General features: G+C 69.4%; 47 protein-coding genes and 7 pseudogenes. 23 read left to right on the top strand and 31 right to left on the bottom strand.

What is annotated here, in order from left to right:
• Positions 1-19: 19 nt before the first annotated feature.
• Positions 20-502 carry an Lrp/AsnC family transcriptional regulator gene (locus tag ACZ4WH_RS32480; RefSeq protein ID WP_468187576.1) on the bottom strand — a complete coding sequence of 161 codons (483 nt, stop codon included), beginning with the start codon at positions 500-502 and terminating at the stop codon, positions 20-22.
• Positions 503-656: 154 nt separating this feature from the next.
• Between ACZ4WH_RS32480 and ACZ4WH_RS32475 the strand changes: the two genes are divergently transcribed.
• Positions 657-3,002, top strand: a complete 2,346-nt coding sequence (locus ACZ4WH_RS32475; protein WP_468187574.1) for a transketolase-like TK C-terminal-containing protein — start codon at positions 657-659, stop codon at positions 3,000-3,002.
• Between the two features lie 729 nt (positions 3,003-3,731).
• Here the strand turns inward: ACZ4WH_RS32475 and ACZ4WH_RS32470 are convergent.
• The 5 genes and pseudogenes from ACZ4WH_RS32470 to ACZ4WH_RS32450 form a co-directional block, all read right to left on the bottom strand.
• Positions 3,732-5,879, bottom strand: coding sequence for an ATP-binding SpoIIE family protein phosphatase (locus ACZ4WH_RS32470; protein WP_468187572.1), 2,148 nt, complete (start codon positions 5,877-5,879; stop codon positions 3,732-3,734).
• Between the two features lie 33 nt (positions 5,880-5,912).
• Positions 5,913-7,070, bottom strand: coding sequence for a GlxA family transcriptional regulator (locus ACZ4WH_RS32465; RefSeq protein ID WP_468187570.1), 1,158 nt, complete (start codon positions 7,068-7,070; stop codon positions 5,913-5,915).
• A gap of 445 nt (positions 7,071-7,515) precedes the next feature.
• Positions 7,516-7,605, bottom strand: a pseudogene (locus ACZ4WH_RS32460) (slipin family protein); the annotation flags it as partial.
• 185 nt (positions 7,606-7,790) lie between these two features.
• A complete protein-coding gene (locus ACZ4WH_RS32455; protein WP_468187569.1) occupies positions 7,791-8,513 on the bottom strand; it encodes a GntR family transcriptional regulator in 723 nt (240 codons plus the stop codon).
• Positions 8,514-8,520: 7 nt separating this feature from the next.
• Positions 8,521-9,033 (bottom strand): VOC family protein, encoded by a 513-nt coding sequence (locus ACZ4WH_RS32450; RefSeq protein WP_468187567.1) that lies wholly within the window; start codon positions 9,031-9,033, stop codon positions 8,521-8,523.
• Positions 9,034-9,332: 299 nt separating this feature from the next.
• Between ACZ4WH_RS32450 and ACZ4WH_RS32445 the strand changes: the two genes are divergently transcribed.
• The gene (locus ACZ4WH_RS32445) at positions 9,333-11,513 is read left to right on the top strand and encodes an alpha-ketoacid dehydrogenase subunit alpha/beta (RefSeq protein ID WP_468187565.1); all 2,181 of its coding nucleotides are present in this window, start codon (positions 9,333-9,335) and stop codon (positions 11,511-11,513) included.
• A 48-nt stretch (positions 11,514-11,561) separates the two neighbouring features.
• Complete coding sequence (locus ACZ4WH_RS32440; RefSeq protein ID WP_468187563.1) at positions 11,562-12,860, top strand: dihydrolipoamide acetyltransferase family protein; 1,299 nt, start codon at positions 11,562-11,564, stop codon at positions 12,858-12,860.
• Positions 12,861-12,963: 103 nt separating this feature from the next.
• Here the strand turns inward: ACZ4WH_RS32440 and ACZ4WH_RS32435 are convergent, their stop codons facing one another.
• Positions 12,964-13,809, bottom strand: coding sequence for a helix-turn-helix domain-containing protein (locus ACZ4WH_RS32435; protein ID WP_468187561.1), 846 nt, complete (start codon positions 13,807-13,809; stop codon positions 12,964-12,966).
• 128 nt (positions 13,810-13,937) lie between these two features.
• Between ACZ4WH_RS32435 and ACZ4WH_RS32430 the strand changes: the two genes are divergently transcribed.
• A complete protein-coding gene (locus tag ACZ4WH_RS32430) occupies positions 13,938-15,014 on the top strand; it encodes an SDR family oxidoreductase (protein ID WP_468187559.1) in 1,077 nt (358 codons plus the stop codon).
• A 186-nt stretch (positions 15,015-15,200) separates the two neighbouring features.
• Here ACZ4WH_RS32430 and ACZ4WH_RS32425 read toward each other — a convergent pair whose 3' ends face one another.
• The gene (locus tag ACZ4WH_RS32425; protein WP_468187558.1) at positions 15,201-15,974 is read right to left on the bottom strand and encodes a hypothetical protein; all 774 of its coding nucleotides are present in this window, start codon (positions 15,972-15,974) and stop codon (positions 15,201-15,203) included.
• Between the two features lie 787 nt (positions 15,975-16,761).
• On the opposite strand from ACZ4WH_RS32425, the gene ACZ4WH_RS32420 reads away from it, so the two are divergent.
• Both ACZ4WH_RS32420 and ACZ4WH_RS32415 read left to right on the top strand, forming a co-directional pair.
• Positions 16,762-17,145, top strand: coding sequence for a hypothetical protein (locus ACZ4WH_RS32420; RefSeq protein WP_468187556.1), 384 nt, complete (start codon positions 16,762-16,764; stop codon positions 17,143-17,145).
• 248 nt (positions 17,146-17,393) lie between these two features.
• Positions 17,394-17,633 (top strand): hypothetical protein, encoded by a 240-nt coding sequence (locus ACZ4WH_RS32415; RefSeq protein ID WP_468187554.1) that lies wholly within the window; start codon positions 17,394-17,396, stop codon positions 17,631-17,633.
• 648 nt (positions 17,634-18,281) lie between these two features.
• On the opposite strand, the gene ACZ4WH_RS32410 is transcribed toward ACZ4WH_RS32415, so the two are convergent.
• Together ACZ4WH_RS32410 and phtC are read right to left on the bottom strand one after the other, a co-directional pair.
• Positions 18,282-18,641, bottom strand: a complete 360-nt coding sequence (locus tag ACZ4WH_RS32410) for a hypothetical protein (protein ID WP_468187552.1) — start codon at positions 18,639-18,641, stop codon at positions 18,282-18,284.
• A 122-nt stretch (positions 18,642-18,763) separates the two neighbouring features.
• Entirely contained in the window at positions 18,764-19,528 is a 765-nt protein-coding gene (gene phtC, locus ACZ4WH_RS32405) for a 3,4-dihydroxyphthalate decarboxylase (protein WP_468187550.1), read from the bottom strand.
• A 117-nt stretch (positions 19,529-19,645) separates the two neighbouring features.
• Between phtC and ACZ4WH_RS32400 the strand changes: the two genes are divergently transcribed.
• The gene (locus tag ACZ4WH_RS32400; protein WP_468187548.1) at positions 19,646-20,419 is read left to right on the top strand and encodes a FadR/GntR family transcriptional regulator; all 774 of its coding nucleotides are present in this window, start codon (positions 19,646-19,648) and stop codon (positions 20,417-20,419) included.
• Positions 20,420-20,594: 175 nt separating this feature from the next.
• Positions 20,595-21,605: a cupin domain-containing protein gene (locus ACZ4WH_RS32395; protein WP_468187546.1), complete on the top strand. Its 1,011-nt coding sequence runs from the start codon at positions 20,595-20,597 to the stop codon at positions 21,603-21,605.
• 65 nt (positions 21,606-21,670) lie between these two features.
• Here the strand turns inward: ACZ4WH_RS32395 and ACZ4WH_RS32390 are convergent, their stop codons facing one another.
• The 10 genes from ACZ4WH_RS32390 to ACZ4WH_RS32345 form a co-directional block, all read right to left on the bottom strand.
• Complete coding sequence (locus ACZ4WH_RS32390) at positions 21,671-22,558, bottom strand: AAA family ATPase (protein WP_468187544.1); 888 nt, start codon at positions 22,556-22,558, stop codon at positions 21,671-21,673.
• 16 nt (positions 22,559-22,574) lie between these two features.
• The gene (locus tag ACZ4WH_RS32385) at positions 22,575-23,642 is read right to left on the bottom strand and encodes a cupin domain-containing protein (RefSeq protein WP_468187542.1); all 1,068 of its coding nucleotides are present in this window, start codon (positions 23,640-23,642) and stop codon (positions 22,575-22,577) included.
• 46 nt (positions 23,643-23,688) lie between these two features.
• Positions 23,689-24,918, bottom strand: coding sequence for an MFS transporter (locus ACZ4WH_RS32380; RefSeq protein ID WP_468187540.1), 1,230 nt, complete (start codon positions 24,916-24,918; stop codon positions 23,689-23,691).
• 3 nt (positions 24,919-24,921) lie between these two features.
• Positions 24,922-26,058, bottom strand: a complete 1,137-nt coding sequence (locus tag ACZ4WH_RS32375) for an ABC transporter ATP-binding protein (protein ID WP_468187538.1) — start codon at positions 26,056-26,058, stop codon at positions 24,922-24,924.
• A gap of 18 nt (positions 26,059-26,076) precedes the next feature.
• Positions 26,077-27,876, bottom strand: a complete 1,800-nt coding sequence (locus ACZ4WH_RS32370; protein WP_468187536.1) for an ABC transporter permease — start codon at positions 27,874-27,876, stop codon at positions 26,077-26,079.
• A 6-nt stretch (positions 27,877-27,882) separates the two neighbouring features.
• Entirely contained in the window at positions 27,883-28,992 is a 1,110-nt protein-coding gene (locus ACZ4WH_RS32365; RefSeq protein ID WP_468187534.1) for an extracellular solute-binding protein, read from the bottom strand.
• 41 nt (positions 28,993-29,033) lie between these two features.
• Entirely contained in the window at positions 29,034-30,137 is a 1,104-nt protein-coding gene (locus tag ACZ4WH_RS32360) for an ABC transporter substrate-binding protein (RefSeq protein WP_468187532.1), read from the bottom strand.
• A gap of 267 nt (positions 30,138-30,404) precedes the next feature.
• Positions 30,405-31,979 carry an ethanolamine ammonia-lyase reactivating factor EutA gene (locus ACZ4WH_RS32355; RefSeq protein ID WP_468187530.1) on the bottom strand — a complete coding sequence of 525 codons (1,575 nt, stop codon included), beginning with the start codon at positions 31,977-31,979 and terminating at the stop codon, positions 30,405-30,407.
• Positions 31,980-32,009: 30 nt separating this feature from the next.
• On the bottom strand, positions 32,010-33,191 hold the full coding sequence (locus tag ACZ4WH_RS32350) for a cupin domain-containing protein (RefSeq protein ID WP_468187528.1): 1,182 nt from the start codon (positions 33,189-33,191) through the stop codon (positions 32,010-32,012).
• 47 nt (positions 33,192-33,238) lie between these two features.
• Positions 33,239-34,003 (bottom strand): 2,3-bisphosphoglycerate-dependent phosphoglycerate mutase, encoded by a 765-nt coding sequence (locus tag ACZ4WH_RS32345; RefSeq protein WP_468187526.1) that lies wholly within the window; start codon positions 34,001-34,003, stop codon positions 33,239-33,241.
• 151 nt (positions 34,004-34,154) lie between these two features.
• On the opposite strand from ACZ4WH_RS32345, the gene ACZ4WH_RS32340 reads away from it, so the two are divergent.
• The 5 genes from ACZ4WH_RS32340 to ACZ4WH_RS32320 all read left to right on the top strand — a co-directional run bounded on the left by ACZ4WH_RS32340 (position 34,155) and on the right by ACZ4WH_RS32320 (position 38,027).
• Positions 34,155-34,469, top strand: a complete 315-nt coding sequence (locus tag ACZ4WH_RS32340) for a 2Fe-2S iron-sulfur cluster-binding protein (protein WP_307820431.1) — start codon at positions 34,155-34,157, stop codon at positions 34,467-34,469.
• A gap of 70 nt (positions 34,470-34,539) precedes the next feature.
• The gene (locus ACZ4WH_RS32335; RefSeq protein WP_468187524.1) at positions 34,540-35,826 is read left to right on the top strand and encodes an aromatic ring-hydroxylating dioxygenase subunit alpha; all 1,287 of its coding nucleotides are present in this window, start codon (positions 34,540-34,542) and stop codon (positions 35,824-35,826) included.
• Between the two features lies 1 nt (position 35,827).
• A complete protein-coding gene (locus tag ACZ4WH_RS32330; RefSeq protein ID WP_468187522.1) occupies positions 35,828-36,307 on the top strand; it encodes a 3-methyl-2-oxobutanoate hydroxymethyltransferase in 480 nt (159 codons plus the stop codon).
• A gap of 12 nt (positions 36,308-36,319) precedes the next feature.
• Entirely contained in the window at positions 36,320-37,153 is an 834-nt protein-coding gene (locus tag ACZ4WH_RS32325; RefSeq protein WP_468187521.1) for a 3-methyl-2-oxobutanoate hydroxymethyltransferase, read from the top strand.
• Between the two features lie 19 nt (positions 37,154-37,172).
• Positions 37,173-38,027 (top strand): alpha/beta fold hydrolase, encoded by an 855-nt coding sequence (locus tag ACZ4WH_RS32320; RefSeq protein ID WP_468187519.1) that lies wholly within the window; start codon positions 37,173-37,175, stop codon positions 38,025-38,027.
• Between the two features lie 80 nt (positions 38,028-38,107).
• Here ACZ4WH_RS32320 and ACZ4WH_RS32315 read toward each other — a convergent pair whose 3' ends face one another.
• The gene (locus ACZ4WH_RS32315; protein WP_468187517.1) at positions 38,108-38,575 is read right to left on the bottom strand and encodes an RpiB/LacA/LacB family sugar-phosphate isomerase; all 468 of its coding nucleotides are present in this window, start codon (positions 38,573-38,575) and stop codon (positions 38,108-38,110) included.
• A 27-nt stretch (positions 38,576-38,602) separates the two neighbouring features.
• Positions 38,603-39,544, bottom strand: a complete 942-nt coding sequence (locus ACZ4WH_RS32310) for a substrate-binding domain-containing protein (RefSeq protein WP_468187515.1) — start codon at positions 39,542-39,544, stop codon at positions 38,603-38,605.
• Positions 39,545-39,628: 84 nt separating this feature from the next.
• Between ACZ4WH_RS32310 and ACZ4WH_RS32305 the strand changes: the two genes are divergently transcribed.
• From ACZ4WH_RS32305 to ACZ4WH_RS32290, 4 genes are read left to right on the top strand one after another with little or no spacing between them, the layout of a single operon-like run.
• Positions 39,629-40,744 (top strand): zinc-dependent alcohol dehydrogenase, encoded by a 1,116-nt coding sequence (locus ACZ4WH_RS32305; protein ID WP_468187513.1) that lies wholly within the window; start codon positions 39,629-39,631, stop codon positions 40,742-40,744.
• Positions 40,741-41,436 (top strand): 4-carboxy-4-hydroxy-2-oxoadipate aldolase/oxaloacetate decarboxylase, encoded by a 696-nt coding sequence (locus ACZ4WH_RS32300; protein WP_468187511.1) that lies wholly within the window; start codon positions 40,741-40,743, stop codon positions 41,434-41,436. The genes ACZ4WH_RS32305 and ACZ4WH_RS32300 overlap by 4 nt, the downstream gene beginning before the upstream one ends.
• The gene (locus ACZ4WH_RS32295; protein ID WP_468187509.1) at positions 41,426-42,448 is read left to right on the top strand and encodes an amidohydrolase family protein; all 1,023 of its coding nucleotides are present in this window, start codon (positions 41,426-41,428) and stop codon (positions 42,446-42,448) included. Before ACZ4WH_RS32300 ends, ACZ4WH_RS32295 begins: the two co-directional genes overlap by 11 nt.
• Positions 42,449-42,457: 9 nt before the next feature.
• A complete protein-coding gene (locus tag ACZ4WH_RS32290; RefSeq protein WP_468187507.1) occupies positions 42,458-43,450 on the top strand; it encodes a substrate-binding domain-containing protein in 993 nt (330 codons plus the stop codon).
• Between the two features lie 442 nt (positions 43,451-43,892).
• Here the strand turns inward: ACZ4WH_RS32290 and ACZ4WH_RS32285 are convergent, their stop codons facing one another.
• The 4 genes and pseudogenes from ACZ4WH_RS32285 to ACZ4WH_RS32270 form a co-directional block, all read right to left on the bottom strand.
• A complete protein-coding gene (locus tag ACZ4WH_RS32285) occupies positions 43,893-45,161 on the bottom strand; it encodes an NAD(P)/FAD-dependent oxidoreductase (RefSeq protein ID WP_468187505.1) in 1,269 nt (422 codons plus the stop codon).
• Between the two features lie 945 nt (positions 45,162-46,106).
• Positions 46,107-46,393 (bottom strand): annotated as a pseudogene (locus ACZ4WH_RS32280) (helix-turn-helix domain-containing protein); the annotation flags it as partial.
• A 142-nt stretch (positions 46,394-46,535) separates the two neighbouring features.
• On the bottom strand, positions 46,536-46,934 hold the full coding sequence (locus tag ACZ4WH_RS32275; RefSeq protein WP_468187503.1) for a VOC family protein: 399 nt from the start codon (positions 46,932-46,934) through the stop codon (positions 46,536-46,538).
• A gap of 17 nt (positions 46,935-46,951) precedes the next feature.
• Positions 46,952-48,204 (bottom strand): annotated as a pseudogene (locus ACZ4WH_RS32270) (IS256 family transposase).
• 287 nt (positions 48,205-48,491) lie between these two features.
• Here ACZ4WH_RS32270 and ACZ4WH_RS32265 point away from each other — a divergent pair.
• Positions 48,492-49,502, top strand: coding sequence for an alcohol dehydrogenase catalytic domain-containing protein (locus tag ACZ4WH_RS32265; RefSeq protein ID WP_468187501.1), 1,011 nt, complete (start codon positions 48,492-48,494; stop codon positions 49,500-49,502).
• A 37-nt stretch (positions 49,503-49,539) separates the two neighbouring features.
• Positions 49,540-50,436 carry an SDR family oxidoreductase gene (locus ACZ4WH_RS32260; protein WP_468187603.1) on the top strand — a complete coding sequence of 299 codons (897 nt, stop codon included), beginning with the start codon at positions 49,540-49,542 and terminating at the stop codon, positions 50,434-50,436.
• A gap of 124 nt (positions 50,437-50,560) precedes the next feature.
• On the opposite strand, the pseudogene ACZ4WH_RS32255 reads toward ACZ4WH_RS32260, so the two are convergent.
• A pseudogene (locus ACZ4WH_RS32255) lies at positions 50,561-51,326 on the bottom strand (transposase).
• Between the two features lie 110 nt (positions 51,327-51,436).
• Here ACZ4WH_RS32255 and ACZ4WH_RS32250 point away from each other — a divergent pair.
• Positions 51,437-51,603: pseudogene (locus ACZ4WH_RS32250) on the top strand (ISL3 family transposase); the annotation flags it as partial.
• Positions 51,604-51,641: 38 nt separating this feature from the next.
• Positions 51,642-52,290 (top strand): annotated as a pseudogene (locus tag ACZ4WH_RS32245) (transposase); the annotation flags it as partial.
• Here the strand turns inward: ACZ4WH_RS32245 and ACZ4WH_RS32240 are convergent.
• Both ACZ4WH_RS32240 and ACZ4WH_RS32235 read right to left on the bottom strand, forming a co-directional pair.
• Entirely contained in the window at positions 52,253-52,393 is a 141-nt protein-coding gene (locus ACZ4WH_RS32240) for a hypothetical protein (RefSeq protein ID WP_468187601.1), read from the bottom strand. The pseudogene ACZ4WH_RS32245 and the gene ACZ4WH_RS32240 sit on opposite strands and share 38 nt — an antisense overlap.
• Before the next feature lie 727 nt (positions 52,394-53,120).
• Positions 53,121-53,648: a hypothetical protein gene (locus ACZ4WH_RS32235; protein ID WP_468187499.1), complete on the bottom strand. Its 528-nt coding sequence runs from the start codon at positions 53,646-53,648 to the stop codon at positions 53,121-53,123.
• Positions 53,649-53,807: 159 nt separating this feature from the next.
• Between ACZ4WH_RS32235 and ACZ4WH_RS32230 the strand changes: the two genes are divergently transcribed.
• On the top strand, positions 53,808-54,218 hold the full coding sequence (locus tag ACZ4WH_RS32230; protein ID WP_468187497.1) for an ankyrin repeat domain-containing protein: 411 nt from the start codon (positions 53,808-53,810) through the stop codon (positions 54,216-54,218).
• Here the strand turns inward: ACZ4WH_RS32230 and ACZ4WH_RS32225 are convergent.
• Together ACZ4WH_RS32225 and ACZ4WH_RS32220 are read right to left on the bottom strand one after the other, a co-directional pair.
• Positions 54,215-54,472: pseudogene (locus tag ACZ4WH_RS32225) on the bottom strand (IS110 family transposase); the annotation flags it as partial. The gene ACZ4WH_RS32230 and the pseudogene ACZ4WH_RS32225 sit on opposite strands and share 4 nt — an antisense overlap.
• Before the next feature lie 79 nt (positions 54,473-54,551).
• A complete protein-coding gene (locus tag ACZ4WH_RS32220; protein ID WP_468187495.1) occupies positions 54,552-55,118 on the bottom strand; it encodes a helix-turn-helix domain-containing protein in 567 nt (188 codons plus the stop codon).
• 337 nt (positions 55,119-55,455) lie between these two features.
• On the opposite strand from ACZ4WH_RS32220, the gene ACZ4WH_RS32215 reads away from it, so the two are divergent.
• Positions 55,456-56,418: a TIGR03619 family F420-dependent LLM class oxidoreductase gene (locus tag ACZ4WH_RS32215; protein WP_468187493.1), complete on the top strand. Its 963-nt coding sequence runs from the start codon at positions 55,456-55,458 to the stop codon at positions 56,416-56,418.
• The last annotated feature ends 289 nt before the right edge of the window (positions 56,419-56,707 follow it).

Below are 56,707 nucleotides of genomic sequence, written 5' to 3'. Positions count from 1 at the left end.
CGCGGCGGAGCCCGCCGGCCTATCGGCCGTCCGCGACACGGTGCAGCAACGGAGTGAGGCGGTGCGTCACCAGTTCCCGCATGGCCAGGGCCGTGGTGGTGCGTTCGATGCCCGGGACGGCGAGGATCTGTCCTGCGATCCGGTACAGGTCCTCCGCGTCCGTGGCGACCACTCGTACGAGCAGGTCGGTCTCCCCGCTGAGTCCGAAGACCTCCACTACCTCGGCGATGCCCGCCAGCGCTTGGGACACCTGCGCCAGCTGACGCTGGTTGACCCGCGCCATGACGAACGCGGTCAACCGGTGGCCCAGCGCTTCCGGGGTGATCCGGCGCTCGAAGGAGCCCAGTGCGCCGTTCTGCTCCATCCTGGCCACCCGGGCCTGGACGGTGTTGCGGGACAGCCCCAGCTGCTCGGCCAGGGCGACGATCGTGGCCCGTGGGTCGGTGGCCAGGGCGAGCAGGATCCGGGCGTCCGTGGCGTCAAGGGTTCGTTCACTGTTCATGATGCTCGGTCGGCCCCTCTCATCCAGCCCGGGTTTTGAACAGAATGCTCAATTGCCTGGGTGCATCTTGTGCAGTCGATGAGTCATCTGTCTACTGGCGGAGCACAACGTTGAATCTCCTAGGCCATTGTGCCGATTGTGAAGGTGGTCTGTGATGGTCGCGCAACTGAGGTCGGCCGATGTCGACGGCTCGGGCCCCGGTTGGGAGGAGCGGCTCGCCGTGCTGGAATCGGTCGAACGACGGGTGCTGTGGCTGGCCACCGCGATCGTCGACCACGCCAACCGGGTGAGGCCGAACCCCTCGGGGCTGAAGGTGGGCGGCCACCAGGCGTCCAGCGCCTCGATGACCTCGATCATGACGGCGCTGTGGTTCCACGCGCTGACCGCCGAGGATCGGGTGTCGGTCAAGCCCCACGCGTCCCCGGTGCTGCACGCGATCAACCACCTGCTGGGCGAGCTGGACGAGTCCTACCTGACCACCCTGCGCGGCTTCGGCGGCCTGCAGAGCTACCCCAGCCGGACCAAGGATCCCGACCCCGTCGACTACTCCACGGGTTCGGTCGGCATCGGCGCCACCGCCCCTGTGTGGGGTGCGCTCGCCCGGCGTTACGTGGAGGGCCACTTCGGCGGGGCCGGCACCGGCCGGCAGTACTCGCTGCTCGGCGACGCGGAGTTGGACGAGGGCGCGGTCTGGGAGGCGATCCAGGACCCGATGGTGCCGGGCCTGGGCGAGGTGGTGTGGGTCGTCGACCTGAACCGGCAGTCGCTGGACCGAGTGGTGCCCGGTATCGCCGCGGACAGGCTGCAGGGCATGTTCGCCGCGGCCGGCTGGCAGGTTCTCACCCTCAAGTACGGACACCTGCTGCAGGAATTGTTCGCCCGGCCGGGCGGCGAGGCCCTGCGCGCCCGTATCGACGCCATGGGCAACCCCGAGTACCAGCGCCTGCTGCGCTGCTCCGCTGACGAGTTGCGCGAGCGCCTGCCCGGCGCCGGTTCCACCGCCGGGCCGATCACCGACCTCCTCGGCTCCCTGGACGACGCCTCGCTGCTGGCGGCGCTGCGCAACCTGGGCGGCCACGACATCGGTGCGCTGACGGACGCGTTCGACGCCGTCGACGACACCCGTCCGACCGTGATCTTTGCGTACACGGTCAAGGGGTACGGCCTGCCCACCGAGGGACACCCGCAGAACCACTCCTCGCTGCTGACCGCCGACCAGATGACGGCACTGGCCGATCGCCTCGGAACGAGCCTCGACCACCCCTGGGAGGTCTTCGCCGACGGTACGCCGGAAGCGGCCGTGTGTGCGGCGGCCGCCAGTCGGCTGCGCCGCCCCGGAAACGCGTCGCAGCAGCCTCCCGCGATCCCTGCCGACCTCGCCCGTCCGGCACCGACGGGCACCGGCAACACCCAGCAGGCTCTGGGACGTGTCCTGCTGGACCTCACCCGTCGGGCACCGGAGGCCGCGAGCCGGATCGTCACGGTCAGCCCGGACGTCAGCTCCTCCACCAACCTCGGCGGCTGGCTCAACAAGGTCGGCGTGTGGGCGCCGACTGAGCGCCCCGACTGGTTCGCCGACGACGCCGAAACGATCCTGCACTGGCGGGAGCGGCCGACCGGTCAGCATGTGGAGCTGGGTATCGCGGAGACCAACCTGGTCGGCCTGCTGGGTGAGCTGGGCGCCACCTGGAGCCGCTGGGGCCAGCCGCTGCTGCCGATCGGCGTCGTCTACGACCCCTTCGTCAACCGGGCCCTGGAGCCGTGGTCGTTCGGCATCTACGCCGGCGGCCAGTCGATCCTGGTCGGCACGCCGTCCGGCGTCACGCTCGCCCCGGAGGGCGGAGCGCACCAGTCGATCACCACACCCTCGCTGGGCATCGAACAGCCCGGCTGTATCACCTACGAGCCCGCCTTCGCGATCGACACCGAGTGGTGCCTGCTGGCCGCCCTCGGCAACCTCGGTCGCCCGGACGGCAGTTCGGCCTATCTGCGACTGTCCACCAGGCCCGTCGACCAGTCCGCGGCCGCCGTGCCCGGCGACCCGGCCGCCCGCGAACGCCGTCGCCGACACGTGACCGCCGGAGCTTACCGGCTGCGGCAGCACGAGAAGCCTGTGGTGACTATCGCCGCGATGGGCGCCGTGATGCCGGAGGCCCTGGCCGCCGCCGACCGGCTTGCCGCACTCGGGCACGGCGCCGACGTGGTCTGCGTGACCAGCCCGAATCTGCTCTTCCGTGCCCTTCAGGCCCGCCGCGGCCTGTCGGACGACCCTACCTGGATCCTCGACCAGGTCTTCCCCGCCGACCGGGCCACACCACTCGTCACCGTGCTGGACGGCCATCCGCACACCCTGGCCTTCCTGGGCACGCTTCGCAACACACCCGTCACCACGCTCGGTGTGACGCGCTTCGGTCAGTCCGGGTCGATCGAGGACGTCTACCGCTACCACGGCATCGACACCGACAGCATCATCGCTGCCGCGCTGGACCTCGTCGACTGAAGCCATCACACGCCTCCGACGAACGTGACGGCAATGGGCCGCTGCGGGGCGGCCGCGTCGGGAAGGGCCATGACAGTGCCGCCCTGCACTCCACCAGATCCGACCACGGCGCGCACCACGCCCGGCGTGCCGGCCGAACCAGCCCCGTCGGCCGTCGGACACCCCCCGGCTCCGTCCGGCGGTACGCCCTGTCCTGCCGCAGAAGACGTACCGCCGGACGGTCGACGACGGAGCGGTCCCACTGCGCCGCACCGCCCCTGGCGGCTGCTCCCCACTTGGTCCGACGGCACGTCACCGCCCTGACAAGCCGGGCCGTGCTGTCGGACGGCCTCTCACGTCCCACCCGTCCACCCTGTGAGGAGACCGGGCAGACGCAGCCCACGGAACGATTGGACACGCCATGATGGCCCTGAGCGGAGTCGAACGAGAATGGTCCGGAGCGACAGCGCGGCCCGTCCCTCCACGGCCCGGCCCCCCAACAGGTCGTCCGCTTCTCGCCGCAGGCGGCAGAATCGGAGCAGTCATCTCCGGACGGCCGACAACTGACGTCTACGCCGACGACCGACCCCGTGTCCCGTCCGTGCCGGGACACCACGACTCCGCTGTGGAGCCCGACGAAGACAACCCGACCGCACCCGCAGCAGCTGGCTCCTGAAGACCACCGTCAGGTCCCCGCCCGCCGTCGGTCACTGGGAGAACCCATGGCGACACCTCCATACGCTGATGTCCTCAGCGCGGGATCTCCTGCTCGACCCAGATGCACTTACCGTCCTGAAGGTAGCGGGCACCCCAGTGCTGCGAGCAGGCGGCCACCAACTGTAGGCCTCGACCGCCTTCATCCGTGTGGGCGGCGTGGCGTATGCGAGGGGTTGTCAGGCTGCCGTCGTACACCTCGCAGATCATCGACCGGCTGCGCAGAAGGCGGAGACGCACGGGGCCCTTGGCGTGGCGGATGGCATTGCCGACCAGTTCACTGACCACGAGTTCGGTGGGCATGACCAGGTCGCCCAGTCCCCAGGCGGTCAGTTGTTCGCGCACGTATGCGCGGGCCTGGCCGGCTGCGCGGGGATCGAACGGGAGGTTGTGCACGGCGACGTCCCGGGCGGCAGCGTTGTGCGTATGAACTATGAGCAGGGCCGCATCGTCTTCCGCCTGCTCACGGTCGGGCAGCAGCGCCGACGTCACCGAGTCGCACAGACGCTCAAGGCGGTCGGTATCGGCGTCCATTTCTTCAGCCACCAGGTGCGGCACGGTCGCGGAGTGGGCCAAGGTATGGCGAAGCATCGCCACGCCATCGTCGATGTCCCTGGCAGCAGACTCGACGAGCCCGTCGGTGAACAGAACGACGAGGCCTTGCGCCGGCATCGGCAGGTCATGCGTGGCGAACGGCGGTTCAGCGGCGCCCAGGGGCGGGTCGGGGACCATGTCGGGGATGTGCACGGTGCCGTCGGGGTGGACGATGACGGGCGGGGGGTGACCGGCCAGCGAGAGCGTGCAACTCCGGCTGACAGGGTCGAAGACGGCGTACAGGCAAGTGGCGTAGAAGTCCTCACCAAGATCGCTGACCAAGTCGTTGAGGCGACCGAGCAGTTCGTCGGGGGGCATCTCCAAGTCGGCGAGCGTCCGTACAGCCGTGCGCAGCCGGCCCATGGTGACCGCTTCGGAAATGCCATGGCCCATGACGTCGCCGATGACCATGGCGACTCGGTCGGCGGACAACTGGATCAGGTCGTACCAGTCGCCACCCACCGCGTCTCCCCGGCCCGCAGGCAGGTAGCGGGCGGCCGCGCGGACGGCCGGGAGGGAGGGCAGCTTTCGGGGCAAGAGGCCGCACTGCAAGCCTTCGGCACGGGCGTGCTCGGCGTCGTACAAGCGTGCCCGCTCGAACGCCTGGGCGACCAGGCCGCTGAGCGCCGTCAACAGAGTTCGCTCCTCCTCGGCGATCGGACGCGCTCGGCTGAATGAGACATCGCAGCATCCGATGGCACGTCCGGAGGCGATGAGGGGCAGAAAGGCCCAGGTGCTCTTCGGTGACGTGGCCGTGAAGCCGGCCATTTCCGGGTAGCGCCGGAGGATCTCGGCCTTCGATTCGATGAAGAGGGGAGTGCGCGTGCGGATGACGTCGGCGATGATGGGGTGGGACGTGAGCGGAAGCCCGCGGATCTGGCTCCACAATCCCCGGTATGCCTTTGGGTATCCGATGTGGCCGACCAGATGCAGTCGGTCCTTCTCGAACGCATAGATCCCCAGCCCGTCGGCTCCGAATGGCGGCAGGACATGTTCTGCGACGGCTCGCAGGACATCCTGAGAGGTGACGGCATCAGCCAGTGCTGCGGTGAGTTCGACCATTCGCACGGTCCTGTCGAACGCCGCCGCACCAGGGTCGGGCCGGCCGGGCACCCTCTCGAGGCGCGCCGCACCCCATGCAGCTATCGCATGGAGGAAGGACCGCCGTAGCTCGTCCGGCTCGGCCGACCCGGCCGTGAGTACGGAGAGCGCACCGATCGGCTTGTCGCCGGCCCGCAGCGGTACCGCCACCGTGCCGGACTCCCGGTGTCCCGAGCGGTCACCCGGCACCCAGGCGTAGGCGCCACCCCGCACGGCGCGCGCCGCCGCCGCGTCCGCCGCATCCGCCAGGTCCGGCCACGCCTCGGTCCTGTCCGGGAAGAGTCTGCCGACGGTCACGAGGCGCAGCCGGCCCACAGCGGGATCGCGCCAGTGCACCGCCGCGCCCAGGCCACCCAAGCACGTCGTGGCCTGCCGCAAGGTCAGTTCGAGGGTCTCCGCGTCCCACGGCTGCTGGTCCGAGCTCGTCAGGCATTCGAATCGCATTGCTTCCGGCTGCTCGAGGTGGCCTGCTGGCCTGGCGACTGCCATCGCGCCTCCTGCCGACTCGGAGATCGAAACGAACTATCCGACGGTGGGCGGGACTTCCCCGGAACGGGTTCCTGAAAGCCCCGGCGCGCCGGCCGCCCGCTGCACGTCCGGCCGGGCCATTGGGCAGGTGTGTACCGTTCCGACGACGCCGGGCCCGGCGGGGCGGACTCCTGTGCTGTGGAACCGTTGTCGGTAGTCCCGGGGCGAGATGCCGAGGCTCTGCAGGAAGCTGTCGCTCAGCATCGCAGCCGTGTCGAAACCGCAGCTTGCGGCGACTGTCTCAAGGCTGGCATCGCTGGAACTGAGCATGAGCTTCGCCGCCTCGATCCGGACCCGTTCCACATACCGAGCAGGGGGCATTCCGACCGCCTGCGTGAACAACTCGCTGAGATGATCTTCCGACACGGCCGCACGACGGGCCAGCGCAGATGTGGAGTGATCGCCAGCTGGGTCGTGCAGCACCTCATCCATGACCTCGCGCACCTGATCACTGTCACCCGAATAGGCCGGGGACCAGACGCTGAATTGGTCTTGGCCCCCCGGACGCCGGAGAAACACCACGAGCCAACGCGCGACCCGGCGGGCCAGGTCGGCACCGTAGTCGTCCTCCACGAGCGCCAGCGTCAGGTCGATACTGGCGCAGACTCCAGCACCTGTGACCACTGGCCCGTCCCGGACGAAGAGCGCATCGGGTTCCACCTCGACGCGCGGGTAGCGCTCGGCGAGCTGCTCGCAGTGTGCCCAGTGCGTCGTCGCCCGACGGCGGTCGAGCACCCCCAGACGCGCGAGCACGAACGCACCGGTGCACATCGAGGCGATCCGTCTCGACCGCTGGACCAAGCGGCCGGCGGCGTCCACCAGTGCGGGAATCGTGTCGGGCGTCGGCTCCTCGGGCTTTGCATAGGATTGCGGATCAGAGTCAGGAGGGACGCCTCCCGGGATGATGACGGTGTCCAGATCGCCCACCAGGGAGCTCGCCTCGACGTCGACGCCGAGGTGTAGGAACGACGTGGTATCGACCGACCGGCCGGTTGGCGAGGCGAGCAGGACGTCGTAGCCCGCACCGAAATCGTTGGCACGCGCAAGTACCTCCAGGGATGTCGCGACATCCTGCAAAGTCACCTTGTCGTACACCAGGAAAACGATGCGCCGTCGTGTAGCCGAGACACTGGTTCCGATGCCCGCTGTCATGACAGTCCGCCTTGCAGTCGAGGGTCACTGGCTATGAACGAGGGCGTCCTCTCGGCGGCGTGCACTGCCACGTCATCGACCGATCCGAGGCGGCAGTTCTGGTACCAGGCCCCCCGTGGCGCCTCGGCCTTCCTCGACTGCCTCCGCGCTACCCGTACACACCACCCCTCTTGTGGTGATGCCAGACGTCAGCGTCTTCGAGGCCAGTAAGTGAAATATGTACGTCTGTGTACGAAGTATAACTTCAGTATGTGGCTACGACAGCGAGGCCCTGAGACCGGTTCGAGGAGGTCCTTGACCGCTTCCCCGACCGGGTCATCGCCTTCGACGACTTCGGACCGCTCGGCATCTGGTCTTCCGCCGGCGCGCGCCGGCCGGGACGGTGGCCCGGTTCGCCTCGCCCGCCGCGGCGATGGCGGCGGGCTCGGTGTGCGTGGCGTTGACGTTACGGCTGTTCGACGGGGAACGGCATCACCAGGGTGGAGTTCTTCTCGGCCGCCACCACGACGACGGTCTGCAACAGCCGCAGTCGCATGGTCTGAGGGGAACGGGAAAGTCCCACCAGCCGGTCTGGATGGCAACGGACACCTACGCATCTCCGTATGTGCCCTTTTGGCTGGTGCCCGGGAGCCTGCGACACCCGCCAGAGAGGTTCGACCGGCACTGTCGCTGCCATCGTTGATCCTGATCAAGAACGGCTACCCGACCACGGACCGTCGATCAGCCGCGTTGCTCCGGCGCGGCGAAGAGCTCCGGGTGGCGGCTCAGGGCCAGTCGGGTGCGGCGGATGTGCGCGGCGAGGAAGCGCTCGGCGTCGACGGTGTCCTCCTGTTTGATCGCCGCGATGATCAACCGGTGCTCACAGTCGATGAGTTCCCGACCCGCGGGGAAGACCAGGTGGGTGTAGGCGCGGCGATAGTGCTGCGTGGTGTTCCAGAAGCGGCGGATCATCGAGGTGAGCTGCTCGTTGCGGCATCCCGCATAGGTCGTCAGATGCAGTTCCCGGTCCAGGCTGAGGAAACGGTCGACGTCGGTGCCGGCCTCGATCTCGTGCTGTATGGCTTCAAGCTGGGCGATCTGGGCGGCCGTGAGGCGAGGGATGCTCTCGGAAAGGGCGAGTGGTTCGAGACGTTCCCGGATCTTGTAGATGTTCTCGCACTCGGTCATGTCCATTTTGGAGACCCACGCCCCGGTGCTCGCCTTGAGGACCACGAGTCCTTCGGCTTCGAGGATGCGCAGCGCCTCGCGGACCGGGAGACGGCTGGAGCCGAGCGACGCGGCGATCTCCTCCTGCATGATCCGTGTGCCGGGCAGCAACTCGCCGCTGAGGATGGCGTGACGCAACCGGGCGGCCACCCGCTGGCTGGCCGGACCGGACGGCTCCGCCCGGGTGCCCGGCTCACGCGGGGCGGGATTGTCGTCGGGGGCGGGGGTCTCTGGCATGGCCTTCCTAAGGTCGTCGGCGTGCGGTGCGCGCCTCAGGTTGCCACAGCACGACGGACGCGTCGGTCTCGTACGCCTTGCCGCTCGGGAAGGAGACGAGTTCCAGTTGCATCCCCCAGGGGGTCAGGAAGTAGACCCAGCGCTGTCCGGCGGCCGGCCCCTTGCTGCTGGTCGGTTCGCCGAGGACCGTGAGGCCGTGGGCTCGCAGGTGGGCGACGGCCGCGTCGAGGTCCTCGACGTAGAAGGCGAGATGGTGCCCGCCCACGTCGCTGTTGCGCGGGGGCGTCGGCCGCTGATCGGGGGCGTCGTACTGGAAGATCTCGAAGTTCGGGCCGTTGGCGCACCGGAAGAAGCGCAGCTCCCGGATGACGGCGCGAGGGTGGACGCCCAGATGCTCGGTCATCCAGTACTCGTCGGAGCGGTAGGGGCCCAGGGAGTAGACGAACTCGCACCCGATGACGTCGACGAAGAAGTCGGTCGCCTCGTCGAGATCGGGCACGGTGAATCCGATGTGCTCCACCCCGCGCAGTCCAGGCAGTCCTCGGTGGCGTGACTCTCCAGCCACAGCCGCATCACCTCGCATTGGATCCAATCCTTCCTGACGAGAGTCTCGCTCGCTAGCCGCGGCGACGTCAACATGCGAATTCTGATCACGCATGCGTAACGTCATCTTGTGTTTGGATCCAATGACTGTCACTGTGAACGCTCAGAAACACCGCCCACTCCGCAGCGCCGCGCCGGCCGCGGTGCGGCCCTGCCCCCGTCGAGCCCAGCGGGCAGGTGCGCGGAGCGTGTCCGGTCTCGTCATTGGAGAGGTCGATGCCCACCCACAAGAAGCTCACCCCGGCCTCGCCGTGGACGGAGGTCTCCGCCACCCGGAAGGACTGGGACAACGCGGACCCGGAGCTGTTGCTCTCGATGTTCACGCGTACGCTCCTGATCAGGACGTTCGAGGAGTACGTCCTGCAACTGGCGTCCCGCGGCCTTGTCCACGGCCCCGCACACTCCAGCATCGGGCAGGAGGGAGGGGCGGTCGGCTCGGTCCTGGCGCTGACCGGGCGGGACTTCGTCAACGGCTCCCACCGCGGACACCACCAGTTCCTCGCCAAGGCCCTCGGCTACGTCGCGCCGGAACACCTCGACCCCGAGCAGGCGGCCACACCGCAGATCCGCGACGTCCTCTTCCGGAGCCTCGCCGAGATCTGCGGACTCGCGGCGGGCTTCTGCCGCGGGCGCGGCGGATCCATGCACCTTCAGTGGAAGGACGCCGGGGCCATGGGGACCAACGCCATCGTCGGCGGCGGCGTCCCGCAGGCGGCCGGCTTCGCGTGGGCGGCCAAGCAGGCCGGTACCGATGCCGTCTCGGTCACCTACTTCGGCGACGGCGCGGTCAACATCGGCTCGGTGCTGGAGACGTTGAACCTGGCCGCTGCCTGGAAGCTGCCAGTGTGCTTCTTCATCGAGAACAACCAGTACGCCGTCTCCACCCACGTCGACGAGGTCACGGCCGAGCCGCGGCTGTCGGCACGCGGCTCGGGCTTCAACATCCCCTCCTGGCGGGTGGACGGCATGGACCCCCTCGCCGTGTATCTCGCCACGACCGAGGCCGTGGAACTGATGAGGGCCGGCGGCGGCCCGACCCTCATCGAGGCTGAGGTGTACCGCTACTACCACCAGAACGGCCCGTTCCCCGGCAGCGCCTTCGGCTACCGGGCGAAGGAGGAGGAGCAGCGCTGGCGTGAACGCGATCCGCTGGCACTGCTCGGGCAGCACCTCGTCCGCCGCGGCATCCGCAGCGCCGAGCAGATCGCGACGTACACCGCAGCCGCCAAGGCCGAGATGGCGGCCATCGGCGAGGAACTCCTCGAACCGGTACCGGGAGGCAAACCCGGCCAGCAGCGGATCAGGAGCGACGCCTGGCCCGACCCCGACTTCCGCGACGTGGGGGTTCGCGGTGATCTCAGCGAGTTCCAGGACGCGCCGCTCACCGACCGGGAGACCTACCGAGGCACGCTCGCGGAACGGAAGTTCATCGACGTGGTGGCCCAGGTCATGGACCGCCGGATGTCCACGGACGCACGCGTCGTGGTGATGGGGGAGGACGTCCACCGTCTCAACGGCGGTACCAACGGCGCCACCAAGGGACTGGCCGAGGCACACCCCGACCGGGTCCTGGGCACGCCCATCAGCGAGAACGCCTTCGCCGGCCTCGCCGGAGGCATGGCGCTGGACGGCCGGTTCGTCCCGGTCGTGGAGTTCATGTACGCCGACTTCATGTGGGTGGCCGCCGACCAGTTGTTCAACCAGATCGGCAAGGCCAGGCACATGTTCGGCGGTGACAGCGACGTACCGCTCGTGCTGCGCAGCAAGATCGCCATGGGCACCGGGTACGGCTCCCAGCACTCGATGGACCCAGCGGGCATCTTCGCCACTGCGCCCGGCTGGCGCATCGTCGCGCCGTCCACCCCCTTCGACTACGTGGGCCTCATGAACAGCGCACTGCGCTGCAAGGACCCTGTTGTGGTCCTCGAACACGTCGACCTCTACGCGACAACCGGCGAGGCTCCCGTCGACGACCTGGACTACTGCCTCCCGGTGGGCAAGGCCGCGGTCCGGCGGACCGGGCGCGATCTGACCGTCGTCTCCTACCTGGCCATGACCAACTTCGTGCTGGAGGCGGTCGATCAGGTCGGCGCCGTCGACGCCGAGGTCATCGATCTGAGGTGGCTGGACCGCGCGAGTATCGACTGGGAGACGCTCGGCGAGAGCATCCGCAAGACCAACAACGTCCTGATCGCGGAGCAGGGCGCAAGCGGCACCTCATACGGCGGCTGGCTCGCCGACGAGATCCAGCGACGCTTCTTCGACTGGCTCGACTCGCCGGTCCGGCGCGTCCACGGAGGCGAGGCGTCCCCCAGCATCAGCAAGGTGCTGGAGCGGGCGGCGATCGCCCGCACCGAAGAGGTGGCAGCCGCGCTCCACGAGTTCGCGGCTCAGTAGCGACCCCCCAACCCGTCTGAGGAGGACAACATGGCGGAGCTGCTCCGCATGCCGGAGGTCGCCGCCGCTGCGACCACAGCGGTCCTGTCCGCGTGGCCGCTGGCCGAAGGGGCATCGTTCGCCCAGGGCGAGGCGGTCGTCGTGGTGGAAACCGACAAGGCAGAGGTCGAGATCCCCGCGGATGCCGACGGCGTCTTGCTGAAAATCCTCGTTCAGCCCGGCACCGAGGTCGAGGTCGGCTCTCCCATCGGCGTTCTCGGTGGAGTGGGTGAAGCGGTACCGGACCTCGATGCGCTGCTGAGCGGGCTTGGCGTGACGCCGGCCGACCCGCAGGATGCCGCGCTCGCCGTGCGCCGCGACGTCCCCGACACCGAACAGGGCCCCACCGGGGAGCCGGCGCCGGCCGCTGCCGACGCCGCCGACGAGTCGGCCCCGCGGGTCGGCCGGGTCTTCTCCAGTCCACTGGCCAGGCGGATGGCCCGTGACGCCGGGCTCGACATCGGCGTCATCCGTGGCACCGGTCCCGGCGGCCGGATCGTGCGCCGTGACGTCAAGGCCGCCATCGAGGCCGGCGCAGTAACCCCGACCGCGCCGGTCGAACCGGTAGCGGCACAGCCGGTCGTCGCGGCCGGAGCCCCGGTCACCGCGCCCGCCGCGAAGGCGGACGGCTCGAGTGAGGACATCCCGCATTCGAGGATGCGACGGGCCATCGCCGAGCGGCTGATCGCGAGCAAGCGCGACGCGCCGCACTTCTACCTGCGCGCCGGTTGCCGGGTGGACGCCCTGCTGGAATTGCGCCGGCAGATCAACGAGAACGCGTCGCCCAAGGTGTCCGTCAACGATCTGCTCATCAAGGCCGTCGCCAAGGCCCATCTCCTGGTGCCCGAGATGAACGCCATCTGGACAGCGGACGCGGTGAGGCGTTTCTCCGAGGTCGACGTCTCTGTCGCCATCGCCACGGACACAGGTCTGGTGACCCCGGTCCTGCGGAACGTGGCGGCCCTGTCGGCCTCGGCCGTCGCGGCGCAGGTCCGCGCATACGCCGACCGGGCCAGGGCGGGAGGTCTGCGCCAGGAAGACCTGGAGGGAGGATCGATCACCGTCACGAACTTGGGCATGTTCGGCGTGGAGGAGTTCAGCGCGATCATCAACCCGCCGCAGTCCGCCATCCTGGCCGTCGGGGCGGCTCGTCCGGAGCCGGTCGCCGTCGACGGGCGCGTGGAGATCGCGACGATGCTGCGGCTGGTCCTCTCCGTGGACCACCGTCCGATCGACGGGGCCCTGGCGGCTCGCTGGACGAAGGCTCTGGTCGATGTCCTCGAAAACCCCATCAGCATCCTCGTCTGAGGCGGGGCCGACCAGGTCACCGCGGGTGTACGTCCGCTCCGTCGGACGTACACCCGTTGACGGAGCCGTCTCATCGGCAGCGCTGCGAGACGTCGGCGACGGGTCAGTGATCGTGTGTGGCGTTGCGTCCGTGGACGAACCAGATCGCCTCGACGGGAACGTCACCGATATTGGTGAGCCGGTGCGGAGTGGAGGAGTCGAAGGAGATCGACTCACCCGCCCTGACCTCGTAGGTCTCGAAGCCGAGCGACACCTCCAGAGTGCCGCTGATGATGTAGCCGTACTCGACGCCCGGGTGCCGGGTGAGTTCGTGGTTGGCGACGGAGCTGCCGCCCACGGCGTAGCGGACGAACAGGAAGTCGACCGCAGCCTCGTGCGGGGGTGCCAGCTGTTCCCAGGTGACCCCTGAGTCGAGCACCAGGCGGCGACGCTGTCCCGGAGTCACCACGGGACCGGACGCACGGCTCGCCGTCGGCGAACTCGCCGGAGGGACGTGGGGGAGGGGAGTGTCGGGGCGGGCGGCCGGCTGTGGGGCGAGTGGGCCCTGCATGTCTCCTTCGGGTGCGGTCTCGGCGGCTTCGTTCCTGGCGAACAGCTCGTCGACGGACACATTGAGCTTGCTGCAGATCGTGTATAGCGTGGCCACCGACGGCTGGGACTTGCCGTTTTCGATCTGGGAGACGAAGGACGGGGACACCCCGAGGTCGCGGGCGAACTGCCGTAGCGTCATCCCCGCGGCTTGGCGGCGTTGCCGTAGCTGGGAGCCGAGACTGGTGACCGCTTCACGGCGGTCGGGACTGCTTGAGGCATCCTCGCTTCTCGGGGTGGCGGCCGTAACCCGCCGCGCGTTGCGGGGCGTGGGGGAGGAACCGTTCGCGGCTGGCACATTCTCTCCTTCGTCATGGTCCGGCGGCGCGGAGCGTCCCGGGTGGCACCCTGTGTTCAGCATATTCGAACGCGACTGACGAGAGGACCCTCAGCTCACCACCTGCGGGACTCGTCTGTTCAGTAATACTTGACACTGTTTGTTGTAAGTGGTCAAGCTGCATCCACCCTTGGACGAGCATGGAGGTACACATGGCGGACGACAGACGCGCCCTGGTGGTCGGAGTCACCGGGATAGCCGGCAACAACCTGGCCAGACGACTGGTCGAGGCCGACTGGCAGGTCGACGGCGTCTCCCGAGGCGGCGGTGTTCCCGTACCGGGGGTGAACCCGGTGCGGGCCGACGTCCTGGACGCCGCAGACACCTCCGCGGCCCTCGCCGGCCTGCGCCCCACCCACCTGTTCTTCTGCACCTGGCAGCGGCAGACCACCGAGGCGGAGAACGTCCGGGTCAACGGCGCCATGCTCAAGAACGTGCTGGATCCGCTGGTCGCTCAGGGCAGCCTGCGGCACGCCGCCCTGGTGACGGGCCTCAAACACTACCTCGGTCCCTTCGACGCCTACGCGAAGACGCCGATGGAGACTCCCTTCCGCGAGGAGCAGCCCCGGCTGCCGGGGGAGAACTTCTACTACACGCAGGAGGACCTGCTCTTCGAGGCGGCGGAACGCGGTGGTTTCACCTGGTCGGTGCACCGTCCGCACACCATGATCGGCTGGGCGCTGGGCAACCTCATGAACATGGGCGTCACCCTCGCCGTCTACGGCGCGCTGTGCCGGGAGACGGGGGAGCCGTTCGTCTTCCCGGGCTCCCCCCAGCAGTACCACGGGGTCACCGACCTCACCGACGCCCGGCTGCTGGCCCGGCAGCTCGAATGGGCCGCCACCTCGCCCGCAGCAGCCGACCAGGCCTTCAACACGGTCAACGGCGATGTCTTCCGGTGGCGCCAGATGTGGGCGGTGGTCGCGGCGGCCCTGGGTGTGGAGCCGGCGCAATACCCGGGACACGCCCAGTCCCTGGAGCGGCGCTTCGCCGACGCCGGCCCCGTCTGGGACCGGATGGTGAAGAAGTACGACCTGCGCCCGCATGCGCTGGAGCGCATCGCATCCTGGTGGCACACGGACGGCGACCTGGGCCGCGAAGTCGAGACCTTCGCGGACATGACCAAGAGCCGCGCCCATGGGTTCGTGGAGAGCCAGGACTCCCGGCGTTCGTTCCTCGACCTGTTCGAGGAGTTGCGCCGCGAGCGGATCATTCCGCCGCTGCGCTGACGCGGCGGCCGGTGGGACGCCTCCTCCCACCGGCCGCAGGGCGTCATCCGCGGTCGGCTGTGAGCCGACCGCGGACCCATTCCAGCTCCCGCACCACGTAGCCGTCGACGTCACCGTTCTTGAGATGCGCGGGAAGTACGTCCCAGGTGTAGGTCTCGATCTCGAGGTGAGTCGACTGCGGCTCCACTAGGTGGGCGTCCAGCGCCTGCTCGACGGCGAAGCGAGTGGTGTGGAACGGGCCCAGGTCGTCGAGGAAGACCGGTACGTGGAAGTGCGTACGCCACTCGCGCCGTCCGCCGGGTTCCGCCTCCGGGCGATGGCGTCCGACAGGTTCAGGTGCCGTACGATCTCGCCGTCGCGCAGCTCGGAGGTCTGACTCAGATAGATGGTGTCCGTGAACCGCTCCAGCTCGCGGACCGTCTCCTCGGTCACTTCCGGCACCCACAGGGCGGCGGCAGCCTGCAGCTCGAACACCGGAACTCCGGCCGCCGCCAGCCGCCGCAGGGCCTCGGGGACGTCGTCGAACTCGACGGCCTGGTGGCAGATGTCGAAGACGACGCCCAGGTGCCGGCGCAGCGCTCCGTGGGCCTCTGACAGCGGTATGCCGGCCAGGGCGGCGAGAGTGGCGGCGGCGGCGCACGAGTAGAGGCGTTCCTCGAAGTACCGTGCGGTTTCCTCCATGGTCTCCAGGTAGCAGAACGGCTCCGGCTCGATGGCCAGCTTGATGCGCCGGCCCCGGCGCCGTTCCAGATCGACCAGATGTGCCACGACCCGAAGGATGTTGTGGGTGAACGCCTGGACGTAGGCGTCGTCCACCGCCTTGGGCCGGAAGGCGAGCGGCATCGTCTGGATGGTCGGGTCGACGCCCACGTCGGTGATGTCGGCGAGCACGTCGGCGACGTCCACCGTGTAGGCCACGCGATCCGCGGTGGACCAGTCCGGTTCGTAGACGTCCTCCATCACCGAGCGCCCCCTTGAAGGAACCCTGTGGGAAGGCGTTGACCGTGTAGACGTACAGCCCGTGTTCCGTGAGGAATTCCGTCAGCCGCCGGCGCTCGGCGGCATCGTCGGCCAGACGGGCCGCGGAGGCGCCGGACAGGCGCAGGCTGACTCCGAATGGGGCGTCGGGGCAGACCCTGCGCTTGACCTCGGGCAGGTGGGTGGACAGACTCGCGCGCATCTCCTCCCAGGTGTCCCCGGGGTGCACGAGCGTGGAGTAGGAGAGGTGCCCCAGTCGATTGCCGAGGTGCATGGACTCCTCCTTGGATGGTCGGGCGCGTGTCGAGCGCGCCCTCGACGGACGGCGCGGAGCCGCCGGGCAGCCGCCGACTCCACCTGGGCAACGATCGGTGTTACGGGTGGGAAGTCGGTCGCAGGTCCCGAAGAGAGGGCGGCGGAGCAGAAGTGAGGGAGGGCGTGCTGCCGTCCGGAGCGGTTGCCCTGCGGCTCGCGGACCGTAGTCCAGGACGTCTGTCATGTTCTGGAGTCGGTACGGAGGACGAGTGTTCACCGCACGTGGTGGTCGGGGACCTGAGGGTCCAGCAGATCGAGCGGAAGGACGGGCGGCGGTCGTGGACCATCGTGTGGCCCGAGGGGACGGTGCACACGGAGGCGGACCGGTTCCTGCGTCTGCATGATGGTTCGGGAACGCAGAGGACGTACGCGTATCTGCTGGTGGACCATCTGCGGTGGCTGGAGCGGGAGTGCCTGGCCTTCGCCGCAGTCCAACTGCCGCGGCTTTCAGCGGGTGATCTCGCAGAAGGTCCAGCTGAAGAACACCGTGACCGACGCCGACGGCGACAAGTCGACGCTGACGTTCGCGGTGTGGACGGCGGATGCGTCCGGTAACCCGGTCACCCAGGTCAGTCTGACGGACGCCAACCCGTACGGGGTGCTCGTCTCCCCCTATGTGGCGTCGGGGTCGACGGCCACGGTGGACGTGCCCGCGGGCAAGCTGTCACTGAACATCCAGAAGCTCCGAAACGAGGGCCGGAGAAGCACGCACCTCAGGATCGAGAAGCCGCAACTCTCCACCAACGGCTGCTTGCACAGCCCGCTCACTCTCGTCAGTCATGCACGGATCCTACGAACTCCCGGTGCCCGGGCGCGGCGAATATTGGGCACGGAGTGATCACCAACAGTCCGGAGTCGAGGTCCGCAGGGCGGGGCGAAAACAACGGACTCCCAAGTGGCGTCGCTGCACGATCCTGCGGCCAGCCCCACGAATCCCCGCAACGGGTTACAGCGACAGCCCCACCCCATCGTCACGAACATGTAGTGTATGAATCGCCGCAGTTCAGAGCCGGTTCACGAGCTCCTGCGGTCGGTAAAGTCGAGGAAGACCCGGCGCCTGCCCGAACCCTCAGTCACGAGGAGGATTTGCGCACGCTCGCCTACCAGCTGATGGATGCCGCCGGCCTACGACGCGCCCGCCTGACCGGGATCGGCCTGAGGACCGAAGACCTTGTCGACGCCGGCCAGGTCGCCGAGCAGATCAGCCTCGACGCCGCCCGCGAGTCCCGGCTCGTCGCCGAGCAGGCCGTGGACCGCATCCGGAAGAAGTTGGGGCCCGGTTCCATCGGGCCGGCCGCCGTCGCGCCCCTGCGCCAGGCCTCATGAACGCTCTCCATGCCTGGTCGCAGGGCCTGAGGCCGGCTGCGGCCCGCAGGCCGTATGCCCCCACCGTGACCTCGTCACGTCCGGACGCGGTTGCGGCGATGCGCACGGCGGCTCTGCATCCGGCGCGGCGGGTGCCGGGGAATGGCTCGTGAGGGTTCGGGACGATGTGCCCGTTCGAGCGCCTGCCGTCACGAGGGATTCGGGAGGCGGTGCGCTCCCGGGCCCGCCGTGGTTCTACCTGCACGAGCCGCGTCGACCGTGCGGGCCGCCTGACTGAAGGAGTCCACATCCGCAGGCGTCAGGAGAGGAAAGAGCGCGGTCAAAGGGACGTCGTCGAAGGCGCCTCGCATCATGAGGTGACACCCCTGTCTCCGGCTCGTACCACGAGCCCTTCCCAGCTCTCCCGTAAGGAAAGCCCATGGCGTCGGGTCCCGGTATCTGAGCGGGACGCCTCGTACGAACAAGCGGTGGATCCCCTCCGGGCACTGGCATCTGTGCCCGGAGGGGATCCACCGCTGGCCGGCTCTGTGAGCAGCCGCCGTGGATGGTGTCGGATGAGCTGTGGGCACGGATCGAGCCGTTGCTGCCGGGCGTACCGCGCTGTACGCATCACCCGGGGCGGCAAGCGTCCAGGATTCGTCCGGCCGATCAAGTTCGTAGCCAGATGGTGAGGGCTGCCGCGGTCGCGGTGCCGAGGTAGACGTAGCCGCGCTTGTCATAGCGGGTGGCGACGGCCCGGTGCTGTTTCAGGCGGTTGATCGCTCGTTCGACGGTGTTGCGCTTCTTGTAGTCGTCCTCGTCGAGCCATGGTGGCCGTCCGCCGGGTGAGCCTTTGCGCAGGCGGTCGGCCTGGCTGTCGGTCTTCTCTGGGATCGTGTGCCGGATTCCGCGTCGCCGCAGGTATTCGCGGACGGGGCCGTTGTACGCGGATCTTGTCCAGGACGGGCTTGAACCGGCAGGTTCAGGTCTACGCGGGGCCGGCACACGCCCGCCCGTGCCGTCGGCCATGCCCCGGTGGGACTCCTCCAGTGCCGCACCACGTCGCGCACGGTGAGCACGGCGGCCGTGACCTCGTTGTCGAGGACGAGCATGATCCTCCGCTCGGTCATGACCCGGGGATGCGGGGCGGGTCAGCCGTGCAGGGGAGTGTCCGGGCGCTCGTGCGCCACCCGGGCGGCGAGATGGCGCCACATCGCCGAGACGTTGAACGCCGGCCCCAGGTCGGGAAGTTCGGCGATGTCGTCGTCGGGGATCGGGCGGAGGGGTGCGCCGGTGGCGGCGACGGCGAGGGTGGTGCGGGCCAGGGAGTCGACCGCCAGGGCTCGCGTGACGGCCTCCGCGACGGCGTGGGCCGGGTCGCCGGTGCCGACGGCGACCAGACCGTGCCCGCGCAGGACGACCACGGGACGGTCTCCGAGTGCGGCCGCCATCTGCTCGCCCAGGTCGCGGCGGCGGATCAGCGCGGAGCGGGGCCAGACGGGGATGCCCTCGTGGGCCAGGCGGGCGGCCGGGATGTCGTAGGAGCCGACGAGCGGGATCCAGGGCAGTTCGGCGACGGAGGCGGCGACCACCGCGGGCGGATGGGCGTGCACGACGGCCGTGACCTCCGGTCGGGCCCGCAGCACCTCGCTGTGGATCGGCAGTTCCCCGGGCGCCCGCCAGCCCTGTGGCAGGTTGCCCGCTCCGTCGAGAGTCACTTCCTGTACGTCTTCGGCGACGGTGAAGGCGAGCCCCCGCTCCTCGGGTCCGCGCCCGCGGACGAGGAAGGTCTCCGGGCCGGTCCGTGCGCTGACGTGGCCGAGGATGTGCTCGACGAGCCCGGTGACGGCGAGTACCCGGCAGGCCAGCGCGATGCGTTCACGCAGTGCGTCTCCGGAGCCTTCGGGGGATCTCATGGCCGCGTCGATCTCCTCGCCCGGAGTCACCCGTCACGCGATTGGACTGTTGGTATGACTTTAATCCATTACGTAGGATGACGTCAACGAACCCTCTGACCATGGGACAATGCGCGTATGCCATCGCGACCGAGTCAGCCTCAGACCGACACCACCGGCAAGAAGGCCGCCCAGCCGGACGGTCTGTTCAAGGCGGTCTCCTCCAGTCGTGTTTCTCAGCTGATCGTCGAGCAGATCCGGCTGCTGCTGAAGGAGCGGCGCCTGCAACCGGGCGACCGGCTCCCCAGTGAACGCGAGCTGTGCGTGCAGTTCGGTGTCAGCCGGGTGACCGTGCGCGAAGCCCTGCGCAGCCTGGAGGCCGCCGGGCTGGTCGAGATCCGGCTCGGTGCCCGCGGTGGCGCGTTCGTGACCGCGCCCTCGTCGGAGCGGGTGGGTGAGGGTCTCGCCGACCTGCTGTCGCTGTCGCCGCTGACCGCGGCCGAGGTGACCGAGGCGCGGCTGGTCTTCGAACTCGGCATCGTGCCGCTGGTCGTGGAGCGCGCGACCGACGAGGACATCGAGGAGCTGCGCGCCCTGTGCGACGAGCATGCCGAGGCGGTCAAGCAGGGCGAGTACGACATGGAGATGTCCGCGGAGTTCCACACCCGTGTCGCGGCATGCACGCACAACACCGCGATCGAGATGCTCGTCCGGTCCTTCCACGGTCCGCTGCTGATGAGCCTGCGCGAGGCGCAGAGCGTCGAGCCGCAGATGGGGCAGCAGGGCTCCAAGGAGCACCGCAAGTTCGTGGACGCCGTGGCCGCCCGTGACGTCGAGGTCGCCTCGGAGATCATGCGGACGCACATCCGGCGCACCGCGTCGCGTGTGAGGGGCGGCGGCGCCGGCAAGTGAGGCGGATTCGAGTGATCCACAACTGATCGAGTCCCGGACCGGGTCGGGTCCGGGACTCTTTTGTGTCCCACGCTAAGGCGTTATGGTTAGACCATCAGTCATTCAGTGACGCAGGTATTCACCAGCAGGCATCCATCGGTCATCGAAGAGGGCTTCGCCCCTCACAGGAGGCACCATGGGCAAGAAGGGACGCGTCTTCGTCCGCGGCCTGACCTCGGAGACGTACGGGCTCGGGGAGTTCCGCCGCAGGCAGCTGGCCGTCAAGCGGGTGCGCGACGACTCGGTGGTCGTCGACGACGCGAAGGTGGCCCACTCGGGCGACAGCGAGAAGTCCCGGACGTGGTGGCGGGTCGGCCCCGGTGACGAGGAGTTCCTCACCCAGACCATTCAGGTCCACTTCGTGGAGCTGCCGCCGCAGTCCAGCAACCACGGACACGGCCACCAGAACGAGGCGGCCTTCTACATCCTCCAGGGGCGCGGCTACGAGATCCACGACGACCAGCGCTACGACTGGACCAAGGACGACCTCGTCTTCGTCCACACCGACTCCGTGCACCGCCACTTCAACCCCTACGACGAGACCGCGACCGCCCTCGTCGTGAAGGCGAAGAGCACCTGGATGTTCATGGGCCTGCTGCAGCAGGGGCGCAGCGGACCGGTCGAGCGCGAGGCGGAGTTCGGGCCGCGCGAGGACTGGTCGCGGATCTGGACGCCCGGCGTCGAGAACCGCAAGAAGGTCATCGGCGTCGCCGACACCACCTGGGAGAGCACCCCGCTCGGCCGCGTCCGCGTGATGTCCTCGCCGGAACGCACCGACGCCCGCATCTTCTCCATCGACGCCTTCGAGCTCGACATCCCGGCCGGCAGCCGCTCCGGCAAGTACTGGAAGATGGCCGACGAGGTCTTCTACGTCCTCGACGGCGGCGGCTACGCCCTGCAATGGGAGGTGGAGGCGGAGATCGCCGAGAAGTACTACGCGCGTATCGCCAAGGAGCCCACGCGGCACGAGATCACCAAGGGCGACACGCTGTACGTGCCGCAGAACCACGTCTGCCAGCTCTTCGCCCACGACGGCACGCCCTTGCGGGTGCTGTCGGCACAGAACCGCGTCTTCAAGCACCTCGGTTACGACACGGTGCACTTCATGGAGGACGCGCCCGAGTACGGGTCGGCGCAGAACGCCTGACAGGCCCACGACTTCGGCCCCACACCCTTGCGAGGGGGTGTGGGGCCGGACCGTTTCCGGTCACGTCAGGGCCGCTCCGCGGCGGCCTCCTCGGCGGCGGCGACGAGGTCGTCGAGGCTCAGTAGCGCCGGATCGCGCGCCGTCTCCAGGCGCAGGGCGAGTGCCCCGTGCACGGTCTTGCGGATGCGCCGCCCGTCCAGGCCGTGCAGCAGTTCGCCCACGCGCTGGTGCACGGCCGGGTCCTCGGCCAGCGCGGTGAGTTCGGGCCACTGCGCGGCCAGACCGCGCAGCGAGTCGGCGACGATCCGCGGGACGACCGAATCATCGGGCAGCTCGGTCCGCACGACGAGGTCGGCCCGTGACAGGAACGCCTCGTCGACGGCCTCGGCGAAGTTGGTCGTCACCACGAGCAGCGTGCCCGGACGCTGGGCCCGCAGCGCGTCCAGGCCGCTGAGCACGGCGTCCGTGGCCCGGTGCACGTCCACCGGATTGGTGTCGAACGAGGCCGAGTGCCGCCGCACGGCGAGCGCCTCGACCTCGTCGACGAGGACGATCGTGTGCGGACGGCGCGCGGCCAGCTCGGGCAGGGTCTCGCGGAACAGCCGGGAGACCGAGCGCTGGCTCTCACCGAGCATCTCGCTGGGGAAGGCGTGCGGATCGACCTCGACGAGCGTGGTCGCGCCGTGCGGGGTCAGCGTGCGCGCCGCCGCCTGCGCGAGTCCCTGGGCCAGCGTGGTCTTCCCGGTGCCTGGCGGCCCCGCCAGCACCACCAGACCGTGCGGCGCCACCGCCGAGCCGGCGAGCCGCCGCCCGTGCCGGAGTACGAGGACCGCGGTCGCCAACAACCTTTCCTTGTACCGGGGTTCGACGATCACGGAGTCCCACGGCCCGTCGTGGTGGTCGGCGGGCAGCGCGTGCATCCCGGCGACGCCGTGCGGCAGTGCCGCGCTCACCGCTCCCGGCCCCCGTTCACGGCCACGTGGGCCGCGTCAACGCCGGCCACTGGATCGTCGTGGGGTCGCCGGCCTGCGCGTCGCGGATGTGGTCCGGCGGCTCCTCGAAGAGCACCAGCGGATCGCACAGGGCCCGCATCGTCTCCAGCAGGCTGTCGAACATATGGATGCGGACCACCTTCGCGGTCTGCTCCGGGTGGGAGTTGATGTGCTGGTGCCACAGGAAGTGGTCGACGACGATGATGTCGCCCTTCTTCCACGGGTGGCGCTCGCCGCCCTCCGGCTCGGTGCCCAGATAGCTCTCGCCGGAGCCCTCGACGACGTACAGCCAGGCCTCGCCCGGATGCCGGTGCATCGACTGGGCACGGCCCGGGCCGATCTCGAACATCGCCATCGTGATGCCGGACGCCTGGTAGCCGATGGCGCGGTCGAGGAGGAAGGTGGTGCGCGTGCCGCGCGGGGTGTTGCGCAGTTCGAGTTCGTCCCAGCTGGTGTGCAGCCGGCCCGAGCGGCGGGCCTCCTGGTCGCGGGCGAGGCGGCGCAGTCGGTTGGCGTACGGGTCGGCGCCGTCGCGACCGGGGGAGAAGGCGGGACGCGGCGGCAGTTCGGAGACCGGGGTGCGGCCGGCGTCCTCGATCACGGCCATGCCCATCGTCTCCAGCAGGGGCGCACTGGAGAAGGTGAGGTAACGCGTCGGAGTGTCGCCGTCGTTGCCGCTGCGGTGCCAGGACCAGGCCGGCAGGTGCAGCGAGTCGCCGGGGCCCCAGTCGATGCGCTTGCCGTCGATCTCGGTCCAGCCCCAGCCAGCCACCACGAACACCATGGCGTCCCACGAGTGCCGGTGCAGGGTGGTCGTCGTCCCCGGGTCGATCTCGTGGGCGAGGGCGTCCATGGTGCGGGTCGGCCGGTCGCCGTCGGCGCCGACGTAGACCCCGACGCGGCTGCCGCGGTCGGTCGGGTGCATCACGACGTCCTCGAGGGCGACGATCGTGCGGTGGTTGTTGCGCCACTCCTCGATGAACGCGGCTCGTCGGCGTTTCTGGACGTGGTAGTGGGTGACTTCGGTCGTGGTGTGCGTACTCAAGACGGCTCCCAACATGCGTGAGTGAGCGGGGAGTGCGGGTGGAGGGTCAGGGGGTGGCGGGCTCCGGCCGGGGCACGCTGTACTCGCGGACGGTGCGGCTGCGCAGCGCGCTCGCCGCGGACACGGCGGCGGGGACCAGCCCGCCCGCGGTCAGCGCCGCGATCGGGCCGACGGCGCCCGCGAACAGACCCATCACCGAGTCGCCGATCGCGGGACCGCCCCGCGAACACATCTGGTAGATCGCCGAGACCCGGCCGCGCAGCTCGTCGGGGGTCTCGACCTGCACGGCGGCATGGCGCACGGTGGTCGCGACCGCGTCCGCGGCGCCCAGCACGAGGGCCATGACGATCGCGACGGCGAACACGCGCGCCTGGGCCAGGCCCACCACGGCCAGACCGTACGCGGCCGTTCCCCACAGCACGATCCGCCCGGCACGGGCCGTGCGCACCAGCCGGAAGACCCACACCGAGCCGATCAGGGCCCCGGCCGAGGGCGCCGCGGACAGCAGGCCGTACCCGGTGGCGCCGACGTGCAGGACGTCGGCGGCGAAGGCCGGCAGCAGCACCCGGTAGGCACCGAACACCGTGGCCGTCATGTCCAGGCCCGTCAACTGCCAGACCACGGGCCGGCGTGCGACGTAGCGCACGCCCTCCCGCAGGCTCTCCAGCAGCGACCCCCGTTCGGTGTCGGCGACCAGCGGCGGGACGCGCAGCACGGCCAGGACGACGACGAGGGCGGCGTAGGTGACGGCGTCGAAGATATAGACGGCGCCGGGCCCACCGGCTGCGATCAGAAGGCCCGCGCATGCCGGTCCCGCCAGGACGGCCAGTTCACGCGAGGGGTTGAGCAGGGCGAACGCGTCGACGAGGCGCTCCCGGGGCACCATCGCAGGGATCAGGGCCTGCCGGGCGGGCTGGTCGAAGGTCGCCGCCGCCGTCGCGAGCAGCGAGGAGACGACGACTGTCCACACCGTGGCCGCGTCGGCGAGCGTGATCGCGGCCAGCCCGGCCGACACCAGCAGGGCGAGGGCCTGCGTGGCCCGCAGCAGGCGGCGCCGGTCCAGGCGGTCGGCGTAGATCCCGCCGGCCGGCGACAGCACCAGCAGGGCGACCGCCTGGGCGAGGCCGACCAGGCCCACCTGGGCCGTGGAGCCCGTGAGCTGGTAGACCTGGTAGAGGTTGGCGGCGACGGCGCCCCGGGTCCCGATCTGGGAGAGGACGACGCCGCCCCAGTAGAGGGCGAAGTCGCGATTGCGCAGTACCTGGGGTATGGCCATCGCTCAGTCGACCGGGACCAGCGTCACCTTGTCCGGGGCGACGCTGAAGTGGACCTCGGTCCCGGGCGGGATCGAGAGGTTGGGGTTGGAGCGGTTGCGGATCTCCAGATCGCCCACGCCCACGATGTGGTCGACGACGTCACCCATGAAGGCGCGGGTGAGGACCGTGCCCGACCACTCGTTGGGCACGTTGCCGCGCCGCTCGCGGGAGAGGTCGACGCACTCGGGCCGGATCGAGATCAGCACCGAATCCCCGATGCCGGGCGCCCTCTCCACCCCGCGTGCCACCATCCGGCCGTGCGCGGTGTCGGCGTGCACCTCGTCGCCCTTGACCGTGACGACCTTGGCCTCCATGAAGTTGGAGGTGCCGATGAACTCGGCGACGAAGCGGGTGGCCGGCTTGGTGTAGATCTCGCGGGGCTTGCCGATCTGCTCGATGCGGCCCTGGTTCATCACCGCGATCCGGTTGGACATCACCAGCGCCTCGGACTGGTCGTGCGTCACGTAGATCGCGGTGAGGTTCAACTCACGCTGCAACCGCTTGAGTTCGAAGCGCATGGTCTCGCGCAGTTTGGCGTCCAGGTTGGACAGCGGCTCGTCGAGCAGCATCAGTTCGGGCCGCGTCACCAGTGCGCGGGCCAGGGCGAGACGCTGCTGCTGCCCGCCGGAGAGCTTGGTGGCGGGCCGGGAGGCGTAGGCGCCGAGTTCAATGACGTCGAGGACCTGCCCGACGCGCTCCTCGATCTCCTTGCGGTCCGGGCGCTTGGTGCGGGGCAGCACCTCCAGCGGGAAGGAGACGTTCTTGAAGACCGACATGTGTGGCCAGATGGCGTACGACTGGAAGACCATGCCGAGCCCGCGCCGGCTGGCCCGCATGTTGATGCCCTGGCTGTGGTCGTACAGGACCCGCCCGCCGAGCGTCACCCGCCCCTCCGTGGGGCGTTCGAGGCCCGCGACGGAGCGCAGGGTCGTGGTCTTGCCGCAGCCGGAGGGGCCGAGCAGCGTGAACAGTTCGCCGTCGTGGACCTCGAAGTCGACCCCGCCCACGGCGTACACCCGTGTGCCCGCCCCGGAACCGCGCTTCGACCTGCGTCCCGACGTGTCGTCGTAACTCTTCTTGAGGGATTCGACCGTCAACATCGCTGATGGTTCCTTCGGTTAGTTCGCGGAGTCGTTCTGCAGCCCGAAGCGGGCGCCCAGCCGGTAGGCGACGGAGACCAGCACGACGAGCAGGACGACCATCAGGACGCCCAGGGCGGCCAGGGTCGTGAACTGGCCGTTCTCGAACTGCTCCCAGATCAGCACCGACAGCACCTCCTTGCCGGGGCTGTAGAGCAGGATCGTGCTCGACAGCTCACGGAAGGACACGACGAGGATGTAGACCCAGCCGGCCAGGATGCCGCCGCTCATCAGCGGCAGCACCACGCGTCGGAAGGTCTGGAACCAGGAGGCGCCCGACACCGCGGCCGACTCCTCCAGCTCGGGGGACATCTGCGCCATCGCCGAGGACGCGTAGCGCATGCCGTAGGGCAGGTAGCGCGTGCAGTACGACACCAGCAGGATCAGCAGCGTGCCGTAGATCGGCAGCGGCATCCGCAGGTAGACGAACGACAGCGCGAGGCCCAGGACGAGTCCGGGGATGACGATCGGCGTGAAGGCGAGCAGGTCGAGCACCCGCCGGCCGGGCGCCTTGGTGCGCAGCACCACCCAGGACACGATCGAGGTCAGGATCATCACCGCGGTGGCCGCGCCCAGCCCCACGATCAGCGAGTTCTTCAGCGCCGTGAACGCCAGCGGCATGTTCAGGACCGTGCGGTAGTTGTCCAGGGTCATCTGGCTGATCGTCCTGCTCGACGGCGCCGCGTAGTACTTGAGGAGTGAGGCGTAGACGAGGACGGCGACCGGCAGGACGACGGTGAGCAGGAAGTAGAGGAGCACTCCCGCGCCGACGAAGGGCCGGGCGCGGCCGAGTTCGACCGGGCGGGGCCGGAAGGCCTTGCCGGTCACGGTCTGGAAGTTGCGCGAGGAGCGTTGCAGCCATGCCGAGAGCAGCACGCCCAGGGCGGCGATGACGAGCAGGCCGATGGCGTAGGCGCCGGCGGCTCCGTAGTCGACGGGGTAGGCCCGCAGGACGAAGTAGATCCGGCTGGTGAAGACGTAGATGCCGTTCTGCAGTCCGAGCAGGCCGGGCACCTCGAAGCTCTCCAGGGACTGCACGAACATCAGCAGCGCCGCCGAGATCATCGCGGGTCGCAGCAGCGGTACCGTGACGCGGCGCAGCACGGTGAGCCGGCTCGCGCCCGACATGGCGGCGGACTCCTCCAGCGAGGGGTCCATCGCGCGGAAGGCGGCGACCATCAGCAGGAACGCGACCGGCGCGAGATGCAGTCCCTGCACCCAGATCATGCCCCACACGCTGTAGATGTTGATCGGCGAGGAGCCGAACAGGGGCTGGAAGACCAGTGCGTTGAGCAGACCGCTGGAGGGGTCGCCGAGGAAGATCCACGAGGTGGCGTACAGGATGCCGGGGACGATCAGCGGTACCAGGGACGCCGCGAAGAACAGCGCCTTGAACGGGGTGTCGGTGCGTACCTGGATGTAGGCCAGGGCAGTGCCGAGCACCAGCGCCAGGGCGGCCGAACCGAACGCGAAGCCGAGCGAGTTGAGCATCATCTCGCCGGACTGGGAGGTGCCGCCGTAGGCCCGTGAGAAGGCCCCGAGGGAGACACCGTTGCCGTCTGCGCTCAGGAAGGTGTCGTGGATGAGGTATCCCAGCGGCACGATCGCGAGGTAGCCGACGATGACGACGGCGCCGCCGACCAGCAGCCCCTGGAGGGACAGCGGGCGCCGCACCAGCCGGGCGAGCCTGCCGGGTCGGGCGCCGTCGGCCGGGTCGGGCGCCGGAGCCGGGCCCGGACCGTCGTCGCGGGAGGTGAGGGAGGTGGGCAGGAGGGTCATCGGCCGTCACTTCCCCGCGGACGCGACACCGCGCAGCAGCGCGTCGTACTTCTTGTCCCAGCTGCCGTTGTCCTTGCTCAGGCCCTCGACGTCGAAGGGCACCAGGGTGATGCCGTTCAGGCTCTTGTCGCCGGGGACCTTCGTCGACGGGGTCAGCCCGAGTTTCACCAGCTCCTTCTGGCCGTCGGTGAGCAGCCAGTCGTAGAACAGCCAGGCGGCGGCCGGGTGCATGGCGTCCTTGATCATGCCGACGCCGTTGGGCCGGCCGAAGGCGGGGACCGACGACTTGCCGCTCTTGGGCAGGTGGGCCACGGGGGCGCCCTTCTCGGCGGCGCGGTCCGTGATGTATGTGTAGTTCATCGCCTCCATGGGCGTCTGGCCCGCGGTGAGGAACTGCATCATCGTCGTGTGGCCCTTGGCCACCTTGGCGTTGGCGGCGATGTCCTTCCACAGCTTGTCGACCTCGGCCTGCGTCTTGCCGTGGCCCAGCCAGTACTTGGTGACGTTCTCGAACCAGTCGCTGTCGCTGACCTCGAGAGTCAGCTTGCCCTTGTACTTGGGCAGCGCCAGGTCCTCCCAGCTGTGCGGCTCGTCGCCCGGCTTGATCAGGTCGGTGTTCCAGGCGGGCTGGAAGACGTTGAAACGGCTGGCCGTCCAGTGCTCGAACTTGCCGGTGGCCTCGACCTTGTCGAGGGCCGTGCCGTTGAAGTCGGCCAGGATGCCATTGTCCGAGAGGGCGGTCATCTCCAGGAAGTTGGTCTCCACCGCGTCGGCGCCGGCCTTGCCGGCCTGAGCCTCCTGCATGGCCCGCTGGAGAACCGTCTCGGAGTTACCGCGGAACACGCTGACATGGATGCCGTACTTCTTCTCGAAGGCGTTCGCTACCGGCGTCGCGATGTCCGCGGTCATCGAGGTGTAGAGGGAGAGCGTGCCGCCCTCCTTCTTGGCCAGCTCCTGCGCCTTGGCGCGCTGTTGGTCCTTCGGAAGGCCGGCGATCTGCGCGTAGACGCCGCTGGCCTTGGTGTTGGACGCGGTGGTGACGGCACCGCCGCATCCGGTGGTGACGGCCGCGACCAGCAGCACGGCCACGGCGAGAGTGGGGTTACGGGTGCTCATGCGGTGCTCTCCTGGAGCGAGATGCGATAGGGGGTGTGCGGTCAGCCCGCCGCGGGGACGCCGCGCAGCAGCGCGTCGTAGGCGGAGTTCCATTCCTTGGTGTCGGTCTCGGCTGTCGCCGACAGGCTGTAGGTGGTGGTGCCGGGCGGAATCGGGTCCTTGTAGCCGGGCACGTGCTGGGCCGCGGGGATGCGCAGCGACTCGGCGATGACCTTCTGGCCCGGGCCGAGGACCCAGTCGGTCCACAGCAGTGCGGCTGCGGGATGGCGGGCGCGGGTCATCAGGCCCACGCCGTTGGGGCGCAGGATCACCGGCTCGACGGCGGGCCGCCAGGCGACCGGCGCGCCCTTCTTCGCGGCCTTGTCCACGGTGTGGCTGTAGACGGACAGGGCCACGGCGAACTGCCCGGCGCTGAGCAGTTCGCCCTGCACCGTGTGACCCTTGACCACCTTGATGTTGGAGGCGATCTTCTTGAACAGGGCGTCCGCCTGGGCGTCGGACATCCCCTTCTCCTCGGTGAGGTAGGTGTGCATCGAGGCGTACCAGTCCCAGTCGCCGACCTCGACGGAGAGCTTGCCCCTCCACCTGGGGTCGGCGAAGTCGGCGAAGTCGGTGGGCTCCTCGCCCTTCGCGACCTCGTTGGTGTTCCAGCCGACGACGAAGGCGTTGAAACGTTCGGCCGTCCAGCCGCCGAGGTGCTTCGCGGCGTCCTTCAGGCCCGCCTCGGCCGGCCCCTGGTAGGCGTGGAGCAGATGCTGGGCGTCCAGAGCCCGCAGTTCGAGGTCGTTGGTGTCCATGACGTCGTTCTGCGGCTTGTTCGCGTCGTTCTCCTGGACCGCCCGCTGCAGGACCGTCTCCGAGTTGGCCCGGAAGGCGTGGACCTTGATGCCGGGGTAGGCCTTCTGGAACGCGTCGACCAGGTCCTGGATGTCGGTGTTGGAGGTGTAGAGGTCGAGCGTGCCCCCCTGGCTCTTGGCGTCGGCCAGGAGCTTGTCCGTGCGCTCGCTGCCGGTGAGCGATTCGTAGGGGGCGTAGGAATTCTTCGCGGGAGCGGAACCGGCGGCGCCGGTGGTGGGGGAGGCGCCGCAGCCGGTGAGGACGAGGCCCGCGGCCAGCAGGCTCGCGGGGAGAGCACCTTGACGCATCGCACACTCCTTGGACGAGGCGAACGGCTCGGGGTGCGGACGGAAGAGCACAGAGTGTGGGGGGAACGCGGCCGCGCCGACGGGGGAACGGGGAAGTGTCGTCGGGCGGCCGGTGAACGCTTTGCGGATCGCGTCCGACCATGTCGGGTCCCTGCATGCAACAGCAAGAGAGGTCTTATGGTCTAACCATCGGAACAGAGCTTTGCTCTACTGTTACGGTCCGGGGTCCGATGGATCTGCGGGTCCTGGCCGATGGCGAGGAAACGCTCAGCGCGGGTCCTGGCCGAAGACGAGCGACTTGATCGTCACCGGGACCGTGTTGGACGGTAAACGCACCCGGCCGATGTCGACATAGTCGAAGTCCCGCAGACTCAGACCGTCGATGACGAGCAGGCCGCCGGTGACGCCCAGCTCCTCGCGCAGCAGCCTGCCGAGGGTCATCGCCACATCTCCGTCCAGCACGATGTACAGCGACCGCCCCTCGGCCGTCCGCTCGGTGACGGCGTCCCTGACACCCCGGGCGAACGGCAGCAGCCGCTCGTAGCTGGGCGGTCCGCTCCACGACAGGGCGAGGGCGATGTCCGCACCGGTCTGTGCGACGTCGAGAGCGACCAGGTGCCGACGGATGGCTGCTTCGACCGCCCCCGCGTCCACCACCTCCCCGAGCTCGTGAACCGGCCGCAGGACCTGCAAGTTGCGGCGCGGCAGCAGCGCGTCCGCGTCGGAGACGCACCCGGTGTTGCCGCTGAGCTGGACGCTGTACTCCGAGGCGCCGAGCGCCGTGGCCCGGATGCACTCGCCCGCCGGCAGCAGCGGATACGGCAGCGCGCCGGAGTCGACCCGCCGGCGCAGCGCCCGGCCGAGCCGGCGGCCCAGGTCCCCGAAGTCGGTGTCCTCGCGGCCGTAGACGTACTCCGCGACCCCGCCCGAGAACATCACCCCGTCGATCGGGCCGAGGTCCGGGAGCGGATCGGTGAGGTACAGGTCCCGGACGGGGGCGGCCGGCGGATCGGCGGTGACGGCCTCGACCAGCGCGTCCGCCATCGACTCGGCCACCGTCGTCAGTTCCTCGCCGGTGACGGTGTCGCCGGTCTTCCAGGTGTACCCGGCGCGGGCGGCGTGTTCACCGCCGGCCGGGTCGAGCCGGACGATCCGGCCCGCGCCGTCGACCACCTGGAGGCGTCCGCCGATGTGGACCGCGGCGGTGCCGGTGACGCGCCCCTGGTCGAGGACGGCGAGCTTGGTGGTGCCGCCGCCGATGTCGACGTTGAGGATGCGCCGTCCGCTCTCGTACGACGCCTGCGCGGCCCCCGACCCGTAGGCGGCGAGCATCGCCTCCATGTGGTGGCCGGCGCTCGCGTTCACCAGCTCGCCGCCGCGTTCGGCGAGTACGCCGGCGATGGCCTCGGCGTTGCGGCGACGCAGCGCCTCACCGGTGAGGATCACCACGCCGGTGTCCACGTCGGCCGGCTCGACGCCCGCCGCGCGGTAGGCGGTGTCGATGATCGAGCCGAGCGCCGGCGCGTCGATGTGCTCGTCGTCGGCGTACGGGGTGAGTTCCACCGGGGAGCGGTGCAGGGTCTCGCGCCGCACGACGAGGTAGCGGCTCGTCAGATCCTCGCTGATGCGCCGCAGGTGAAGGCGTGAGAAGACCACCTGGGTGCCGGAGGAGCCGATGTCCATGCCGACGCTGTGCAGCGTGACGTTGTCCTGCTGCCAGATCGGGTTGTCCTCCAGTGCCCCGTAGTCCTCGTCGTCATGCAGATGGTCGTGGTCGGGGAGGTACGCCGAGTGAACCGTGCGCACCCCGTCGTCGTGGTCGTGTCCTTCGGTGTGGGGCACAGTCCCGCTCCTTCCCGGACGTGGCAGGGATCAGACGCCGGCGGGCTGCTCCGGCAGCGGCGGGAGCGTGGCCAGCTCCGCCTCGTAGACGGCGTCCATGCGCGGCTCCATGCCGTGCTTGGCCAGCGCCTCGCGGAAGGTCTCGCGCACATACGGCGATTCGTCGGCGTAGTCGATCTGGTCGCCGCCGATCCGCTTGCTGATCCAGGCCTTCGGCACGCCCTGGGCGTTGCGGACGGAGACCACCTCGTGCTTGAAGGCGAGGTAACGGCTGGGCTCGGTGCCGGTGTTGAAGTGCTGGTGGAACCACATGTTGGGCGGCACGATCAGCGTGCCGGGACCCCACTCGTAGCGGCGGGGCTCCTCGCCCTCCGGCCACATCAGGCTGTAGCCCTCACCGGAGAGGATGATGACGTGGGCGCCCGGCCCGTGCCGGTGCCCTTTCTTGTACGTGGCGGTCGGGAACTGCGAGATGTGGCTGTTCATCGAGCCCTTGGCCATGGCGAACCGGATGTGGCCGCCGCCGGCGCCGCGTTCCTTCGCCTCGACCAACGGCAGGTTGACCGCGTCGGCGACGAAGTTCGTGTCGAGCAGCAGACCCTTCTGCTCGCCCTTGGGGGAGAAATAGTCGGGTTCGCCGTCGAAGCGGTCCGGGAAGTCCCTCGGGGTGTCGAAGACGAAGTCGGGGTCGCCGTAGAGGTTGATGACCGGGGGCATGTTCGTCGAGGAGACGAAGCGGGCCGCCTTCCGGCCGGAGCCGTTGAAGTGCTGGTGGTGGGCGTTGAGCGGGATGGCGAAGATCGAGCCGGCCTGCCATTCGAAGCTGACCTCGGCGCCGGCGTCGTTCCAGACCTTGGTCGAGCCCTGCCCCTCCAGGACGAGGATCATCTCCTCGAACAGCTGCCGCTGCGGGGCGAGCTTGCCGCCGGCCGGGATCTCGCAGACGTAGCAGTCGTTGGAGGTGCGGGTGGCCTCGTGGTTGATGAACACGCCCCGGCCACCGCGCCGCTCCCACGGCTTCAGTTCGACCGTGCGCAGGTCGGGGATGTAATGGGCGGCGATGATGTCCAGGCCTTCGGCGGCCACCCAGCGGGTGTAGGGAGAGTCCTTCTCGGTGGCGAACTTCGCCGCCAGGGTGTCGTTGACGATCGCATCCTTGGCCATGCGGCGGCCCTTCCTGGTCGGCTCGTTCAGCACGGCATGTGCTGACATGCACAGGGGGTGGATTGGTAGAACCATAAGGCCACCCCTGATGGTCGTCAACGAGTCGTGCCGAGTCGTCTGCGGCCCTGATCGGCCACCTCCGCCACGGCTTCGGCGGCGGCGCGCGGATCGAGGTACCGTCCGCCGCGCACGCGCGGCGCCAGGTCCTCGCCCAGGTCGTAACGCAGCGGCATGCCCGTCGGGATGTTCAGCTCCAGCAGTTCCTCGCGGCTCAGCCGGTCGAGCTGGGCGACCAGGGCCCGCAGCGAGTTGCTGTGCGCGACGACGAGCACGGTCCGACCGGCCCTCAGGTCCGGCACGACGGCCTCGTGCCAGTACGGCAGCAACCGTGCGGTGACGTCGGCGAGCGACTCGGTGCGGGGCAGAAGGTCGCGGGGCAGGCCCGCGTAGTGCGGTTCGCTCGCCACGTCCCCCGCGCTCCCGTCCGGTACCGGCGGCGGCGCCTCGTCGTACGAGCGGCGCCAGAGGCGGAAGCGCTCCTCGCCGAACTCCCGCAGCGTCTCGCTCTTCTCGCGGCCCTGGAGGGCGCCGTAGTGCCGCTCGTTGAGCCGCCAGCTCCGGGCGATCGGGACCTGCGGCCGGCCGGCGGCCTCCATGGCCAGGGAGGCGGTACGCACCGCGCGGGTCAGGAGCGAGGTGTGCACCGACTCCGGCGGCAGGCCCGCGGTGTGCAGCAACCGCCCGCTGTCGCGGGCCTGCTGCTCACCGCGGGCGGTGAGGTCCACGTCGATCCAGCCCGTGAACAGATTCCTCGAGTTCCATGCGCTCTCGCCGTGGCGCAGAAGGATCAGCGTTGGCATGCCGCCGATTGTGCGCCTGTGTCACGTCTCTTGTTCAGCGTTCTCAGCTTCTGGTCTAATGGACAGACCACCGGACCGGAGGCGGCCCCTCGGCCTGCCCGTCCGCAGTGGAATCCACCGATCGCGAGAGGAAACAGGGACCTTGCCCAAGGTGATCTTCGTCGGCAGTGACGGTCCCGAGTACACCGTCGATGCGACGGTCGGGGACTCGGTCATGACGGCCGCGGTGAAGAACGGTGTTCCGGGGATCGTCGCCGAATGCGGCGGCAACCAGTCCTGCGCCACCTGCCACGTCTGGGTGCGCGAGGAGTTCGCCTCCCTCGTCGGGCCGCCGGGCGAGATGGAGGAGGACCTCCTCGACCTCGCCGTGGCCGAACGGCGGGACACGAGCCGGCTGTCCTGCCAGATCCGCGTGACCCAGGAACTCGCCGGCCTGACCGTCGAGATCCCTCCGGAGCAGCCCTGACCACGGCGCCCCGCTCAGCACCGACCCCCACGACCCGGCTACGGGTCAGTACCTGAAAGGGAAAACGGCTGTGCTTCGAAAAGACATCAACGAACTGCTCACCCAGACGGGCCCGGGAACGCCGATGGGCGAGTTGTTCCGGCAGTACTGGATTCCCGCGCTGCTGGCCGAGGAGCTCCCGGAGAACGACTGCCCGCCCGTGCGCGTCAAGCTGCTGTCGGAGCGCATGGTCGCCTTCCGTGACAGCGAGGGACGTTACGGCCTGGTCGACGAGTTCTGCGCCCACCGCGGCGCCTCCCTCTGGTTCGGCCGCAACGAGGGCTCCGGCCTGCGCTGCCCGTACCACGGCTGGAAGTACGACGTCACCGGCCAGTGCATCGAGGTGCCCTCGGAGGCCGACAACAGCAGCTTCTGCCAGAACGTGCAGCTGACCTCGTACCCGTTGGTGAAGGTCGGCGACGTGCTGTGGACCTACATGGGCGACGCGGCCACCCAGCCCCCGCTGCCCGAGTTCGAGTGGCTGCACGTCCCGCCGGAGCAGACCTACACCTCCAAGCGCTGGCAGCAGTGCAACTGGCTGCAGGCCTTCGAGGGCGGCATCGACTCCAGCCACGTCACCTTCCTGCACTCCGGCGGCCTGAAGACCGACCCGCTGTTCCGGGGCGCCAAGGGCAACGAGTACAACATGAACGACACCAAGCCCTTCTTCGAGGTCGCCGACAGCGACGGCGGGCTCTTCGTGGGCGCCCGGCGCAACGCCGAAGAGGGCAAGTACTACTGGCGGATCACGCCCTATGTGATGCCGGCGTTCACCATGGTCCCGCCGCGCGGCGACCACCCCGTGCACGGTCACTTCTGGGTGCCGATCGACGACGAGAACTGCTGGACGTACTCCTTCGACTACCACCCCGTGCGCGCGCTCACCGAGGCCGAGCGGCAGGCGATGATCGACGGTCACGGCGTCCACAGCAAGAACATCCCGGGCACCTACCGGCCGATGGCCAACATGGACAACGACTACCTGATCGACCGTGAGGCGCAGAAGCGCGGCGAGACCTACTCCGGTGTCGCCGGCATCGCGATGCAGGACGCCTCGCTGCAGGAGAGCATGGGTCCCATCGTCGACCGCACCAAGGAGCGGCTGGTACCCGCGGACAGCGGGATCATCAAGGCCCGGCAGAAGCTGCGCAAGGCCGCCATCGCCCTGCGCGACGAGGGCGTGACCCCGCCCGGCGTGAACCCCGAGCACCACCGGGTGCGTTCCGCGGCGGTCGTGCTGCCGGCGGCCGAGTCCTTCCTGGACTCCTGCCGCGACGCGGTCAAGGTCACGCCCGGCGTTCCGCAGGCCTCGGTGTGACATGACGACGGCCACCTTGCAGTTGAGCGAGAGCGCCCGCGCGGCCTCGGCGAGCGAGTCCCGGTTCCGGATCGACGTGCCGATCCGGCCGGCCCGCGCCGCCCGCGTCGTCGCGCTGGACGAGAGGGCGGCGGCCGTCACCCGTCGCCTGGCCGAACGGCCCTGGGCCCACGCCCGCTTCTACACCAGCCAGGGCGATGCCCTGCTGCACGAGCTCGACGGCGAGCCCGCCCCGCTGGAGGAAGTGCTCACCGGCACCGACGTGGTCGTCGTCCTCGCCACCGAGGACGGCGGCCGGGCGGCCGCGGCCGCGATCGGCCGGATCTGCGGCCGGCGGGGCATCACCACCGCGGGCGTGGTCCTGGGCGACGGCTTCGAGGCGGACGACGCGGTCGCCGCGCTGCGCCCCTACGCCCGGGTGCTGCTGCTGTCCGCCGACGAGAGCGACTGCTTCGAACTGCTCAAGGCACTGAGGGTTTAGGAGGCCCGGCACATGTCCGACAAGGTCACGCTGCGCGCTCTGCAGCGGATGAAGGACGAGGGCCGCAAGATCGTCGGCGTCGTCGCCTGGGACTACCAGATCGCCCGCATCGTGGACCGGGCCGGAGTCGATCTCGTCTCCGTCGGCGACACGGTGGGAGTGAACCTGTGGGGGCACTCCCACCCCTTCGAGGTGACGATGGACGAGATGGTCGTCGTCGCCCGGGCGGTGCGGCGCGGTGTCGAACGGGCCCTGGTCAGCGTCGACTTCCCCTTCGGTCCACTCCAGGAGGGCACCGCCGACGCGGTCCGGGCGGCGGTGCGGTTCGTCAAGGAGGCCGGCGTCGACCTGGTCAAGCTGGACGCCGCCGCCGACTTCCCCGAGGCCGTCGAGGCGATCACCCGCGCCGGCATCCCGGTCTTCGCGCAGTTCGGCATCACCCCGCAGACCGCGCTGCGCTACGGCGTCGAGTACCGCGCGATCCCCTCCTCCGCCGACCAGGTGCCGGTGGCGATGCAGGACGCCATGGTCGCCGAGGCCAAGCGGCTGGAGGAGGCCGGCGCGGTGCTGCTGAACTTCACCAACTCCGGGCCCGTGGTGGGTGCCGCCGTGGCCCGGGCCGTCTCCGTCCCTGTGGTCGGCGGCTTCGGCGGCGGCCCCTGGCTCGACGGGCGGATGCGCATGGCCCACGCGGCCATCGGCTACGCGGCCTCGTCCCTCGACGATCCGCCCGAGACCTATGCCAACGTCGCCCGGATCACGCTCGACGCGATCACCGCCTACGCGGCGGACGTACGGGCCGCACGCCAGGTCGCCGGCGGTGTTCCCGTCCCGCCGGCGACCTGATCACGAAGGGAGCACGACCGTGCCCACGGCCGTCATCGACGCCATCACCACACGCTACGAGGTCGCGGGCTCGGGTCCGCCCCTGCTGATGTTCTCGCCCGGCGGGTTCGACTCGAGCCTGGAGGGCTGGCGCACGGTGGGCGTCTACCGCCGCCTGCGTCTCCTGGACCGTCTGACGGAGGAGTTCACCTGCATCACCTTCGACCGGCGCGAGTCGGGTCGCTCGGGCGGCAGGCTGGAACGCATCTCCTGGTCCGACTACGTCCGTCAGGGCGTCGGGCTCCTCGACCACCTCGGCATCGAACGCGCCCACCTCATGGGCGGCTGCGTGGGCTGCTCGACCGTGGCGGCCGTCGCGGTGGCCCACCCCGAGCGCGTCCTGAGCATGGTGCTGTACTCCCCGGCCGGGGGCGTCAGGTACCGGATGAAGCAGCACGAGCGCTTCGAACGTCACCTCGCCTACGTCGACGAGCACGGCCCGGCCGAGGTCGTGGCCCTCGCCCGGAAGGGGGAGGAGGGCTTCACCAAGGATCCGCGGGTCGGCCCCTGGGCCCAGGTGATCCGGCATGACGCCGAGTTCGCCGAGATGTACGCCCGCACCGACCCCGTGCGCTACCGTGCGACCGTCTCCGGCACGGCCCGCCTGCTCTTCGACCGTGACACGGTCCCGGGCCCCGAGCCGGAGGACCTCCTGACCCTCGACGTGCCGGCCCTGATCGTCCCCGGCCAGGACACCTCCCACGCCCCCTCCGCCGCCCGCTACTTGCAGGAGTGCCTGCCGGACACGGAGTACTGGGACGTGCCGGTGGCCGAACAGACGGATGAGACCGCGCCGACGCGAGTGCTGGACTTCCTCGCCCGGAGGCAGGCGTGACGAGGGGGCGCGGTCGCGAGGGGGAACGCGGCCGCGCCCCTGTCTGCGATCGGCTGTACGGGTGCCGGGCGGGACCCGGCTCAGGCCCGGGGAGCCTCCTGCTGACGCTCGGACTGTTCCAGCTCGGCGATCTGCGCCACCCGCCGCGCGTGCACGCCCCCGTTGAACGGGGTCGTCAGCCACGTCTCGACGATCTCCTGCGCAGCGTCGGGCGTGATCACCTTGGCGGCGAGCACCAGGACGTTGGAGTCGTTGTTGCCGCGGGAGATGCGGGTGCTCCACAGATCGTGGCAGAGCCCGGCCCGGATCCCGCGGATCTTGTTGCAGGCGACGGTCTCGCCGAGACCGCTGCCGCCGAGGACGATGCCGCGGTCCGCGGCGCCGCCGGTCACCTGCCGGCAGACGTCCGCGCACAGCGGCGGATAGTCGACCGTCTCCTCGGTGTGACTGCCCCGGTCGTCGACGGTGTGCCCGCCGGCCGTGAGCCATTCGATGAGCCGGGTCTTGAGCGCGAGGCCGTTGTGGTCGGCGGCGATGGCGATGCGCACGCGGGGTCCCTTCGAGGAGCGGTGCGGTCAGGCGGTCAGCGTGCGCGTGGCATCGGCGAACAACTCCTCGACCGGCTGGGACCGTTCGAGGATGCGTTGATCGACGGCGTGCCGCATGAGCTGCTCCAGGACGGCCCGGTTGGGCTCGATCCCGTAGGGCAGCGGGTCCGCGCCCGTGATGTCCATGACCCGCCGGTACATGCGGTCGGTGGGGGAGTCGCCGGCGCCGGCGCGCAGCCGGTCCACATACAGCTGCTTGGCACGCGCGAAGGCGTCGAACACGTCGGCCGCCAACTGCGGCCGGTCGGCGAGGAGCTCGTCCCGGATCACCACGAGGTGGTTGATGGGGTAGAGCCCGCGCTCGCGCATCGCGGTGAAGCCGGCCTCCTCGGCGTCGGGGATCAGCGGGGCCAGCGCCAGCGCCTCGGGCTTCGGCCCGATGACCGCGGCGAGGTCTCCCTCGACGAGTGACTCCTCCAGCGTGCGTCCGGGAGCCAGGGGTTCGACGTTCACCGGCGGCCGGAACTCGGCCACGTGCTCGTCGCCCGACAGCACCCACGTCACCTTGTCGAGGTCGACGTCGTACTCCTCGCGCAGGACCGCCCGTGCCCACACCCCCGTGGTGACCGTGTAGCCGCGGCTGACCCCGACCCGCCGTCCCTCCAGGTGCTTGGGTTCGCGCACGTCCGAGGCCGGGTCGTGGAAGATCGCGCCGTGGTGGAAGCCGCGCACCAGGAACGCGGGCACGGCCGTGAAGCGTGCGCCGTGCGCCTTCGCCACCAGATAGGTGGTCAGCGCCATCTCGCTGACGTCGAACTCCAGCCCGCGGACCATTCGCCGGAACGCCTGGACGAGGACCGGTACTTCCTCGAACTCGAACCGGAAGCCGTGGGGCGTCACCGCCCCCGTCTTCAGTGCCTCGTTGTTGCCCTGGGTGCGGGTCACTGTCCTGAGCTGAGGTATCACCATGCGCCAAAAGGTAGCATGGTTAGTCCATTCGTCCATAGACTGTCGCTCCAGTGGGACAGACCCCGACCCTGAGGAGACGACGTCATGGCGGAACAGGTGCTGGCGGCGGTGCGCGTGGCGCCCGGCCGGACCGAACTGCGGGAGTTCCCGATGCCGGACATACCCGACGACGGAGCCCTTCTGAAGGTGGAGGTCGCCGGGATCTGCGGCACCGACGTGAAGATGTACGGCAAGCCGCCCTTCACCGACCCGGTGATCATGGGACACGAGAACGTCGGCGTCATCGCCCGGGCCGGCCGCACTTTCACCGAGCGCAAGGGCCTCGCCGAGGGCGACCGAGTCTTCGTCGAGCACTACGTCGGCTGCTACCGCTGCGAATGGTGCCACCAGGGCGAGTACCGCCACTGCGAGGCCACCGACTGGCGCACCAACCCCGACGCCCGCCGCTACGGCTACACCTCGGCGAACAACCCGTACCACCTGTGGGGCGGTTTCGCGCAGTACCTCTACCTGCCGTGGAACTCGGTGACGCACCGCGTGCCGGACGGCGTCTCGGCCGAACTCGCCGGCCTGGTCACCCCGTTGTCGAACGGCATCGAGTGGGCCCTGGGCACCGCGGGCGTCGGCTACGCCTCCACCGTCCTGGTCCAGGGCCCGGGCCAGCAGGGCCTGTCCCAGGTCGTCGCCTGCAAGCAGGCCGGCGCCTCCTTGATCATCGTCACCGGCACCACCAAGGACGCCGCACGTCTGTCCCTGGCCCGGGAGCTGGGCGCCGACCACGTGATCGACGTGACGCAGGAGGACCCGCTCACCCGCGTCCTGGAGGTCACCGGCGGACGCGGCGTCGACGTCGTCCTGGACTGCACCGCGGGCGCCGGCACCGCACCCGTCCTGCTCGGGATAGACGCGCTGAAGCGACGCGAGGGCACCATGGTCGTCCAGGGCGAACTCGCAGCCTTCCCCGACTTCCCGCTGAAGAAGCTGACGGAGAAGTCCATCGCGCTCAAGAGCGCCCGCGGCCACAGCTACCGCGCCTGCGAACTGGCCCTGGAACAGCTCGCGTCGGGCCGCTTCCCGCTGGAGAAGCTGAGCACCCACAGCTTCCCGCTGGCCGAGGCCGACCGGGCCATCCGCACCGTCGGCGGCGAGAGCGGCGAGGACGCCGTGCACGTCTCCCTGCTGCCCTGGGCGGCGGCATGAGCGTCGTCGTCCGCAGCCCCCGCCGCGCCGAGCGCGCGGTCGTCGACGCCCTCGCCGGCTTCGGCGTCGCCACCGTCCACGAGGCCCAGGCGCGCACCGGGCTCCTCGACCCCGCGCTGCGGCCCGTCTGGCCCGGCGCGCACATCGCCGGCACCGCCGTCACCGTCAGCGTGCCGCCCGCCGACAACTGGATGCTCCACGTCGCGGTGGAGCAGTGCCGGGAAGGCGACATCCTCGTCGTCGCCCCCACCTCCCCGTCCTCGGCGGGCTACTTCGGCGAACTGATCGCCACCGCGGTCGCCGCACGCGGCGTGCGCGGCCTGGTCATCGACGCCGGCTGCCGCGACATCGCCGAACTGCGCCAGATGGGCTTCCCCGTGTGGGCCCGGCACATCAGCGCCTTCGGCACGGTCAAGGAGACCCTCGGCGACGTGAACACCCCGATCGTCTGCGCCGGACAGCGGATCGCCCCCGGTGACGTGATCGTCGCGGACGACGACGGCGTGGTGGTCGTGCCCCGGCGCGAGGCGGCCACGGTGCTCGCGGCCTCCCAGGCCCGCGAGGAGCGCGAGGCGGCCGTCCGCAAGCGCTACGCCGGCGGTGAGCTGAGCCTCGACGTCAACAGCATGCGCGAGCGGCTGGCCGCGAAGGGCCTGACCTACGTCGACCAGGAGCCGACCGGTGATCATTGACATCCACGGCCACTACACGACGGCCCCACCGCAGCTCCAGGCGTTCCGCGACGCCCAGCTGGCCCGGCTCGCCGCCCCCTCGCTGCCCGCCCCGCAGCCGCCGGACATCAGCGACGACGCACTCCGCGAGAGCGTCGAGAACAACCAGCTCAAGGTGCTCCGGGAGCGCGGCGCCGACCTCATGCTCTTCTCGCCGAAGGCCTCCGGCATGGAACACCATGTGCCGGACCCGGCCACAGCCAGAAACTGGGCACGGGCGAGCAACGACCTCGTGCACCGAGTGGCCGGCCTGTTCCCGCGGCACTTCGCCGCCGTCTGCCAGCTGCCCCAGACCGCGGGCGGCCCGCTCGACGACGCGATCGCCGAACTGCGCCGCTGCGTGGAGACCCTCGGCTTCGTCGGCTGCAACATCAACCCGGACCCCTCCGGCGGCCACTGGAACACGCCGCCGCTGACGGACCCGTACTGGTTCGCCCTGTACGAGACGATGGCCGAGCTGGACGTCCCGGCCATGATCCACGTCTCGACCTCCTGCAACCCCAACTTCCACACACTGGGCGCCCATTACCTCAACGCGGACACCTCCGCGTTCATGCAGTTCGTCGAGGGCGACCTCTTCGCCCGCTTCCCGACACTGCGGTTCGTGATCCCGCACGGCGGCGGAGCGGTGCCGTACCACTGGGGCCGCTACCGCGGACTCGCCGTGCGGATGGGCCGCCCGGATCCCGCCGAACACCTGAAGGACAACGTCTTCTTCGACACCTGCGTGTACCACCAGCCGGGCATCGACCTGCTGCACACCGTGGTGGGGGAGGACAACATCCTGTTCGCCTCGGAGATGCTGGGCGCCGTGCGCGGCGTCGACCCGGAGACCGGCATCGCCTGGGACGACACCCGGCAGTACGTCGACCGGGCCGGCCTCACCGACGAGCAGCGGCACAAGGTCTTCGAGGCCAACGCACGGCGCGTGTACCCGCGCCTGGACGCACGACTGACGGCGGAAGGCAGGTAACCGGCACCCATGGCCCGACTCCCCCTCACCTTCGCCTGCGGCGACTACGACCGCACCCGCGCCCTCGAAGAGGGCACGGTCCGCCCCGACGGCATCGAGCTGACGTATCTGCGGCTGCCCGTCGAGGAGACCTTCTTCCGGATGATGCGCCACCAGGAGTTCGAGGTGGCGGAGATGTCCCTGTCCTCCTACGTCCTGTCCCTGCGCACCGACCCCTCGCCCTTCGTGGCCCTCCCGGTCTTCACCTCGCGCATGTTCCGGCACGGGGCGCTGTACTGCCACGCCGACTCCGGCATCTCCACGCCGGAGGACCTGCGGGGCAAGCGGATCGGCACGCCCGAGTACCAGCTGACCGCCTGCGTGTGGATGCGCGGCATCCTCGCCGACCGCCATGACGTGCCGTTCGACTCGGTGAGTTACTTCACCGGAGGCCAGGAGACCCCGGGACGCATCGAGAAGGCAGGCGTCGACCTGCCGGACTCCCTGCGCGTCAGCCGCATCCCGGAGGACCGCACCCTGGCCCGGATGCTCGCCGAGGGTGAGATCGACGCCCTGTGCACGCCTCGCGTACCGAGCCCCTTCGTCGCCGGGGACCCGCGGGTACGCCGGGTCTTCCCGGACGTCGTCGCCGCGGAGAAGGAGTACTACGCGGCGACCGACATCTTCCCGATCATGCACGTCGTGGTGGTCCGCCGCGATGTCTACGACCGCCACCGCTGGGTCGCGCAGTCCCTCTACAAGGCGCTGCTGGCCGCCAAGGAGGCCGCGTACGACAGCCTCTACGACACCTCGGCCCTGCGGTTCATGCTGCCCTGGCTGACCCCCCAGCTGGAGGAGGCACGCGAGCTGATGGGCCGGGACTACTGGTCCTACGGAGTCGAGGGCAACCGCAAGACCCTCTCGACGTTCCTGCGCTACCACCACGAGCAGGGGCTGTCCGCGAGGCAGTGGGAACCCGAGCAGCTGTTCGCCCCCGAGTCGCTGGAAGCGGCGGTCATCTGACGGGCGCCCGGACACGCGTCGCCCGCTCACCGCGCGGGCGGCGTGCTCCTCGGGGCGGCCTCCCCGCAGCCCCCGGCGAGGGGGTGCGCCGGTCGTCGTCCCGGGCGGGGGCCACCTGGCCGCCCGGGACGACGGTGATGGGAAACTGGGCGATGTCCGGCCTGGGAAGACGGCCCCAGGACCTCTTCCCCGCCGCGGAAGTACGCGCCGGGCAGTGCCCTGGGCGCCGTCCGGGCGGGCCGCCGTTGCGGACGGCCGGCCAGCTGTGAGGGCACGTCGTACCCGATCCCGCGGACGTGGTCCCGGGTCTCCTGCGGGAGCCGTGCCGGCGCCGGAAGCCGATGCGTGGGAGGTGGCCCGGGCCGTCATCACCGTCGTCGGCCCCCGATGGGCACAGGCCCTTCCGGACCACCAGCGACCCGGACGACTGACGGCACCGCTTTCAGGGGGCGACCACAGCGCCGGATCGGGCGACCATCAGGGCTTTGAGGGGGGTCTCCAGGTCGCCCGCCCGGTCCGGCGGGACGGTCGCCCCTTGCCCGAGCGCCCGACGCACGGCCATGTAGTCGGCCGGACTGTTGACGGCGTCCACCGCCAGCAGTTCGCCCTCGCGGTAGTACAGGACCGAGAACCGCTCGTCGGCCGGCTCACCCCGCAAGACGTACGCGTCGTAACCCGTCGACAGCCCGGCGATCTGCAGCTTCAGGTGGCCCTGGAACGACCAGAACCAGGGCACCGCCCGCGCCGGCTCTGGCCTGCCGAGCAGCGCGGCGGCGGCGGCCGTGGCCTGTGCCACCGCGTTCTGTACCGACTCCAGGCGGACCCGGCCCAGGCCGGTGAGGGGATGCGGCTGGACCGTGCAGTCTCCGGCGGCGGCGATATGGGGATGGCTGGTGCGGGCACGGGCGTCGACGACGATGCCCCCGTCGCACTCGAGCCCCAGCTGCTCGGCGAGTTCGGTGCGGGGGACGACGCCGATCCCGACCAGCACGAGGTCGGCCGGCAGTGTCGAGCCGTCGGTCAGCCGTACCGCACTCACCTGTGCGCCCATGCCGTCGAAGCCGGTGACGCCGGTCGAGAGCAGGATCCGGGTGCCGCGTCGCCGGTGGGCGTGCAGATAGAACTCGGAGACCACGGGTGCCACCGCGCGGGCGATCAGGCGCTCGGCCGCCTCGACCACCGTGACGTCCTTACCGAGCGCGCGCGCCACGGCGGCCGCCTCCAGCCCGATGAAGCCACCGCCGACCACCACGACGCGGGAGGCGGACTCCAGCCGGGTCCGCAGGTCGAACGCGTCGTCGCGGTCGCGCAGGTAGCAGACGCCGTCCAGGTCCGCACCGGGAACGGTGAGCCTGCGGGGTCCGGCACCCACGGTGAGGGCGAGACGGTCGAACCGCAGGCTCCGTCCGCTCGCGGTCGTCGCGACACCGGAGCCGGGCCGGCCTGAGGCCGAAAGCGACACCCCGGTGACGCGCTCACCGCTGACGAGCGCGATTCCGGTCTCCGCGTAGTAGGAGGGGGCGCGGAAGGCCAGCGACTCCGCGTTCACCTCACCGCGCAGGAACTCCTTGGACAGGGGCGGCCGCTGGTACGGAGGATGGTTCTCCTCGCCTACGAGGGTGATCGGCTCCGTGTCCCCCAACCGGCGCAAGGAGTCAGCAAGTTGGAGACCGGCCTGGCTGGCGCCGACGATGAGCGTTCCGCCTGTCATCGCGTGACTCCTCTCGTCCGTCATTAATGTCATACCATTATACCAACGCACCGCCACCAGCAGGGACCGTAGCGTCGGGATTTTCGACCAGCCGGCCAACGCAGCGGGCGACCCCCACGGTCCGAATGGCCGTTGGGCCTCGGCCCGCAGCGCTAGGACCAGCGCCCCGTCGATGCCCACGATGACCCGCCCGTTCGCATCGGGGGGCATCGGCTCCGGCCGACGTTCAGACGCGCTCGCCAACTTCGGCCCTGGCTCGGCGGATCGCGGTCAGCCCACGCGGGCCGCCCCGGCCAAGCTCTCCACCAGTCGCGACACCGTGGGACCGGAAGCCAGCGACCCGAACAGGGCGGGTTGGCCCGCACCACGCCGAGGTCCGACAGACAGTCCCCGCCCAGTGTCACCGCCAGCGCGAGGTCCAGCAGGACGTAGCCCGGGTCGATGTCGTGCTCGACGGGATAGTCCACTTGCAATATCGGCGGCGTCCACCGCATCGCCGGCCCCAGGCCGGCCAGCAGTCCTTCGCTTCCGTAAGCGAGCAGGGTACGGGCCTGCATGGCCCGTTCGGCAGCGACGAGTGCCTGCATCCGTGGCCAGTAAGGGGCGAGTGCGGCGTGGTGATAGGCGCGCAGAGCATCCCCGAGCACTGCCAGCGCCTCTGGGTCCCCGTCGGCCAGTGGATGGGCCCACGACGGCACGCCTGGCAGGACCTCCAACTCGCGGCGTAATCGGCGGCGTGGCGTGGCCAGCACCGCCTCGATTCCCGTCTCCACCCCCAGGGAGGCCTGCTGCGGCGTCAGGAAGTCGGGGAAGTCGCCGACGGGGGGCGCCAGGCTACGCAGCAGCCGCAACTGCCCCCGGGGCAGCCGGCCCCTCAGCCCGGCCCGCACATCTGCACGCCACGGGCCGAAGACGGCCTGGCCCTGGGTGGTGCCCAGCAGGGTGATGCTGAGCGTGGTTTCCCGCGACCCGGTCGCATTCGGCGAGGGTCCCGTCCAGCAGGACGAAGTCGGGTCGGCCTCGCGCAGGGCCTTCAGTAGACCTGGCGCACGTTGGGCGAGCAGGTCGGTGACTGCGCTGGTGTAGGCGTGGGCGGTGGACTCGCTGATCCCGAACGCGGCAGCGATCTTTGCCAAGGTTGTGTGCTCACGTAGGTACACCAGTGCCACCATCGCGCGCTGGGACGGGCGGAGCTTGCAGCGTCGGTCGCCCTCACGGGTGACGATGAGCATGGTGACCCTGATCGGGGCCCGGCTCGAAGAAGCTCACTGAACGCCACCGGCGCGATAGGTCGATCGGTAGGAGTCACGGGTCCGAGCGCGACGGTCGGCGGAGAGAGTAATCGTCAAGGCCTGTGGATCGGTTGATCTCATCTCACTTTCCTTCAGGTGAGTTGATCGCGACGAGTTCGACTTCGAAGCCGTCGTCGTTCTCCAGGTAGGCGGCGTAGTGCTGTCCGCCGCCGGCATAGGGATGCCGCTCGGAGAACATCAGGTGCCAGCCGTGCTGGGCAGCGTCGGCCACCAGCTTCTCGACCCTGGTGGCGTCTTCGACGTGAAATGCCAGGTGGTTCAGCCCTGGGCGGCAGCGGTCGTGCTCTTCGGCGGTGAGGGCCGACGACTGCTCGATGACCAGGTAGGTCGGCCCGAGCCGCCAGCTACGTCCGCCTTCCCAGCTTTGGAAGAGGGCATACCCCAGCTCCTCCAGCAGCCAGCCGAGCGAGGCGAGCGCGCGATGGAGGTCCGGCACCCACAGCTCGACGTGATGCAGCATGCCGTGCGACGGCCGACTCATGCAGCGACCGCCTCGGGTCGCTCGACGAGCTGGCCGTGCTCGAAGCGGCCTCCGGCGCGGACGAGGGCGACGAGGTGGGGTGTGTTCACCGCGCGCCATTGTTGCTGGGCGGACTCGACGAGCTTGAAGACCATGGCCAGGGCGGCGGTGCGGGAGCCGGCGCCGCGGGTGACCTTGGTCCGCAGCCGGACCGTGGCGAACGTCGACTCGATCGGATTTGTGGTCCGCAGGTGGATCCAGTGCTCTGTCGGAAAGTCGTAGAACGCCAGCAGCTGGTCCTGGTCATCGCAGATCTTCTTGACGGCCTTGGGGAACTTCGCTGCGTAGAGCTGGGCAAACGTCTTGATCGCCGCCTCGGCGTGGTCGCGGTCCTCGGCGTTGTAGATGTCCTGGATGGCCTTCTTGGCGCCCGGCTGCGCGGACTTTGGCATGGAGTCGAGGACATTGGCGGTCTTGTGAACCCAGCATCTCTGCTCGGGTTTCGGGGAAAACCTCGGCCAGGGCCTTCCAGAAGCCCAGAGTTCCGTCGCCGACTGCGAGGACCGGGGCGCGCATGCCCCGGCGGGCGCAGTCGCGCAGCAGGTCGGCCCAGGACTCGCCCGACTCGCGGTAGCCGTCCTTGAGGGCGACCAGTTCCTTGGAGCCGTCGGCGCGCACGCGACAAGTACCAGGACGCAGGCTTTGGCTTCCTCCAGGCGGATGTTGAGGTGGATATCGCCGGCCCACACGTACACGTAGTCAACCTCCGCGAGGTCGCGGTCCATGAACGCGGCGCGGTCGGCCTGCCACTGTTGGGTCAGTCGGGTGACCGTCGCAGGGGAGGGTCCGGCCGAGCTGCCCAGGAACTGCTCCAGCGCGGGCACGAAGTCGCCGGAGGACAGGCCGTGCAGGTAGAGCAGCGGCAGCACCTCGCTGATCTTCGGGGACTTGCGGCACCACGGCGGCAGGATCGCCGAGGAGAACCGCTTGCGCTCGCCCGTGGCTTCGTCGACGCGTTTGTCGTTCACCCTCGGTGCCTGCACCTCGACGACTCCGGCCGCGGTGGTGACCTTCCTGGCCTGGTGGTAGCCGTTGCAGACCACGAGCCGACGGCGGGTGCCGTCCCGTTGATCGGCCAACTCAGCTATATAAGTGTTGACTTCGGCTCCAAGGCGGCGGCGAGCATCCGCCTCGCGCCCTCCCGGACGATTCCGTCGATCAAAGAGGAGCCGTTGGCGGTGGTGCCGTCGTCGTTGACTACGCTGAGCACGGGCGTGCCTTCCCGACCGGTGCTGCGAACACCGGCCTACTCGATGACCATCAGTCATCACTCGGGGAAGGTACGCCCTTCGCCTGCTCCCCGAGCTCGATCCACAGGTCTTGAGCATGGCTCCGGCGGAGACGACTGCCCCGGCAATACCTGTCATACGACTGATGCCATGGACCCGCGGTGCCAGGCACTCTACGAACGCCACGTGAGCTCGCTCTCTTCGGCACGGCCTGTAGCCGGCGAACTAACTGGTGACCTCCCCTTTCCTCGTCCTTCTTGGAGCCAACATGCGTGCTGCCGTAGCCACAGGGCCCAACACTCCACTCGCACTCAGTAATCGGGACGTCCCCGAACCCGGCCCCGGTGAGGTCCTCGTCAAGGTCACCGCGTGCGGCGTCTGCTTTTCGGACCTGAACCTTCTGCAGGGTCACTATCCCTTTGCCCGGTTCCCCGTCATCCCCGGCCATGAGATTACCGGAGTCGTCACCGCCGCGGGCGAAGGAGTCACCTGGCCCGAGGTCGGCACCACTGTCGGTTCCCAGTTCCTGTACGACTCCTGCGGCCACTGCGACTACTGCGTGCGCGGCGACCAGATCCTGTGCCCGAGCAAGCGGATCACCGGTGTCGTCGCCGACGGCGGCTACGCCGAGTACGCCCTGCTCAAGGCGGACTACGTCACCCCGCTGCCCGCCGGGCTCGACCCGGTGGCCGCCGCCCCGCTCATGTGCGCGGGCCTGACCGCTTTCAACGGACTGCGTCAGGGCGGCGCCAGGGCCGGCGCACGCATCGCCGTCATCGGCGCCGGTGGCATCGGCGCGCTCGCCATCCGCTACGCCGCCGCCATGGGCGCCCGTGTCGCCGTGGTCGGCCGCTCGGCGCACGGTGCGGAGCAGGCCAAGAACTTGGGCGCGGAACTCTACGTCGCCACCTCCGAGACCGACCCGGCCCAGGCTCTCAAATCATGGGACGGTGGCGCGGACCTCATCCTGAACGCGGCACCGTCGACCGACGCGGCCGCGGCCGCCCTTGGCGGGCTCGCTCCCGACGGCACCCTGCTGCTGTGCGGCTACGGGCCGGAGCCGCTCGTGCTGCCGACCCAGCCCATGGTCCTCAACCGCCTGCACGTCGCGGCCAACCCGTCCGGCTCCCCGCACGACCTGCGCGACACCCTCGCCTTCTCAGCCGCCCACAACATCCTGCCCGACATCACACCGATCACGCTGGACGAGGCGCCCGCCACCCTCGACGCGATGGCCGCCGGCACCGCCCACGGCCGCCGCGTCATCACCTTCTCCTGACCCACCCGTCGGCTTTGTCCTAGTCAAGGAACACATGATGTCCTACGTCATCCTCGTCAGCGGCGCGTCCAGTGGCTTCGGCGCGCTGACCGCTCGGGCCCTCGCCGATGCCGGGCACATCGTCTACGCCGGGATACGGCAGACCACCGGGCGCAACGCGCCGGCCGTCGCCGAGGCGCGCGCCTACGCCGAGGCGCACTCGGTGAGACTGCACACGGTGGAGCTCGATGTCTCCAGCCAGTCGTCCGTCAACGACGCCGTGGCCGCCGTCACCGCCGAGGAAGGCCGCATCGACGTCGTCGTCCACAACGCCGGCCACATGGTGCTCGGCCCGGCCGAGGCATTCACCCCGGAGCAAATCGCCCAGATCTACGACACCAACGTGGTCGCCGCGCAGCGGCTCAACCGCGCCGTCCTGCCACAGATGCGCGACCGGCGCGACGGCCTGCTGGTGTGGGTGGGCTCATCCAGCACATATGGCGGTACGCCCCCTTACCTGGCCCCCTACTTCGGGGCCAAGGCCGCGATGGACCAACTGGCCAAAAGCTACGCGGTCGAATTGTCCCGTTTCGGCATCGACACCGCCATCGTCGTCCCCGGCTCCTTCACCTCCGGCACCAACCACTTCGCCCACGCCATGCACCCCCAGGACACCGACACAGCCACAGCCTACGAGTCGCTGTACGGCGGCCTGATGGACGAGGTCGGCAAGCGGCTGGCCGCGTTGGCGCCCGCGGACGCCGACGTCAACGAGGTCGCCCGCGCCATCGTCACCATCGTGGACACGCCGAAGGGCCGACGCCCCTTCCGCACCACGATCGACCCCGCCAACGACGGCACCCAGGAGGTCAGTGACGTCGCCGACCGCGTCCGCGCCGACTTCTACGACCGGATCGGTCTCACCGACCTGCTGTCCCTCCGGGCCGACAGCTGATCTGCCTGCGCGTGCGGCCCAGGCCTCGGTCGTGCGACCCAGCGGCCTGGGCCGCACGCGAGAGGCGGCTGCGCCGATTCCCTTCTCAGAGGGCGTTTGGAGTAGGCAAATTGCCCTTGATGCCCTAGTGAGTTCCTCGCCGGGTGGGGGTGGTCTCGTCCGTTATGCGCCTGGTGAGGTTGTCGACCGAGGCGGTGTGAATCATGGCTTCGGAGCTGGCGGTGAGGGTCTCGTAGTCGCGGGCGAGACGGTGGTGCATCATGATCCAACCGATGCTCCGCTCGACCACCCAGCGCCTTTTCACGACGTGAAACCCGCGGGTATCGGGGTTTCTGTTGGCGACTTCGACGTCGATTCCGAGGCGGGCACCGTGCTCGGCGACGGAGTTCTGAAAGCCGGTGTCGACCCAACTCTTGGAGATGGTCGGGTACTTCTCCTTCGCCTGGTCGAGGAGGCGTATTCCCAGGGCGTTTTCCGAGAGGCCGGCGGCGGTGACGGTCACGGCAAGTATGAGGCCGATCGTGTCGGTGAGGATGCCGCGTTTCCGCGATCACGGAGGCGGTCGGCTCGGGCTTGCGTCCCTCCTTCACCCGGGCCAAGCCGGTCAGGTCGTAATTGAGTTGGGCGAAGATCCCTTCGTCGCGCCACGCGGCTTAGTAGGCATAGACGGTGGCGTGGTTCGGGAAGTCGTGCGGAAGGTACTTCCAAGGGATTCCCGTGCGGTTCACGTAGAGGATCGCGTTGAAGACGTCGCGTAAATCGACTTTGGCCGGCTGCCCGGTAGGTCTGGGGTCGAGCCGGGCCTTTCTCCAGGCCGTCAACGTCGGCTCGATCAGGGCCCATCGGGCGTCGGACAGGTCGCTGGGGTAGGCACCACTCGACCGGCTCACTCTTCACATCAGGAAGTTCGCCGCGATGATGAACCGGCCGCCACGGCGACCGCCTCGAAGAGTGGATCGCCGGCGCCGAACGGGACAGTCTGGCTCCGCTTGCGGGCGTCGCCCGCAGCCTCCGCCGCGACTTCGATGCGGTCCACAACGGGCTGCCTCTGCCGCACAGTTCCGGCGCCGTCGAGGGCAACATCAACCGGTTGAAGAGCTGAAACGCCAGATGTTCGGCAGGGCCAGCCTCGATCTCCTTCGTAAACGCGTCCTGCTCGCACGGTGACACCTTCCGCACTGGATCACAAGATCGTCGACAGAACCAGGATGCGCGACGGCGCCGTGGCCAACCGGCCCATCTACGTGGCCCTGGCCGTCACTACGGAGGGCCGGCAGGAGATTCTCGGGCTGTGGGCCGGCGACGGCGGTGAGGGCGCCAAGCACTGGCTGCACATCCTCACCGAGATCAAGAACCGCGGCGTCAACGACGTGCTCAGGCTCGGCTGCGACGGCCTCAAAGGCCTGCCCGAGGCAGTGGAAACGGTCTGGCCTCGCACCATCGTGCAGACCTTCGTGGTCCACGTGCTGCGAACTCCTTCCGCTATGCCGCCCGTCAGGACTGGGACAAGATCGCCAAGCTCCTCAAGCCCGTCTACACCGCACCGACCGAAGAGGCCGCCCTGGACCGGTTCGCCGAGTTCGCCGACGCGTGGGGCACAAAGTATCCGGCGATCGTGAAAGTCTGGGAGAACGCTGCCAACGCGATCGAGTCGGTCAACGCCCCCATCCGGCGAGCTGTCAAGGCCTGCGGCCACTTCCCCAACGAGCAGGCCGCCCTGAAGTGCGTCTACATGGCCATCATGCCGCTCGACCCCACCGGCAAAGGGCAGGCCCGCTGGACCATGCGCTGGAAGACCGCGCGAACGCCTTCGACATCACCTTCGACGGCCGACTCTCAGCAGCCCGCCAGTAATCCAACCAACCTGATTACATCCTTCGTTTGACAGACCCTCGTCCGGGTCGACGGGCCGGTGCCGTTTGTCCGCCACGTAACAGGTGCTCCGGTGGATTGTCACGGGCGGCTTGCCGACTCCGATACCGAGTTTGACGATCCAGTCCGGCGGTGCCGGCTTCACCCGTCGAGCGTTCTCGGCAGCGACAGGGCACGCATGGTTTTGGCGCCAGCCGCTTGGTGGCCGCTACTCGGGACGCCACCAGCCCTCGCCGACATGCCAGTCCATGACCCAGTCATGGAAGCCGCCCCCGAGTTGCAGGGATGGGGAGTCGGCATAGGGAGCTGCGCATCCGTCATGGAGCCACCAGACCTGGCCGCGCTGCGGGCCGGTCATGACCAGCGTTCAGTACTCACCGGCTGCCCAGCAGCACCGAGTCGCACTGGTAGGTCTGCTGCAACCTGTCGGAGTGCAATGCGTGGTCGTAGTAGTCGTAGTCCGTGTCCCCGAGCGCGCGGAATCGAGCCCCCCGCTGGGTCCCTGTACTGAGCGGTGCGTCAGGCCATCATTGGAAGGTCCGCGCCTCCGCACCAGTTGTGGGGGCGGGAGGCCGGCAGTTCGACGAGGTTGCCCCCGGCGAGCCCCGTCGCGCTCGACGTTGCACCGGTCGTGTGGTTGTCGTCATGGTTGACGCACGTGTTGCCCAACGGACGGTCCGAGCCCGGCTCCAATGCCTCCCGCGAGCTGGGCTCGGGCCTCGCCCACACCGACGCCGTGTCTCTCGCGCTGCAAGTGCGGGTCGAGCGGCGGCCCTCGGAAGCACGGTTCCGGGGGCCGCTGATGATGTCGTTCAGGAGGTGGTGAGGTAGGCGCGTTTGATCGTCTGGGTCAGGGTGTTTCCGTTCTGGTCGGTGAGTTTTGCCCGCAGGGAGACGGGGCCGGGTCGCTCGGGGTGCAGCAGGGACAGGTGCGTTCCGTCGACCGCCTCGGTGGGGGTGCAGCTGCCGTCGTCGTCGTAGGAGACCTCGAAGGCCAGTTTCGTCCCGGGCTGGCCCGCAGCGGCTCCTTCCACCGTGAAGGGCAGTTTGAAGCGCTGGCCCGCTTTTGCGGTGGCGGAGGGGGACAGTGCGGGGGAGAAGCGGACCGCGGAGAGCGGCAGCCGGGTCCACTCGGTGTCGGACGTGTGCTGCGAACGGAAGGTCCGCTGCGCTCGCACGGAGGTGCTCACAGGGTGTTGCTGGGCGTCCCTGGTGTCCTCGATCACCAGGTCGTAGCGGCCGTCCCGGGCGGGAACGGTGTAGCTGACGGCCCCGTACATGCTGGCCGGGGTGCCGGTGAGTTCCTGTCCGTCGACGCGAAGCGCGGTCCGGGGGGCCACCCCAGCTGTAGGCCAGATGCCCCTGTCCGTCGCTGAACAGCGGTATCTCTACCTTGATTTCGTTGTCCCGGCGGGCGGCACCGGCGTTGTTCCAGCCTGGTTCGCCGTCGGCGGGGGGTGCCCCTATCTGTTTGGTCAAGCCGGGTGAGGATGGTCGGCATGACGGATCGGGATCGATTGGGTCGGACCGCGGTGCACTATGCCGCTGCCGGCGGGGACGTGGATGGCCTGAGGGTGCTGCTGGCTGAGGGCGCTGCCCCGGGGGCTGCCGATGCAGAGGGTTGGACTCCGCTGCATTTTGCTGCTCAGGCGCAAGCCCCCGCGGTCGTCGAAGTGTTGCTGGCCGAGGGGGCGGCGGTCGATGTCGTGGACCGTCATGGCAATACGCCGTTGTGGAGGGCGGTGTTCTGTTCGCGGGGCGAAGGCGGGACGATTCGCCTCCTTCTGGAAGCCGGTGCTGACCCTGACCGGGACAACACTCATGGCGTGAGCCCGAGGGCGCTGGCGGGGCGGATTGCCAACTACGACGTGGCTGTTCACCTTCCGGCCGGGGACGGGGCTTCCTCCTAGACTCCGGCTGCCGTGGCTGGCCGGGGTTCGTAGAAGGTGCCGTCGCGGAGCATCGCGAAGAGCACGTCGGCTCGTCGTCTCGCGAGGCAGAGGAGGGCCTGGGCGTGGTGCTTTCCTTGAGCGATTTTCTTGTCGTAGGAGGCCCGCGAGACCGGGTCGGCCAGGGCTGCGAACGCGGAGAGGAAGAAGGCTCGTTTGAGCTGCTTGTTACCTCGGCGGGAGGGTTGTTCGCCGCGGATTGTGGTGCCGATGCGCCAGCCGATCAAGCAGCCGGCCGGCCAGCTGCGCCATCGCGCCCCTGCCTCACCATGGGAGGCGGGTTGGCGCTACAGGTCATGGCTTTTCCACGCGGGTGAGAATGACCGCGTAGCGGCACTCAGCATCGCTGGTGTTGGCGAAGACACACGGGACGGGCTCGTCGACTTCGATCGAGTCGCCCGCGTTGAGTTCGTGCACCGCATCACCTACGTGGAAGGTCAGCTGGCCGTCGAGCACCCAGACTGCCTCCCGCTGGAAAGCTAGGGATGCCGCCGGATACGGAATGCGGGCCCCGGGCGGCAGGTGTACCTCGGCGATATCTGTGGGGAAGCGCGGCCCGGTGATCTGGCGTCGACGGTAGCCGGTAGCAGGATCGTGCCATTCCATGACGTCGGCCATCCGGTGCACCCCCGTGGCTTCGGCCGGGGTGAGCAGTGCGGAGACGGGGACCTGGAAAGCAGCGGCCAGCTTCCCGAGGACGACAGCTGTGGGGCTGCTCTCAGCGTTCTCGATCCGGCTGATCATTGCACGGGACACACCGGAGGCGTCGGCGACCTGCGCCAGGGTCCATCGGCGCTGTTCTCGTTGATTGCGGACGCAAGCTGCGACCTGGGCAACCAGAGGATCCACTATATTGGACATGTCTTCTAGTATATAAGAGAGGGGATCGCCTCGGCACGCCTGCACGCAGCAAAGAACCCGCGGACGCCGTCCGCGGTATCCGCACCATCATGCACCACCGCTGAGCCTCGAGTAGTCCGACGAGGCGGTTCGGCGCACCCATGCAGAGGCGCCGATCACTCAGCGGCCCCGAGTACCGGTATCACCATCCCGGCACCCACACGATCCACATTTCCCGGTACCTGACTCAGTCATGTGCGCCATTCCTCGTACCTGAGGAACGGAGTCAGGCAGCGCTGACTGGCCGGGACTGCGATCTCAGACAACCCAAGTACGCATACCACCTGTTGGAGGACCCATGGAACTCGGTCTCGCACTTCCCGTTGCAGGGCCACAGACCTCGCCGGAGATCATCATCAAGGTCGCTAAGGAGGCTGAACGGCTCGGCTACGCCGCCCTGTGGACGTTTGAACGCCTGCTCCGCCCGCTCGAGAAGGTCCTGCTGTATTCGGGAGGTGAACCCGACATGGTGCCGGAGTTCTACCGCTCGACGTACGAGCCGCTGGAGACGCTGAGCTATGTCGCCGCCGAAACCGAGCGGATAAAGCTGGGCACCGCGGTCATGGTGGCGCCCATGCACGTGCCCGTGGCGCTCGCCCGCCGGTTCGCCACCCTGGACCAGTTCAGCGGTGGCCGGGTCATCGCTGGAGTGGGACAGGGCTGGCAGCACCGCGAGTTCGAGACGGCGAACGTGCCGATCAGCCGTAAGGGCGCCCGGACAGAGGAGATCATCGCGGCGATGCGGGCCGCATGGGGTTCGGACCCGGTCCGGCATGACGGCGAGTTCTACCAGATCGCTCCGTCGGAGATAAACCCCAAGCCGGTCCAGGACCGTATTCCCGTGCTGATGGCTGCGTTTGCGCCGGCCGCGGTCAAGCGGGCTGGCCGGATCGCGGACGGCCTGATCCCGGTCGCCTCCTCGGCGGAGGACCTGCGCGGCATCGTATCCACGTTCCACGAAGCCGCCCGCGAAGCGGGCCGCGATCCCGCCGACCTCATGGTGGTCAACCAGGTGCCCTGGCCGACTCCTGTCACCCGAGAGCCGATGGGGGAGGGGCGGCCTTTCCTCGGCGGATCACCCCGGCAGGTCGCCGAGGACCTCATGGCCGCCCGTGAAAGTGGTGCGACCCAGGTCTACCTCGCCGGTGGCCAGGGCCTCGGGCTCGATGTGGGCCTGCAGGCCAACGACGTTGACCAATGGCTCGGGCTGCTCGGTGAAGTGATCGAGGCGGCCGACCGCCTCGGCGTTCTCGCACCGTGAGGATCAGCGTGCAGTGGGCCTTGGCGCCGGCCAGTCCGGAGCGCCGCAGTTTCCAGGGGGTCACCTGAGCATCGGCTCGACTGTCCTGGGCAGCTCGCCCTCCCGCACTTCGAGTCATTGCCCTGCGGGCACCTGCCCGGTCCGCACGCTGACCAAGCTCGCGGTGGGGGGGGGGGGGGGGGGGGGGGGGCCACAAAACAAGACCCCCCAAAACCCCTCCCTTCCGAACAACACCAGACACGGCCCTCCCCCCCCCCTCCTTGGGCTCCCGTCCCTCTTTCACCCCCCA

This window comes from Streptomyces sp. NPDC029138, assembly GCF_055564375.1.
The sequence above is the reverse complement of the archived record's forward strand: the minus strand, read 5'-3'. Positions and strand labels throughout refer to the sequence as shown.

Coding starts and splice junctions, on each gene's coding strand:
- ACZ4WH_RS32480 (WP_468187576.1), bottom strand. CDS start 502: ATGAACAGTGAACGAACCCTTGACGCCACGGACGCCCGGATCCTGCTC.
- ACZ4WH_RS32475 (WP_468187574.1), top strand. CDS start 657: ATGGTCGCGCAACTGAGGTCGGCCGATGTCGACGGCTCGGGCCCCGGT.
- ACZ4WH_RS32470 (WP_468187572.1), bottom strand. CDS start 5,879: ATGGCAGTCGCCAGGCCAGCAGGCCACCTCGAGCAGCCGGAAGCAATG.
- ACZ4WH_RS32465 (WP_468187570.1), bottom strand. CDS start 7,070: ATGACAGCGGGCATCGGAACCAGTGTCTCGGCTACACGACGGCGCATC.
- ACZ4WH_RS32455 (WP_468187569.1), bottom strand. CDS start 8,513: ATGCCAGAGACCCCCGCCCCCGACGACAATCCCGCCCCGCGTGAGCCG.
- ACZ4WH_RS32445 (WP_468187565.1), top strand. CDS start 9,333: ATGCCCACCCACAAGAAGCTCACCCCGGCCTCGCCGTGGACGGAGGTC.
- ACZ4WH_RS32440 (WP_468187563.1), top strand. CDS start 11,562: ATGCCGGAGGTCGCCGCCGCTGCGACCACAGCGGTCCTGTCCGCGTGG.
- ACZ4WH_RS32435 (WP_468187561.1), bottom strand. CDS start 13,809: ATGCTGAACACAGGGTGCCACCCGGGACGCTCCGCGCCGCCGGACCAT.
- ACZ4WH_RS32430 (WP_468187559.1), top strand. CDS start 13,938: ATGGCGGACGACAGACGCGCCCTGGTGGTCGGAGTCACCGGGATAGCC.
- ACZ4WH_RS32425 (WP_468187558.1), bottom strand. CDS start 15,974: ATGGAGGACGTCTACGAACCGGACTGGTCCACCGCGGATCGCGTGGCC.
- ACZ4WH_RS32410 (WP_468187552.1), bottom strand. CDS start 18,641: ATGGCCGACGGCACGGGCGGGCGTGTGCCGGCCCCGCGTAGACCTGAA.
- phtC (WP_468187550.1), bottom strand. CDS start 19,528: ATGAGATCCCCCGAAGGCTCCGGAGACGCACTGCGTGAACGCATCGCG.
- ACZ4WH_RS32400 (WP_468187548.1), top strand. CDS start 19,646: ATGCCATCGCGACCGAGTCAGCCTCAGACCGACACCACCGGCAAGAAG.
- ACZ4WH_RS32395 (WP_468187546.1), top strand. CDS start 20,595: ATGGGCAAGAAGGGACGCGTCTTCGTCCGCGGCCTGACCTCGGAGACG.
- ACZ4WH_RS32380 (WP_468187540.1), bottom strand. CDS start 24,918: ATGGCCATACCCCAGGTACTGCGCAATCGCGACTTCGCCCTCTACTGG.
- ACZ4WH_RS32375 (WP_468187538.1), bottom strand. CDS start 26,058: ATGTTGACGGTCGAATCCCTCAAGAAGAGTTACGACGACACGTCGGGA.
- ACZ4WH_RS32370 (WP_468187536.1), bottom strand. CDS start 27,876: ATGACCCTCCTGCCCACCTCCCTCACCTCCCGCGACGACGGTCCGGGC.
- ACZ4WH_RS32365 (WP_468187534.1), bottom strand. CDS start 28,992: ATGAGCACCCGTAACCCCACTCTCGCCGTGGCCGTGCTGCTGGTCGCG.
- ACZ4WH_RS32360 (WP_468187532.1), bottom strand. CDS start 30,137: ATGCGTCAAGGTGCTCTCCCCGCGAGCCTGCTGGCCGCGGGCCTCGTC.
- ACZ4WH_RS32350 (WP_468187528.1), bottom strand. CDS start 33,191: ATGTCAGCACATGCCGTGCTGAACGAGCCGACCAGGAAGGGCCGCCGC.
- ACZ4WH_RS32345 (WP_468187526.1), bottom strand. CDS start 34,003: ATGCCAACGCTGATCCTTCTGCGCCACGGCGAGAGCGCATGGAACTCG.
- ACZ4WH_RS32330 (WP_468187522.1), top strand. CDS start 35,828: ATGACGACGGCCACCTTGCAGTTGAGCGAGAGCGCCCGCGCGGCCTCG.
- ACZ4WH_RS32325 (WP_468187521.1), top strand. CDS start 36,320: ATGTCCGACAAGGTCACGCTGCGCGCTCTGCAGCGGATGAAGGACGAG.
- ACZ4WH_RS32310 (WP_468187515.1), bottom strand. CDS start 39,544: ATGGTGATACCTCAGCTCAGGACAGTGACCCGCACCCAGGGCAACAAC.
- ACZ4WH_RS32305 (WP_468187513.1), top strand. CDS start 39,629: ATGGCGGAACAGGTGCTGGCGGCGGTGCGCGTGGCGCCCGGCCGGACC.
- ACZ4WH_RS32300 (WP_468187511.1), top strand. CDS start 40,741: ATGAGCGTCGTCGTCCGCAGCCCCCGCCGCGCCGAGCGCGCGGTCGTC.
- ACZ4WH_RS32290 (WP_468187507.1), top strand. CDS start 42,458: ATGGCCCGACTCCCCCTCACCTTCGCCTGCGGCGACTACGACCGCACC.
- ACZ4WH_RS32285 (WP_468187505.1), bottom strand. CDS start 45,161: ATGACAGGCGGAACGCTCATCGTCGGCGCCAGCCAGGCCGGTCTCCAA.
- ACZ4WH_RS32275 (WP_468187503.1), bottom strand. CDS start 46,934: ATGCTGCATCACGTCGAGCTGTGGGTGCCGGACCTCCATCGCGCGCTC.
- ACZ4WH_RS32265 (WP_468187501.1), top strand. CDS start 48,492: ATGCGTGCTGCCGTAGCCACAGGGCCCAACACTCCACTCGCACTCAGT.
- ACZ4WH_RS32260 (WP_468187603.1), top strand. CDS start 49,540: ATGTCCTACGTCATCCTCGTCAGCGGCGCGTCCAGTGGCTTCGGCGCG.
- ACZ4WH_RS32230 (WP_468187497.1), top strand. CDS start 53,808: ATGACGGATCGGGATCGATTGGGTCGGACCGCGGTGCACTATGCCGCT.
- ACZ4WH_RS32220 (WP_468187495.1), bottom strand. CDS start 55,118: ATGTCCAATATAGTGGATCCTCTGGTTGCCCAGGTCGCAGCTTGCGTC.
- ACZ4WH_RS32215 (WP_468187493.1), top strand. CDS start 55,456: ATGGAACTCGGTCTCGCACTTCCCGTTGCAGGGCCACAGACCTCGCCG.